This is a genomic window from Gemmata algarum (assembly GCF_034097035.1).
Lineage (GTDB): Bacteria > Planctomycetota > Planctomycetia > Gemmatales > Gemmataceae > Gemmata > Gemmata algarum.
In genome coordinates, this window is sequence record NZ_JAXBLV010000013.1 from 1 (window position 1) to 57,671 (window position 57,671).

Sequence of the window (57,671 nt, forward strand, 5' to 3'; positions counted from 1 at the left end):
AGACCAGCTCCCCGGTCAGGGCCAGGGTCCCGCTGGTCATGTCCAGCTTCGGCTTGGTGACGAAGTCCACGGCCCCCAACTCTAGAGCGCGGAACGTCGTCTCGCACCCCTTCTCGGTCAGCGACGACACCATCACCACCGGCATCGGGCGGTTGCTCATCAGCTTGTCGAGGAACGTCAGCCCGTCCATGCGGGGCATCTCGACGTCGAGGGTGAGGACGTCCGGCTCGACCTGCTTGATCCGGTCCCAGGCCGTGTACGGGTCGGGGGCCGCCCCCACCACCTCCAGCGCCGGGTCGGTCCGGAGGATGTCCGTCAGCAGCTGCCGCATGAGCGCCGAGTCGTCTACGATCATCACTTTCGTTCGTGCCACGTGTGAGCCTCGTTCGGGGGCCAGCGGGGGGGGCGCGGCGGCCGCCCCGCGGGTACAGGGACTGGGCGCGGATCAGAACAGCGTGATGTCGTCGTCCGGCGGGGTCTCGACGCGCTGCTGGATCTGGCGGCCGAAGTCCTTCTCGCGGGCGGTGACGGCGGGCAGCTCGCGGGACGCGAGCGGCTTCGCCTGGGCCTGCCCGGTGTGCGGGTAGAACCGCACCAGGCGCCCGCTGTTGCCGCCCAGCGACTGCCCCACCACCGGGATCCCCTCGGTCTCGAGGAACTTCAGTACGAACTCGGCGTTCCGCTCGCCCACGTTCATGGTCGGGGCGTCCACGTTGAGCACCTTGCCGCCGCCGAACACCTTGGCCCGCAGCCGCGCGCGGTCCCCGCCCTTCTTCATGATCGCGGTGATGAGCAGTTCCATCGCGTACGCGCCGTACCGGGCGTTGGCCCCGTCGTCGGCGCTGCCGCCGGGCAGCGAGAAGTGGTTCATCCCGCCGACCCCGGTTTCGGGGTCCCACAGGCACGCCGCCACGCACGACCCGAGCAGCGTCTTGATGACCGCCGGCCCGCGCGTCGCTTGCACCTCGCCCAGGATGATGCTGTGCTCCTCTTCGGCCCGGGCCTTCGGGGCGGGGGGCGCGGCCGGCCGCGGCTCCGGGGCCGCGGCCGCGGCCGGCCGTGGCTCGGGCGCGGGGCGCGGCTCGGTCCCCGAACTGAGCTTGCGCGCGGGCGCCGGTGCGGCCCCGCTGCGGAACTGGTACACGGTGCCGCCGAGCGGGACGAACGTGTCGCTCAGCCAGTGGATGTTCTCCGAGTGCCCCATGAACAGGTAGCCGCCCGGTTTCAGCAGCGTGGCGAACCGCTTCAGCAGCTTGTCCTGGGTGTCGCGGTCGAAGTAGATCACCACGTTGCGGCAGAAGATGGCGTCGAACGGCCCGCGCACCGGCCAGTTGCCGGCGGTCAGGTTGATCTGGCGGAACGTGAGCACCTCGCGCAGTTCGGGCCGGGCGGCGACCTTGCCCGCATTGGCCCCGGTGCCGCGGAGGAAGTGCTTGCGCAGCATGTCCGGGCTGATGCCGGCCGTGCGGTCGGAGTCGTACACGCCCCGCTCCGCGTGCGCCAGCACCTGCGTGTCGATGTCGGACGCCAGGATCTTCACGTCCCAGCCCGCCTCCCGCGGGCACGCGTCGCGCGCCGTTATGGCGAGCGTGTACGGCTCCTCGCCGGTGGAGCTGGCCGCGCACCAGATCCGCAGCCGCCGCCCCGTTAGCTCCGGGATCACGGTGTCGCGCAGGAACTCGAAGTGGTGCGGCTCGCGGAAGAAATCGGTCTTGTTCGTCGTCAGGCAGTTGATGAACTGCTGGCGCTCGTCCGGCGGGGTGCCGTCCCGGACCGCACGCAGGTACTCGCCGTAGGACCGTAACCCCAGCGCGCGGAGCCGCTTGGCGAGCCGGGACGCGACCATGTCGTGCTTCGACGGGCTGAGGCTGATCCCGGTCTCTTGGTACAGGTAGGCGCGGATCCCCTCGAATTCGTCCGCGGTGAGCGGGAAGCCGGTCGCGGTCTGCTTCGGTTCGGGATGAGACATGGGCTACTTTCGCTACTGGAGTACGGAGAAGCGTGCCGGGCGGGGTCCCGTCCCGGGGCCGGGGCGCTGCTAGAAGTCGGTGTACCCGTCGGAGGGGGCGAACGAATCGCGGCCGCCGCGGGCGTTGCTTCTGGCCCGAGCCGCAACGGGGCGCGGGCTCCGGTCGGCCGGCTGCGGGACAACGGGGCGGCCCGCGGGCGCGTGCCCGCTGCTCAACTTGAACCGTGCGACCAGGTCGCGGAGCTGACCGGCCTGGTCGGTGAGCGCCTGCGCCGTCGCCGACAGCTCCTCGGTCTGGGAGGCGTTCCGCTGGGTGACGACGTCCATCTGCGACACGGCCTTGTTGACCTGCTCGATGCCCACGAACTGCTCTTTGCCCGCGGCGGCCATCTCGGTGACGATGTCGGTCACCCGCTTGACGCTGGTGACGATCTCGGCCAGCGTGTCCCCAGATCGGTTGACCAGTTCGGTGCCCACGCCCACCTTCTTGACGGAGTCCTGGATCAGTCCCTTGATCTCCTTGGCCGCGGTGGCACTCCGCTGAGCCAGGTTGCGGACCTCGGTGGCGACCACCGCGAACCCGCGCCCCTGCTCGCCGGCGCGGGCTGCTTCGACGGCGGCGTTGAGGGCCAGCAGGTTGGTCTGGAACGCGATCTCGTCGATCGTCGTGATGATGTCCGCGATCTTCTTCGACGACCCGTTGATCTCGCCCATCGCCCCGACCGCGCTGCTCACCACGCTCCCGCCCTTCTCGGCCACTTCCTTGGAGCCGCTGGCGAGCTGGCGCGCTTGTTGGGCGCTGTCGGCGCTCTGGCGAACGTTCGAGGTGATCTGTTGCAGGGTGCTGGCGGTTTCTTCCAGGCTGGACGCCTGCTCCTGGGCGCCGATAGAGATCTCGTCGCTGGCCGCGGCCAGTTGTGCGGACGCGTCGGCCAGTTGCTCAGACACCTCTCGCACGCCCTTCAGCGCGGTTCGCACCGACACCACCGCCTGGTTCAGGGACCGGGCCATCTGCCCCACGTCGTCGGCGCCCAGGTCCGGGACCGAGCCCGTGAAATCGCCCGCTGCGAGCGCGTCCACCGTCTTAATAATCACGGCCACTTTCTCGCGCAGCTCGGCCGACGCCGCCATGTCCCGCTCGGCCCGCGCGCGCTCGGCATCGGCCCGCTCCCGCTCGGCGGCGTTCTCGCGCTCGACGCGCAGCCGCTCGGCCTCGGCCCGCTCGCGGTCGATCCGTAGCCGCTCGGCCTCCGCGTTTTTGGCGGCCACCAGGGCGCCGATGGCCGTGTTCAGTGCCACCGCCAGGCGGCCGACCTCGTCCCCGGAACGAACCGCCGCGGTCGAGCTGAGGTCGCCCCGCGCGACCGCTTCCAGCACCTGCACGGTGCCCCGCAGCGGTCGCGTGACCGACACGGACAAGAGCAGCCCGAGCCCGACGGCCGCGACCGTCGCGGTAACCATTACCGTCCACAACTCACCCCGGAGCTCGCCGGCCCGCCGCTCGGACTGGGCCTGGACCTCCCGCGCGTGCTGCTGCCGCGCCGTTATCATCTCGGTGAGCGTGCCGTTCAGCCGGGCGGCCGAGCTTGCCCACTCTTTCATCATCGCGTCCTCGGCGGCGGCGGTTTCTTTCGCCTTGGCGTGACCGACGATTTTCTCGTGGTCCCTCTGCCAAGCCGCCAGTGCGGTCTGAAACTGGTTGAACAGCTCGTCCTCCCCGGCCGAGCGGGGCAGGGCGGTGTACTCCGTGACCTCGGCCCGGATCGTGGCCCAGCCCTCGTCGAACTTCTTGTACGTGTCCAGGCACCGCTTGTGGTCGTTGCGCAGGAGCGCGAGCACCAAGATGCGCTCGGACCGCTGCACGGCGAGCACCGCCGATCGGATGTTGTCCAGGTGGATGAGCGAGGGAATGGTGCTGGTGTTCGCGAGCTTGAGCTGGGCGTTCGTGGCCTCGTTCGCCGTGAGGCCGCGGAGCCCGATCAGGAAGCAGGCGGCGGCGACGACGAGGAAGCCGGCGATCAGCCGCGGGCCGATGTTCACCCGCATGACGAGACCGAGCATGAAAGTTCTCGCTGGATGCGCCGGTGCCCGTGGGCCTGCCGCCCGCCGACGGCAATCCTTCGTGCGAGCCGTCACGGATGCCGGGTCGGACCACCGACCCAAGAGCCTCTTACACTCGTATAGCACTCGTTTCCGGGTACGAGCTACCCACAACCCGGCCGGAGCGCGAAAACGGAACGCAAGTCATTTATCGTGAACCCCGGGGAAGAGTTGTCCGCCGCAATCCCCTATCTCGCCAAATTCGCTCAGGCCGCGCCAGACGCGTTTAACCCAAAAAACCGCACAAGTTGAACCTTCCGACCTGACGATTGTACTTCCTGTAGCACGTTCTTCTGCTCGCTCCCAGACAGCGCAAAAGATTGCAGACCAAAGCTTTGCGCCCTTGCTTCGGGGCGGTGCGTGGGAAGAAACGGTCCGAACACCAGAACCTCAGTTCATCCGTCACGTCGGGAGACATGAGATGTTAAGATCGCCCCGTTCACCCGGCCGGTCACGTACGGCGTGGGCCGCGGCCCTCGCGCTCGGCGGCGCGCTTGTGCTGCTCAGCCAAGCCGGTGCCCAGCAACCCACCCGATTCGCCGAGGCGTCGACGAGCACTCCCCAGCCCGCGCGGCCCACCCGCTTTGCCGAGACATCGGCCCGCGCCCAGATGCCGCAAGACCCGCCGCCCGCCGAGGCGGGCGCCGAGACCGATACCAAAGCCGCTCTGCAACCGGACAGCACGTCGAAGAACAACCCGTCGGGCGGTGCGCCGGCCTCCGGTGCAAAAGCCGCGGACAAAAAGGCGGATGAGAAAAAGGACGACGAGAAGAAGAAGGTGAACTGGGCCAAGGTGCCGCCGGTGTCCAAACGCGCGCCAACGGGGTGGTTCTCACTGCCCTCCACGGAACCCGGCTTCTACTCGCTGCTCGATCACATCCGTGGGGAGTACCTGGAGAAGCCGCCGCGATACCCGTTCGGCTCGAGGAGCCTGAACTCGATCCCGACTTACGACTACGACTTCCGCTACCTGGAAGACCCCAAGAACACGCAGCACGACTGGTCCGACTGCTACAAGCGCATCCACTTCGGCCCCGACGGCGACTTTTTGTTCTCGACGGGCGGCGAGGTGCGTGACCGGTATATGAATGAGATCAGCAGCCGGGGCACGGGGACCAACAACTTTTACAACAACTTCCGGGTCCGGGCCTACGGCGACTTCTGGTACAAGGACCAGTTCCGGGTGTTCGCGGAGTTTATGGACGCCGACGTTTATGGGAACCGCCTGCCCCCGAACGCCAACGACGGAAGCGGGCCGGAACTGCAAAACGGGTTCGTCGATGCCAAGGTCGGTGACCCGTTCGGCGGCCCCCTCTACGTCCGGGTCGGGCGCCAGGAACTGCTCTACGGCTCGCAACGGTTGATCTCCCCGCCCGACTGGGCGAACACGCGGCGCACGTTCCAGGGGGCGAAGGCGTTCTGGTCCAACGAGCAGTGGAGCGTGGACGCGTTCTGGGTTCAGCCGGTGACGACGGACCTGAAAAAATTCGATTCGGTGAACAATAACCAGAACTTTTTTGGGATGTGGGGCACGTACCGGCCGAAGGCGGGAACCTTCTTCGACCTCTACTACCTGGGGCTGGTCCAGGCGAACACCACGACCAACAACGGCGACATTCACACCATCGGGAGCCGGTACGCCGGGGACGTGGAGAAGCACCTGCTCTTCGACTTCGAGGCCGCGGTCCAGTTCGGCGAGCGCGGCACGCGGCACGCCCTGGCCAAGATGGCGACGGCCGGGTTGGGCTGGCGGTTCGCCGAGGTGCCGTGGACCCCGCACGTGTGGATCTACTACGATTACGCGTCGGGCGACAAGGACCCGACGGGCCGCACCGGGAGCAACCGGACCTTCAACCAGTTGTTCGGCCAGCGGCACAACTACTTTGGGTACCTGGACCTGGTGGCCCGACAGAACATTCACGACCTGAACCTCCAGGTCAGCGCCACGCCGGTCGGGTGGATGGGCCTGTCGGCACAGTACCACGCGTTCTCGCTCGACTCGCGGCGCGACGCACTGTACGCCGCCAGTGGCGCGGTGCTCCGGCGGGATGCGACCGGCCGCGCCGGGAGCGACGTGGGTGACGAGATCGACCTGCTCGCCGACTTCCACCTGTCGAACCACACGGACCTGATGATCGGGTACTCGAAGTTCTTCGGCGGCACGTTCTGGCGGCGCACCGGCAACCCGAATAACGTCGAGCTGTTCTACACCCAGTACAGCTTCAAGTGGTAAGGGGACGAGTACTTTGAACGGGGCACGGTACGGGCTCGGCCGTACCGTGCTTTTTTGTTAGTGGAACGTGCGGGGCCGGTTCAACAGTCACGTCCGGTTGCAGCAACTCGAACCCGTCACACCTCGGCGGCACCCAAGACGCCAACCCCCAATCGACGGTCGCGCGGATGAGTTCGTCACCCGCGGCGGTGGCGGCCAAAGACATCGAGTTTACATGGGTCGGAGAGGGCTGTCATCCGGCACATGCAGGCACGTGCGCTCGCGAGAGATGTGGCGGGAGCGGTGTGCGCTTGGCACGACGCTTGCTAATGGTAGTACGGCAGACGGCATAGGCCGTTGCAGCCGAGCCACGTAATCCAGGCGCAGTGCCGGGGAGATGATCCGGGCCGGAACTGCCGCCGTATTCCAACATCCCGGTCCTATGGACGACTCGCCCGATTCCTCGCCCCTTTCCGCAACTGGCATCGCCGGTTTCGACGATATCCTCGGCGGTGGGCTGACCCCGAACCGCCTGTATCTGGTCGAGGGGAACCCGGGCGCCGGCAAGACCACCTTCGCCCTACAGTACCTGTTCGAGGGCGTCCGCCGGAAGGAGCCGTGTCTTTACGTAACCCTTTCCGAGACCAGGGTGGAACTCGCGGCCGTGGCTAGATCCCACGGTTGGTCGCTTGACGGCGTCGAGATCGTCGAACTCGTCGCGACTGAGGCCGAGTTGGAGCCGGACAACCAGCACACCATGTTCCAGCCGGCCGATGTCGAACTCGGACACACCACCAAAGCGATCCTCGCCGAGGTCGAGCGTGTGAAGCCGCGGCGGGTGATCATCGACTCCCTGTCGGAGCTTCGGCTGCTCGCCCAGAGCTCCCTGCGGTACCGCCGCCAGATCCTCGCCCTCAAGCAGTTCTTCACCGGCCGCTCCTGTACCGTCCTTTTGCTCGACGACAACACCGCGTCGGCCAGCGACCTCCAACTTCACAGCATCGCGCACGGCGTCGTCAGCCTCGAGCACTTGTCCCCGCGGTACGGGGCCGCGCGGCGACGGTTGCGGGTGATCAAGCTCCGCGGCCAGACGTTCCGCGGCGGGTATCACGACTTCAACATCGTCACGGGCGGGCTGGACGTTTTCCCCCGATTGGTTGCCGCCGAGCACGTCGAGTACCGCGACCAGCGGCTGCTCACCGGTGCGGTGCCCGAGTTCGATCGGCTGCTCGGCGGCGGGTTGGACTACGGCACGAGCGTTCTGCTGGTCGGGCCGGCCGGGTGCGGCAAGTCGTCGGTCGCCATCAACTACGCCCGGGCCGCTGCCGCGAAGGGGGAGCGGGCCGCTCTGTTCGCGTTCGACGAGCGGGCCGAGGTGCTGCTCCGCCGTGCGGCCGGGCTGGGCATGGACCTGGACCCTTACATCAAGGGCCGGACGCTCACGCTCCAGCAGGTGGACCCGGCTGAGCTGTCCCCGGGCGAGTTCGCCGCTACCGTGCGGCGGGCGGTGGACGGGGCGGACGGGCACGCGCCGGCCAAGGTGGTGGTGATCGACAGCCTCAACGGGTACCTCCACGCGATGCCCGAGGAGGACTTCCTCACGGCCCAGATGCACGAACTGCTCACCTACCTCGGGCACAAGGGCGTTGTCACCTTCCTGGTGCTGGCCCAGCACGGGATGATCGGCCAGATGCAAGCCCCGGTGGACACCACTTATCTGGCCGACACCGTTGTTCTGTTCCGTTACTTCGAGGCGGCCGGGGAGGTGCGGCAGGCCGTCTCGGTGGTGAAGAAGCGGAGCGGCCGGCACGAGCGGACGATTCGCGAGCTGAAGCTGGACGGCGGGATCCGGGTGGGCGAGCCCCTCAAGGCGTTCCGCGGGGTGCTGACCGGAACGCCGACCTATGACGGTGGGGCGGAAACGCTGATGGGGCCGGCGAATGTTTGAGACGGACGAACGGGTTCTGTTCCTCGGCCCGACCCGGAAGGACGCAGCGGCCGGAACGAAACTGATAGTCGGCGCCGGGCTGCGGTGCCACACGTGCCTATCACTCGACGAGTTGTGCCACGAGGCCCGCAACGGGGCCGGCGCGGTGATCCTCCCGGAGGAGGCGGCCGTCGGGGCCGGGGCCGACAAACTGCGCTCCGCGGTCCGCGACCAGCCGGCGTGGTCGAACCTGCCGGTGCTCGTCCTCACTGCCGCCGGGCCGACCCCGACGGCCCGGGTCAAAACCCTGCTCGAACTTGGCGACGTGACCCTCCTCAAGCGTCCGCTGGAGGCGGCCGAGTTCATCAACGCCGTGCGGGCGGCCCTGCGGGACCGTGGGCGGCAGTACCAGGTGCGCGACTACATCGCCGCGCAAACCCGGCTGACGGAGGAGCTGCGCGACGCGGACCGGCGGAAGGACGAGTTCCTCGCCATGCTCGCGCACGAACTGCGGAACCCGCTCGCCCCGATCCGCAACGGGTTGGCCATCCTTCAGATGGCCGACGGCGACCGAACCGCGGTCCGCCGGACGCGCGACATGATGTCCCGCCAAGTGGACCACCTCGGGCGGCTGGTGGACGACCTGCTGGACGTATCACGGATCACACGCGGGAAGGTCGAACTGAGGCTGGAGACGGTGGACCTGAACACCATCCTGGCGCGCGCCGCCGAGGCCGTCCGCCCTCTGATCGACGCCCGGCGCCACCACTTAACTCTGACCCGCCCCGGCCGTCCCGTTACGGTTTCGGCAGACCCCACGCGACTGGCGCAGGTGGTCGGGAACCTGCTCACCAACGCCGCGAAGTACAGCGACGAGGGCGGGCGCATCGACCTCATTCTGGAGGAAGATGCCGGTGCCGTCATCCGCGTGCGCGACACCGGCCTCGGAATCCCGGCGGAAATGCTTCCCCGGGTGTTCGACCTGTTCACCCAGGTCGGGCGGACGCTCGACCGCGCCGACGGCGGGCTGGGAATCGGGCTGACGCTGGTCAAGAGCTTGGTCGAGATGCACGGTGGGACGGTCGCGGCGGCCAGCGAAGGGGCGGGAAAGGGGAGCGAGTTCACCGTTCGCTTGCCGAAGCTCGAGCGGGACGATTCCGACGGCGCGGGGCCGGCGGTCGCGGCCGCTGTAACGCCCCGGCGCATACTGATTGTGGACGACAACCCGGACGCCGGGGACAGTCTTGCCACCCTGCTGGAGATGACCGGGCACCGGGTGGAGGTGGCGCGCAGCGGGTCGCAGGGGCTGGAGGTCGCCGCCCGGCTGAAGCCCGAAGTGGCGGTGCTCGACCTCGGACTGCCGGGCATGAACGGGTACGAACTGGCCGGGCGAATCCGGGCGGAGCCGTTCGGCCGTGCCACGGTCCTGGTGGCACTAACCGGGTACGGGCAGGAGGAGGACCGGCGGCGAACGAAGGAGGCGGGGTTCGACCACCACCTGACCAAACCGGCGGACTTGGCCGCGCTCGCCGCCATCCTCCGCGGCGACGACCCTTGACCGCACGCCGCAGTTTGTCCTTGTAGGAACCTGATCCCATTTGGGCGCTTGCCTCTCAACTGGTGCCGCAACGGGAAGGGGCGGTCGGCTTCGGCCTGTCGAAGCCGTAGCGACGCGCCCGTGTAGTGCCGTGGTCGCGTGCCGGCCTCCACAACCGCCGGAGCGGGTTCGATTCCCGCCGTCGGGGGTGGGTTGTAAAATGCCGACTCACGCGCCCACCGGACACCGAAGACCGATGAACTCGAAGCCGACCATTCTCGACCGCATTGTCGAAACCAAGCGCCGCGAGGTCGAGACCGCGCGAGCGGCCGTGCCGGAGAGCGAACTCGCGCGCCGCGCGGCCGATGCGGCGCCGACTCGCGACTTCAAAAGCGCGATCCGGCGCCCCGGGACGATTACACTCATCGCGGAAGTGAAGAAGGCGTCGCCCTCCGCGGGCATAATCCGGACCGACTTTGACCCGGTGCGCATCGCCACAACCTACGAAGAACACGGCGCCGCCGCGATCAGCGTTCTCACCGACGTGGAATACTTCCAGGGCCGCCTTGAGTACCTCACCGCCGTGAAGGCCGCGGTGAAGTGCCCGGTGCTGCGGAAGGACTTCATCATCGACCGCTACCAACTGCTTGAAGCCCGGTGCGCGGGCGCGGACGCGGTGCTACTGATCGCGGAGTGCCTGCCGGGGAACCAACTCGCCCAGCTCCAAAAAGAGGCCGTTGCGCTCGGGTTGCACACGCTGGTCGAACTGCACGACGCGGATCAGGTGTCGCGGGTGATCGACTCGGGCGCCGCGATCATCGGCATCAACAACCGCGACCTGCGCACGTTTGAGACTCGTCTGGAACACACGCTCGACCTGTTGCCGCAACTCCCGGCGGACCGCGTCGTGGTCAGCGAGAGCGGCATCAAGACGCACGCCGATCTGGTGCGCCTGGGCGCCGCCGGCGCGGGGGCAGTGCTGGTGGGCGAGTCGCTGATGCGCGCCGGCGACATCGGCGCGGCACTCGACGCTCTGCGGGGCGCGACGGCAGGCGGCATCTGACGTTCGAGGCCGCACAGGTGCGCCGACCTGTGCGGCCTGAAGTGAAGGGGCCGAGCGGGCGCACGAACGTGGCCCGGCCTACGGACCGTCAGAAGTCTCATCCCCCCGCGCCATTCGCCACGCACACCAGCCCCACAGCGCAAGTAGCACGTACGTGTCGAGCGGCGAGCGGATGCCCGTGTCGGCTTTCACCTGCGGGGTGCTCAGGGTCGTCGCGTCGGCTGCGGGGGATGCGAAGAAGCCCACCCCCACCGTCGCACTCAGGTCCAGTCCGCTCAACGAGTTCTCGATCAGGTACAGTAGCGCCAGCGCCGTCAGCGGGAACGAGTTCACGTACCCCAGCATTCGCGCACCGAACATCGCGGGTTCCCTACCGGCTGTGGGTAACCCGCGGCCGTCGGGAGGGAGCGGCGGCGTGCCTGGGGTCGGTGTGATCTCGAACGTGGACGTGCGGAAGTGACGCCGCGGGTCGGCGAGTAGCAGCACCAGCGGCACCGCAGACAGCAGCACGTCGTAGTACATGAAGTGGAAGCACGTCAGGTATGCGCCCAGGAACAGCATCCCGGCGCTTAGACCGGTCAGCTTCGTGCGGTCGCCACGGCGCAGATAAACGAGGACCGTGCCCCCGAACACCACGCCCCACAAGCCCCACGCCAGCCTGTTCGTCAGCGGCTTGTCGCGCTCCTTTTCGGGCAAGGTGAAGTCGTGCAGGATGCGCCGGGGGATGCCTTGTAGGTCGCGGCTCAGGTGGATCCAGTTTTCGTTCACCTTGTAGAGTTCAGTCGCCTCACCGCCCACTTTCAGCCAGTCGAACCAACTGTGCAGCCCGACGAACGGGAGCGTCAGCGCGCCGAGCGCCGCCCCGGTCAGCACCATCGCGGCGCAGAACCGCCATTGCCGCAGCAGCAGGGGGACGAGGAAGAACGCCAGCCCCCACACCGGCTTGAAGGCGAACAGCCCCCACACCATCCCGCCCGCCACCGGGCGCCCGCGGGTCGCCAGCACCCAGCCCCACAGCACAATGCAGAGCGACAGCGCCGGGTTCTGTCCCAGGTCAACGGCCCCGCGCGTGCCGGGGAACAGCAGCAGCCCCAGGGTCGCGGCCGACCACCAGATGCGGCCGCGGGTGAGCCGGCTCACCGCCAGCCCGCACGCGAACACCACCAGGACACTGAACCCCTGGAGCACCCGGTACGCGCGCTGCGGGTCATCGATCATCCCGAGCGGGGCGTAGAAGAGCGCGTGAACCGGCGGGTACAGGGGGCCGCCGATCGACGGCTTCTGGACCGTCGCTACGAGTTCGGTTGTGGCCTGCGCGTCGGCGTGCGCCGCGAGCGCGACCCCGGTGAGCGGGTCGCCGCACGGCACCGCCAGCGGCGCCACGCCGGCCCCGCCAGCGATCCGCCACTCGCGCACGGGGTCGTTGTCGGTCCCCATGAACCAACCCATCAGGTTGTCGGCGTCGTGCGCGAAGTGCTCCCCCGGGCGGGGCGCGGTGATGAGGTAGTGATCGGTCCGCGGGCCGACCCGTTGGAGCGGGGTTTCGGCCCGTTCGGGGTAGCCCTCGCGCAACACTTCCCACTGGCGCTGGCGGTGGTACAGTTCCTGACCGTGCCCGGTGACGAGCATCCGGCCCATGAGCCACTGGCCGCCGAAGTCGATCTGCGCGTGCCCGCCGTTGCCGTCGCCCCGGTGCCGCTCGGTCGGCAGCGGGGGCGGGTCGTCGAACCACGTGTACGCGCGGTACGCGATGACGCCGGCGGACACGAGCGCCGCGAGCCACAGCAGCCCGGAAACGGCCCGCGGCGTGCCGAGCCACGCCCAGAACCGCGCCGGGATCACGTAATCGGGAGCGGGCGGGGGGGGGGAGGGGTTCACGCGGTCGGCCACTCGCCGGTGAACACTTCGGTGGCCGGACCGGTCATGTAGACGCAGTTGTCGGTTTCCGACCACTCCAGTTCCAGGTCGCCGCCGGGCAGGTGCGCGAGCAGCTTGCGGCCGGTCCGGCCGGTCAGCACCCCGGCGACGCACACCGAACACGCCCCGGTGCCGCACGCGAGCGTGATGCCGCTCCCGCGCTCCCACGTGCGCATCGTGACCTCGTTGGGCGAGTGGACCTGAACGAAGTGGACGTTGATCCGGCGCGGGAACTCCGGCGCGTGCTCCAGCTTGGGGCCGATCTGCTCGAGCTCGACCTTCGCAACGTCGTCGCAGTAAATCACGGCGTGCGGGTTGCCCATCGACACGCACGTCACCTCCCACGGCGCGGGGGCGGCGCACACCAGCTTTGCGTTCACCGGCGGGTCGCCCGGGAGCGTCGTCGGGATCTTCGCGCTCTCCAGAATCGGCTCGCCCATGTTCACGCGCACGCGCTCGGCCTTGCCGCCTCGTACTTCGAGGTCGAGGGTGAGCACCCCGCGTCCGGTTTCGATCTTCAGGCGCGGCTTCGTCGCGATGCCGCGGTCGTGGACGAACTTCGCCACGCACCGGACCCCGTTGCCGCACATCTCGGACTCGGACCCGTCGGCGTTGAACATCCGCATCCGGGCGTCCGCTTTTTCGCTCGGGCAGATCAGGATGAGGCCGTCGGACCCGATACCGAAGTGCCGGTCGCTGACCGCCCGCGCGAGCGCGGCGGGGTCGGCGGGGGGCTTCTGGCGCACGCAATCGACGTACACGTAGTCGTTGCCGAGGCCGTGCATCTTCGTGAACTGCATACCGCGCGTTCTCCCGTGGATTTCAACAATTGTAACCGCCGCGGACGCGCCGAACAGGCGGCCGCGCGTTTAGAATTGCCGCATGGGGAACGTGACGCCGCCCGCCCGGACCGTGCGCCTGGTGTACCCGCCGAACGCGGACGGGATCGGCGTGTTCTGCATTGCGCTGAACGGGACCGCCCAGTTCTACACGTTTTGCGAGATCCGGTGCGACATCGGCGGGCGCGGGTTCGCGGTTCACCGGCTCGGGCAGGGGGAACTCTACCACGTTCGGGTCGGGCGGCCCGAGGACACGTCGTGCGAGTGCTTGGGCTTTCTGCGGTGGGGGTACTGCAAGCACGTGACGGGGCTGGCGGCGCTGATTCGGAACGGTCGGCTGCCCCGCCGCGGTCGCCCGCCTGCTCCACCAGTACCGCCGGTGCCGCCCGCGCGACCCGACACCATTCCGTTTTGACGCGCGGCTGCGCTCACCGCGGCATCCACACGCGGACCAACGAGAGTAACTTCTCCACATCGAGCGGCTTGGCCATGTAGTCGTTCGCCCCGGCCGCCAGGCACTGCTCCTGGTCGTCCTTCATCGCCTTCGCGGTGAGCATGATGACGGGCAGCTTCTTCCACGCGGGCTTTTTGCGCAGCTCGCGGGTCGCGGTCAGGCCGTCCATCTCGGGCATCATCACGTCCATCAGCACCAGGTCGATGGACCGGTCCGGGTGGCCGGCGGAGCCGTCGAGCGCCCGGAGCGCTTCCAGGCCGTTCCGCGCGATCTGCACGATCGCGCCCCGGGGCTCCAGGATGCTCGTGAGGGCGAACACGTTCCGCACGTCGTCTTCCACCACCAGGATGCGCCGGCCCTCCAGGGCGGCGTCACGGTTCCGGGCCTGCTCCAGCATCCGCTGCTGCTCGGAGGGCAGCTCCGACACCACCTGGTGCAGGAACAGGGTCACCTCGTCCAGCAGCCGCTCGGGTGACTTCGCCCCCTTGATGATGATCGACTTCGAGTACTTGCGGAGCTTCTGCTCCTCGTCGGCGGACAGGCTGCGGCCCGTGTACACGATGACCGGCGGGAACGAGTAGGCGTCTTCCGCGCTGAGGGTCTCCAGCAGGGCGTACCCGGACGCGTCCGGGAGCGACAGGTCCAGCACCATGCAGTCGAACGTGGCGGTCTTGAGCCGCTCCAGGCACTCGGCCGCGGTGCCGACGGCGACGGTTTCCACGTCGGCGGTGCCCAGCAGCCGGCACAGGCTGTCGCGCTGGACCGGGTCGTCCTCCACGATGAGCACGCGGCGGAGCCGGCGCTCGAGCCGCGTTTCCAGTTGCTGGAGCGCGCCCGCGAGTTGCTCCCGCTTCACCGGCTTGAGCATGTACCCGACCGCGCCCAGCGCCAGGGCGGTTTGCGCGTGGTCCCCCGCGGAGACGACGTGGACCGGCACGTGCCGGGTGCGCGCGTCGCGCTTCAGCCGGTCCAGCACCGACAGCCCGGAGTTGTCGGGCAGCCCCACGTCCAGCACCACCGCGCTGGGGCGGTACTGGACGGCGACCGCGAGTGCCTCCTCGGCGGTGGCGGCGACGAGGCACTGGAACCCGAGTTCGTGCGCGAGGTCCACCACGATCCGCGCGAACGGCGCGTCGTCTTCCACGATGAGGATCACCCGGCGGTCGCCGGACAGCTTTTCGCGGTCGTCCTCGACCCGTCGGGCGACGGGCACGCGGGCGGGCGCCGTGTGCGCCAGGGGCTGGGGCACGGCCACCGCCGGCGCATGGGGCGGGACCGCGAGCTTCGATGCGGGTGCGGGCGGTGCGGCGGGCGCCTCGGCGCGGGGCCGCACGTGGGCCGGGTCGTACGTCGTCGGGATGGTGACGGTGAACGTGCTGCCGCGGCCCGGTTCGCTCGCCAGGTGGATGTCCCCGCCCAGCAGCCGGGCCAGTTCGCGGGCGATCGAGAGCCCCAGGCCGGTCCCCCCGTGCTTGCGGTTGGTGGTTCCGTCCGCCTGACGGAACGCCTCGAAGACCATCTGCTGCTGGTGCTCCGCGATCCCGATCCCGGTGTCGCGCACCGCGAACGCGATCCGGTCCCCGGGGGCCGCGCGGACCTCCAGCGCCACCTCTCCGGACTCCGTAAACTTGAGCGCGTTCGACAGCAGGTTCTTGAGCACCTGTTCGAGCCGCTGCCGGTCCGTCTCGATCCCCTCCGGGCACCCCGGGGCGAGCCGGACGGCGAACCCGAGCTTCTTTTCGTCCGCGATCGGCTGGAACACCCGGGTGAGGTCCTCGGCGAGGCTCGCGAGCGGCACCGGGCCGGGGCGCACCTCCATGTGCCCGGCCTCGATCTTGGACAGGTCGAGGATGTCGTTGATGAGCGCCAGCAGGTCGTTGCCGGCGGCCCGGATGGTCTCCGCGTACCGCACCTGCTCGGCGGTCAGGTTGCCGTCGCGGTTGTCGGCCAGCAGCTTCGCGAGGATCAGCGACGAGTTCAGCGGGGTCCGCAGCTCGTGCGACATGTTGGCCAGGAAGTCGGACTTGTACCGGCTCGCCCGCTCCAGCTCGCGCGCCTGGACCTGGAGCTCGCCCTTGGCCCGGGTCGCCTCGTCCCGCTGCACCTCCAGCAGTTGGGCCTGCTCCTCCAGTTGCGCGTTGGTCTGCTCCAGCTCGGTCTGTTGGAGCTCGAGCCGGGACTGCGTCTCGCGCAGCGCGCGGCCCTGCTCGTCCAGCTCCTCGTTCGAGACGCGCAGCTCCTCGGTCTGGGCCTGTAGCTCCTCGCTCTGGCGCTGCGTCTCCTCCAGCAGGTCCTTCAGGTGGGCGCGGTAGTTCGCGGACCGGACCGCCAGCCCCACGTCCTCGGCGACGCGGTCGAGCAGCTCGGCGGTGTCGCCCCGCGGCGCGCGGACGAACCCCAGCTCGATCACCGCGTTGACCGCGCCGTCTTCCGTCAGCGGGACCACGGCGAGGTGCTCGGGCGTGCCGCGCCCGAGCGCCGAGCCGACCGTCAGGTAGCCCGCCGGGAGGTCGCGCAGCAGGAACGACCGGCCGGCCTTGATCGCCTGCCCGGCCAGCCCGTCGTCGGGGCCGATCCGGTCCGGCGCGCCGCCCGCCGGGACCCCGTAGGTCGCGACCCGGCGGAACGTGCCGCCGTCCTTCGCGAAGAACGCCCCGGCGTGCGCGCCCAGGTATTCCGCGAGGAACGCCAGCGCCCGCTCGCCGAGGACGCCGAGCGCCCGGTCGCCGACCAGCGCCTGCGACAGCCCGGTCTGGCCCGCGAGCAGCCACTCCTGCCGGCGCCCGGCCCGCACCGACCGGCGCACCAGGTACCCGACGACGCCGGACAGCGCCACACCGAGGGCGCCGCTCAGCACCCCGCTGACGACGGTGACGGTGTACGCGGACTCGGCCGCCGCGAGCCGCGACTTGCGCACCTCGCGCTCGGTCTGCTCCATCGCCTCGACCTGCGCCCGGACGCTGTCCATCGCGTTCTTCCCGCGGTCGGTCTCCACGACCACGCGGGCGGCCTCGAACCCTTTGGTGCGGCGCAAGACGATGGTCTCTTCGAGTTCCCGAATTTTGGTGCGCACGTGCTCCTTGATCGCGGGGACGCGGGCCGCCTGTTCCGGGCTGTCGGCGGTGAGCCGCTCGAGGTCTTGAAGCCGCGTGTAGATGTTGCCGACAGCGGCAGTGTGGGGCGCGAGGTACCGCTCGTCGCCGGTGAGAACGAACCCGCGCTGCCCGGTTTCGGCGTCCTTCAGCAGCGACATCACGTCCTCAAGGGTCGTGATCGTGTCGTGCGTCCGGGCCACCTGTTCCATGCCGCGGCTGAGCGTGCGCGTGTTGAGGTACGAGATCGCCCCGCTGATTACGAAGAAGAGCACCACGGTGCCGAGTCCGGCGGACAGCCCGATGTCGCCCCCGAACCGCTCCGGCCGACCGTTTGCGGCGCTGTTGGGCATATCTGTGTGCCTCTGTAAGAATCTTGCGCGCCGGTCGGCGCCGTGGGGCGTTGGGGGAATGTAGTGCCGCGCCGGGTTTGGGGCAACGAACGAGCCGGCGGTCGCGGGGCCGGGAATTCGTTACAACGGCAACTCGTCCCGACCCGATGGGAGCCCCACAATGCCGGTCGTCCGGAGTGGCCTCGACGTTCTCTGCGCCTCCGATTTCGCCCCGCTCCGCGACCGCCGGGTCGGGCTCGTGTGTCACCCGGCGTCGGTGGACGCCCGGCTGCGGCACGCGGCGGAACTTCTGGCGGGGGCGCCCGGCGTTGAACTCCGCGCGCTGTTCGGCCCGGAGCACGGGTTCCACGGCACCGCACAAGACCTCATCGGCGTTGGGCACGCGGACGCCGGCGCGCTCCGCGTCCACAGCCTTTACGGGAGCACCTTCGCGAGCCTCAAGCCGACCGCCGACCAGCTCCGCGGGCTCGACGTGCTGGTCATCGACCTTCAGGACATCGGAGCCCGGTACTACACGTTCCAGGCGACGATGCTCTACTGCCTGGAGGCGTGCGCGGAGAGCGGCGTGGCGGTGGTGGTGCTGGACCGGCCGAACCCGCTCGGCGGGCTCGCGGTGGAAGGGCCGGCGCTGCGCGCGGGGTTCGAGAGCTTCGTCGGGCCGCACAACATCGCCACGCGGCACGGGCTCACGATGGGCGAACTCGCACTCTTCTATCAAAAGCACCGGGCGCCGAACGTTCGGCTCGAAGTGATTCCGTGTGAGGGCTGGGCGCGCGGTTCGGAGTTTGAACGGACGGGGCTACCGTGGGTGCTGCCGTCGCCGAACATGCCCACCCCCGACACCGCGACCGTTTATCCGGGGCTGTGCCTGATCGAAGGGACCAACCTTTCCGAAGGGCGCGGGACGACGCGGCCGTTCGAGCTGGTCGGCGCGCCGTGGCTCGACGGGGCGGAACTGGCCCGGCGCCTGGAGGCCGAGCGCCTGCCCGGGGTGCGGTTCCGCCCAGCGTGGTTCCGACCCACGTTTCAGAAGTTCGCCGGGCTGGACTGCGGCGGCGTTCAGCTCCACGTCACCGACCGCGCGAACTTTTTACCGGTCCGAACAGGGCTGGCGGTTCTCGCGGAGATGCGCGCGCTGTCCGGCACGCGGTTCGCATGGCGGACCGAGGAATACGAATTCGTTTCGGACCGCCCCGCGATCGACCTGCTGTTCGGTAGCGACCGTGAGCGGCTCGCGCTCGAAGCCGGCGCCGCGTGGCGCCAAGTCGCGGGCGCGTGGGACGCCGACGAGGCCGACTTTCGCAAGGCGCGTGAGTCGTCCTTGCTCTACTGATCAGACCGCTCTACTGCTTTTCCGCCGGACCACTCCTCATGCCGCAACTCTTGCCGCTCGACCTCGCCATCGTCGGAATGTACGTCCTCGGGATGACGCTCCTCGGCGTGTGGTTCACCCGCGCGCAGAAAGACCTGCGCACCTACTTCGTCGGCGGGCGCAACATCGGCTGGTTCATGGTGCTCGTGTCCATCGTCGCCACCGAGACGAGTGCCGTCACCTTCCTGAGCGTCCCCGGGCTGTCGTTCAACCCCGCGGGCGGGAACTTCACCTTCCTGCAGTTGTCGTTCGGGTACATCATCGGGCGGTGCCTAGTCGCGTGGCTGCTGCTGCCGCAGTACATGAACGGCGAACTGTTCAGCGCGTACCAGGTGCTCAAGGAGCGGTTCGACCCGTCCGTGCAGCGGGTGGCCAGCGGGCTGTTCCTCCTCACCCGGACCGTTGCGGACGGGCTCCGCATCTTCCTCACCGCGCTGCTGCTCCAGTTCGTGCTCGGCGGGGTGACGCCGGCGATTGTTGTTGTGGGCGTGGTCACGATCGTTTACACCTACCTCGGCGGGATGAAGGCCGTCATTTGGACCGACCTGATCCAGTTCATCATCAAGATCGCCGGTGCGGTCCTCGCGGGCGTGTTCGTGCTGAAACTCCTGCCGGGCGGGTGGGACCAGTTCCTGACCGAAGGGGAGGCCGTCGGGAAGTTCCGGCTCATCGACGCGGAGTTCCGGCCTACCGTTGACCTGAACATCTGGGCCGGCGTGATTGGCGGGGCGGTGTTCTCGATGGCCAGCCACGGCGCCGACCAGCTCATGGTTCAACGCTACCTGTGCGCGAAGTCGCTCGGTCAGGCCCGGCTCGCGCTGGTGCTGAGCGGGTTCGTGGTGCTCGCCCAGTTCCTGCTGTTCCTCGCGGTCGGCGTCGGGATGTACCTGCTGTTGGAGGGCGGACAGTTTCCCGAGGCCGCCGGGAAGCGCAACGACGAGGTGTTCGGGCTGTTCATCGTGACGAAGCTCCCGACCGGCGTGGTCGGGGTACTGGTCGCCGCTGTGCTGGCCGCGGCGATGTCCACGCTCTCGTCGTCACTGAACAGCTCGGCGAACGCGGTGGTCACCGACTTCTACCGGCCGCTGCGGCCGAACCGGGAGGAATGGCACTATGTGCTGCTCTCGCGCGTGATGACCGCGGTGTGGGGGCTGGCGCAAATGGGCGTCGCTTACGGCGCGTATAAGGCGGGCGGGAACAAAAGCGTAGTTCAGCAGGTGCTCGCGGTCGCCGGGTTCACGACCGGACTCCTACTCGGGTTGTTCCTTCTGGGTAGCACAAAACGGTTTGTTCAATCCTGGGCCGCACTGACGGGTCTGGTGTGCGGTTTTGCAACGGTGTTTACGGTGTGGCTCCCATCGTCCGGAATAACGGAGAACCTGCCGGTGCCCTCCTTCTATAAGGGGACGCTGATCGCGTGGCCGTGGTTCGCCCCGATCGGCGCTGGAACGACGGTGCTGGTCGCGCTCGTGTTGCAAGTGATCGCGTACTGTGTCATGTGGCGCCGCAAACGCGGCACGTCCGTTGCATAGCCGGGGTCACTTCGACAGTTACCATCAGCCCGACGACGCGACCCGGAGGTCGGCGAATTTCTATGGACCACCTGCAAACCGAAGCGCGGAACCCGGCGTCGACCGAACTCGATGAGATTTCATCACTTCAGTTCGTGCGGTTGATGCTCGGCGAGGACGCGGCGGTCGTTCCGGCGGTGGCGTCGCAGGCCGAAGCCCTGGCGCGTGGTGTCGAAGTCATCGCCGACCGGCTCCGCGCCGGCGGGCGGCTCGTCTACATCGGGGCGGGCACCTCCGGTCGGCTCGGGGTACTCGACGCCAGCGAGTGCCCGCCGACATTTAACGTGCCCCCAGGGCTGGTGGTCGGGCTCATCGCGGGCGGCTCCGGCGCGCTGACGCGGGCCATTGAGGGGGCCGAAGACAATCCCGAGTTCGGCGTTACGGACCTCAAGGGCATCGCGCTTTCGGCGGCCGATGTGCTCGTCGGCATCGCGACGAGCGGTCGCACCCCTTACGTGCTTTCCGCGGTCGATTACGCCCGCTCGGTCGGGGCGTTCACCATCGGGTTGTCGTGCAACCCGGGCGCGGAAATCATTTCCCGCGTGGATCTTGCGATCACGCCGGTCGTCGGTCCCGAGGTGCTCAGCGGATCGACGCGGCTGAAGGCTGGGACCGCAACCAAGCTCGTACTCAACGTCCTCAGCACCGGCGCAATGGTCAAACTGGGTAAGACTTACGGCAACCTGATGGTGGACGTTCGCGCCACCAACGAGAAGCTCCGGGTGCGGACCAACCGCATCGTTCGGGAAGCGACGGGGCTGGACCACACCGCCGCCGATCGGCTGCTGGAGACGTGCGGACGCGAGCTGAAAACCGCTCTGGTTGCTCAGCTCGCGGGCGTTTCGGCCGATGACGCGCGTGACCGGCTTCAGCGCACGAACGGCCTCGTGCGGGCCGCCATCACGACCAACGGCACCAACGGCAAAAACGGGCACCACCACAAGAACGGTCATGCGAAGGTTGCTCCGGAGAACGTGGTTCTCGGGATCGACGGCGGGGGCACGGGCACGGTGGCACTCCTCGCGGTACCGGACGCCGGCTCCGAGGGCGGCTGGAAGCTGCTCGGGCGCGGCGAGGCCGGGCCGTCGAACCGGCACGCGGTGGGCACGGACGCGGCCCTGGCGGCGCTCAACGAGGCCACCACAAAGGCGTTCGCCGCGGCGCACCTGCCGCGCGCCGCGGTGCGCGCGGCGTGCCTCGGGCTGGCCGGTGCCGGACGCCCCGGTGACCAGGAAATCGTGCGGGAGTGGGCCGCCCGCGTGCGGCTTTCCGCGGCCGTCGAGGTGGTCGAAGACGCGGCCCTGCTGCTGGCCGCCGGAACCCCCGACGGGGTCGGCGTCGCGGTGGTCGCGGGGACGGGCTCGATGGCGTACGGCCGCCGCGCCGACGGCACAACGACCCGCGCCGGCGGGTGGGGGCCGCTGCTCGGCGACGAGGGGAGCGGGTACTCGCTGGCGCTCGCCGGGCTTCGCGCCGCGGTCCGCGCCGCCGACGGCCGCATCGCGCCCACGCCGCTGACGGAGCGGCTGCTTGCGGCGCTGAAATTGACGCGGCCCCAAGAACTGGTCGAGTTCGTGTACCGCGGGTGCGACCGGGCGGCGCTCGCGGCGCTCGCCCCGGTAGTGCTCGACGTTGCTGAAGATGGCGACCCGACCGCTGATCACATCGTCCGCGAGGCCGCGGGCGAACTCGCCGCCGCCGCCGCCGCCGCCGCTAAAGCGCTGGGCTTCGGCGCGTCCTTCCCGGTCGCCCTCGCCGGCGGGGTGTTCGGCGCGGGCTGCTACCGCGAGCGCTTCCGCGCCGCGCTCGCGGACCGCGGGCTCACCGCCGATCCGCTGTCATTCGTTCGCGAACCGGCCGAAGGGGCCGTCCGCCGGGCCTTCGGCCGATCGGTTCGCGTCTCCTGAAAGGGTGATTCATGCTGCGATTGCTCCTCGGGCTCACGGCCCTGGGCCTCTGCGCGCCCGCGCGCGCCGCGGACCCGCCCGCTCTGAAACGCGAGTTCCGCGCGGTGTGGGTCGCCACCGTCTCGAACATCGACTGGCCCAGCAAGCCCGGGCTGCCCGCCGACCAGCAGAAGAAAGAGCTGCTCGCGATCCTCGACAACGCGGTGGAACTGAAGCTCAACGCGGTCATCTTCCAGGTGCGGCCGATGGCCGACGCGCTGTACGCCTCGGAACTGGAGCCGTGGAGCGAGTACCTGACGGGCCAGATCGGGAAGGCGCCCGGGTACGACCCGCTCGCGTTCGCGGTGACGGAGGCGCACACGCGGGGGCTGGAACTGCACGCGTGGTTCAACCCGTACCGGGCACGGCACCCGTCGGCCAAGTCGCCGGCGCCGGCCGATCACCTGACCAAGAAGCGCCCGGACCTCGCGAAGCCCTACGGCACGCACGCCTGGATGAACCCCACGAACCCCGAGGTGCAGGAGCACTCGCTCCGCGTGTTCCTGGACGTGGTGAAGCGGTACGACATCGACGGCATCCACATCGACGATTACTTCTACCCGTACAAGGAAAAGGGCCCCGACGGGAAGGTGATCCCGTTCCCCGACGACGACACCTGGGAGGCGTACCAGAAGCAGGGCGGCAAGCTGTCCCGCGACGACTGGCGCCGCGACGCGGTGAACGTGTTCGTTCGCCGGATGTATGAGGAGACCAAGAAGGCGAAGCCCTGGGTGAAGGTGGGCATCAGCCCGTTCGGCATCTGGCGCCCGGGGCACCCCGCGGGCATCGCGGGCCTGGACCAGTACGCCGAACTCTACGCCGATGCGAAGCTATGGTTCAACGAGGGCTGGGTCGATTACTTCACGCCGCAACTCTACTGGCCGATCGCTCAGGAGAAGCAGAGCTTCCCGAAGCTGCTGGACTGGTGGGCGGGTGAGAACACGAAAAAGCGGCACCTTTGGCCCGGGCTGTACACCAGCCGCGTGACCGGCGCCGCGAAAGGGTGGAGCGCGAAGGAGATCGGCGACCAGATCGCGGTCACTCGTCAGCGCAGCGACACCGACGGCGCGGTTCACTTCAGCGCAAAAGCCCTGGTGCGCAACACGGGCGGGATCGCGGACGAGTTGAAGAAGGTCTACGCCGAACCGGCCTTGGTGCCCGCGTCCAACTGGCTCGCAAAGGGGAACACCCCTGCGAAACCGGAGGCAGTTCGGGAGATGGCTGGCGGGAAGGCCGTTCTTCGCGTGAAAACGGCCCCAGGAACGCGATTCGTGGTCGTGCGTGCCCAAACGGGCGATCGGTGGGCCGTGAACGTTTCTGACGCGTCTGGCGCGATTGCAGTGCCCGAGACGGGAAGGATCGTGGTGACGGCGCTCGACCGAGTGGGACGGGAGAGCGAGCCGGTCGAGGTGAAGTAGCCGGCACCGGAATTGGTTGTTGCAACTGCGTTCTGATTGAGGCTCACAGTCAACGAAGCGAGCCGCCGGGATGAATCCCGGCGGCTCGCTTCGTTGACGGCGTATCGTTATTTTGCTTTGGGAGCGGCTTTGAACTCCTCGGCGGTCATTTGCTTGGTTTTCAGGTTCTGAAGCAGTACCCAGCCGCCTTCAGTGGGTGATTTCTTTTCGTAGGCGATTACGTCTGCTGGTCCGGAGGCGGCTTCACCTTCACCGCCAACCTTGGCGCCCCAAACTACAACTACTTCACCTGACTGCACCGCTTGGTATCCCAGCGGATAACCATTTTCGTACTTCGCGAAGTCGGTGGGTTTCTTCGGCCCTTTTTTGTGTTCGCCACTGTACAGTTGGATCATGCCTCCCACTTCTCGTAGCGTCGCATCAGTACCAGGGCTATCCGTCACAGACCGGGAAGACTCCGAACAACCGATCAGGGCAAAAACACCGAGCAGCAGAAGTACGCCGCGGCCCATTGTATTCTCCTAGGTGTGGTGAAAATAAAGCCGCCCGCGGTGCGCCGCGGGCGGCCCCTGTAACAGATCGTTATTCCGAGATTACTTCACCACCCGCCCGTGTGCCCATCGCGCGCCAAGCGGTAACAGAAGTCGAGTCCGTGACAAAACGCACGCTTCCGTCGCCCATGCAAACATTCGCGCCCCCGGTGTGGTAGCTGCTAGCCGCGATGTGCATTGAAGTAAATGCACTGTTACCACAACTGTACCGCTGAGTGCCGCTGGGAACCCGCTTGTTCCAGTTCACTGGTAGCGTGTGTGTGAACACGAAGTTGGACGGCAAGTTGCGGTAATACTGGTGCCCGACGTACTTGATCGAACTGCTCCAGTTGCTCCCATCCTGGCACATGCTAATTGTTGTGCCGTCGGTCTCATTGTACCCGGTGTCACTGCTGCTGATGATGACAGTGATGTTGTCCCGGATTCCGCTCCCGGTACTCGAGTTGGTGTCACGGGATCGCATCACCTCGGCGAACATGACCGTGTTGCTAGTGCCGTCGGTAATCGCGGTGATCGGGAACCCTTTCATCGTCTGCCCGTTGGACGGGTAGGGGATTGAAAAGATGCCGTCGAGTTGGCTATTGCCCCCGCGGTAGTTGGCATACGCTCCAAGCGAAGCGAAGTAGCTCTGACGCCCGGCGGTGCCGTAGGTTTGAGTGGACGGGTCAGACGGGCACAAGTACACCGGCACGTCGCCGGTGCGTGCGTTTGCATTAGCGTTCGTGAGGGCCGGGATTGAGGCGTCGATCGCGGCGTCGCTGTTCACGTTGTAGTTCATGTTGAACTGATTGAACTTGTTCGCCTGCTCGAAGTAGGGCAGCAGTAACGCCTGAGTCGGCGCCCCGGACGACCGAGTGTTGCCGTTGATGACTGTCGTGTGCTGGGTCGGTGGCAGGGTCGCGTTCGTACTCTCGTAGTTGTGTGCGGCCAAGCCGAATTGCTTGAGGTTGTTCTGGCACTTCATCCGGGCGGCCGCTTCACGCACCTTCTGGACGGCGGGCAGCAGCAAGCCAATTAAGATGGCGATGATCGCGATGACAACGAGTAACTCAATGAGCGTAAAGCCCCGGCGCGGACGCGACATGACGATCCTCGGGAGTAATAACGCGAGTAACGAACGAAGAGAGTGTTGGATGTATTGCACGTCGCATACCAATGCCCGCGTGTAGCGCGCGAAGATTGACGCAACGCCGCCGACTCGTGCCGCGATGTGACTTTCGCCCACTTATTGCGGCGAGGGCGTGAAGCGAGCAGGAGAGCCGTCGGGAGTGGTGTCGAAATTTCGTCGCGTCGTCACTCGGGTGTCGAAATTTCGACATTCCCGCCGTCTCGCGTGAGTCCGAGCTTCTTCATACGCGACAGAAGCGTAGTGCGCTTCAGCCCGAGCTGCGCGGCGGCGCCGTTCGGGCCGCCGATGACCCACCCGCATCGGTCGAGCGCCCGACGGATCAGATCGCGCTCGCTTTCACGGAGCGCATTGAGTTGCGGCGGGGGCTCTGCGGGGGAGGTGGGCGGGATCGTGAGTGCGACCGCGGGCCGTGGGTGGGAGGGGGGCTCGGCTGTTGTGGGCACGAGTTCACCGAGTGGGACGCGCAGCTCTGAGCCGGTGGTGAGGATCACCGCACGTTCGATGAGGTGTTGCAGCTCGCGCACGTTCCCCGGCCACGAGTACCGCTCCAGGGCGGCCATCGCCTCCGCCGGGATCGTCTCGATCCGCTTACCGAACCGCTGAGCGAAAAGCGCCACGAAATGCCGCACCAGCGACGGGATGTCCTCGCGCCGGTCCCGCAGAGCCGGTAAGTGGACCGGGAACACGTGCAGCCGGTAGTACAGGTCCGACCGGAACTTCCCCTCCGCGACCAGCTTCGCGAGGTTCCGGTGCGTCGCCGCAACCAGCCGCACGTTCACCTTGACGGTTTTGGCACTGCCGAGCCGCTCGAACTCCTGCTCCTGGAGCACCCGCAGTAGTTTCGGTTGGAGTTCCTGCGGGATGTCGCCGACCTCGTCGAGGAACAGGGTGCCGCCGTCGGCCAGCTCGAACCGCCCGAGCCGGCGCTCCACGGCGCCGGTGAACGCGCCCTTCTCGTGGCCGAACAGCTCGCTCTCCAGCAGTCCCGTCGGGATGGCAGCGCAGTTCAGCTTCACGAACGTTCGCTCGCTCCGGGCGCTCAACCGGTGGACGGCCCGTGCGACGAGTTCCTTACCGGTGCCGGTTTCGCCAGTGACGAGGACCGCGGAGTCGGTCGGGGCGACCACCTCGACCTGCTTCAGCACCTCCTGGAGGGTCCGGCTGTCGCCGACCACCTCGTGCATCCGCCGGTCGGCGCGGATCTCCTCTTCGAGGTACAGCTTCTCCGCCGCGAGCCGGGCGTTGGCCCGCTCCAACTCATGGCGCGTGAGCGCGCCTTCGACCGCGAGCGCGACCAGCCGCCCCACCTGAAGGGCGAAGTTGATGTCATCGGGGGCGGGGCTCAACGGAAGGTAACTGGTGAACGCCATCGCCCCGAGCTTGCGCCGCGGGGTGGTGAGCGGCACGAAGCATGCGCACCGCACGCCCTGTTTGGCGAACGCGGTCCGCAGCACCGGGAACCGGCCGTCGGCCGTTACGTCGAGCCAGAGCGGCTCCTGGGTGTCCCACACATGCGCGGTAGGGGACTCGCCGGCGGGCAGCTCGGTTGGGGTGTCCGCCGGCTTCGGGGCCGGGCCGCCGCCGACGGGTTCGAGGAACTGGAGCTTCCCGGCGTGCGAGTGCGGTTCGAGCAGGGCGAAGCTGAGATATCCCCTGGGGAGGTGCGGCCCGAGCGCCTGCGACAGGTCGCGGAGCAGCGCGGCGAGGTCTGTGTGGGCCGCAACCGCCTGGGCGACGGCCAAAAGCACCGCCGGCCGCTCGGCGACCGGGGCGCGAACGAGCCGGTCGCCGGGTGTATCGGGTACCGCGCCGCTCCCGGCCGCGGGGGGCGGTGAGGGCGGTTGTGGGGTCATGTGCCGAACCGGTAGTGCGAGTGGGACGACAGAATTTTAGGGCCTCGGGTCAAAAGTCCGACCGTCGAAAGTGTTAAAGTCGCAAATTCAATGCTGGCAATTGCTTGCGGATTTGCGACTTGCTGGCCTGATAACTTGTGACTCGAAGTCCTCAACGCGGAGATGTGGGCTGTGCTGAGAAATCGGCGTTCGGTGTAACAGACCGAACCCGCACTACCGGCTTTTTCACACCTTCAACGTTGCACGCTGATCGGTGCGCAACTAATATGCCATGAGATTGCATCTCAGTAGCATGGGGCGTGGGCCGATGGAGCTGAACCAGGCCGAGGATTGCACCGGCTCGTGTCGCACGTGCCCGGCCGTGGGGAGCTGTCCGGACCGGGTGGTGTGCCGGTGCCTCCAGGTGACCGAGCAGACCATTATCAGCGCGATCGTCGAACTCGGGTTGCGCACCGTGAAAGAGGTGCGCCGGGCGACCGAGGCCGGGACCGGGTGCAACTGCTGCCACCGCGAGGTGAGCGCGTACCTCGCCGTTTACGCCTCGTCGTCGTCGCCGAACATGTGCTCGGCCAAGTAGCGCTCCAGCCCGATCTTGTCGATCAGCCCGAGTTGCGTTTCGAGCCAGTCCACGTGCTCCTCGGAGTCGTGCAGGATCTCGAGCGCGAGCTTGTGCGTCCCGTTGTCCTTCACCTTGATGCACAGGTCCACGAGTTCGTTGTAAGCGACCACGCCGCCGGTCTCGAGCTTCAGGTCGTACTCGAACTGCTCCTTAACATCGGTTCCCACGCGGATCACGTCGTACCGGGCGATCTCGGGCGTTCCGTCCAGGAACAGCACGCGCTCGATGATCTTGTCCGCGTGCTTCATCTCGCCGATGGACTCTTCGTAGTGCTTGTGGGCGAGTTTCATGAACCCCCAGTTCTTGCACATCCTGGACTGAATGAAGTACTGGTTGATCGCGGTCAGCTCGATGGTGAGCGCCCGGTTGAGTGCGTCGATGACCGTTTGGTTGCCCTTCATCACGGCTCCTTGTGGCGAGTGCGGAAAAGCTGGCGTCGGAATCGTCTTAGCGATTTCCCGCCCGCCGCGGCGCGAAACACCCGCGGGGAAACCGTATCGCTTTTCTGCACTATCGGCTTGACGAGTTCGCCGGGCGGCTTAGGCTGATAGTGGTCTTGTTGAGACTGGTTCTCATAACTAGTCCGTTCCGCTAGCTTCCGTCGGCGCGGCCTTGAGCCGTCCTCCCGTACGCGACGCGGTCGGTGAGTTCTCCGGCACCCCGGAGAGGTTTCCCCTACCCACGTCCCGCTCCCGCATTCGCGGAGCACGGGATGACGCTGACGGAGCTTCCCATGTCCCGAGTCGCAGGGCGCGCGTCCGCTCGCGCCGGTTTCACGCTGATCGAACTGTTGGTGGTGATCGCGATCATCGCGATCCTGATCGGGCTGTTGCTGCCCGCGGTGCAGAAGGTGCGCGCCGCGGCCGCGCGGATGAAGTGCCAGAACAACCTCAAGCAGATCGGGCTCGCGGCGCACAACTACCACGACTCCAACAACAAGTTCCCTTACGCGGTGAGCTATTACCAGACGGGGGAAGAGGTTGCCAGCTACGTGTCCGGGTGGATCCTGATCCTGCCGTACCTGGAGCAGGATAATGTGGCCCGGCGGTGGAACCCGAAGCTGCCGCGAAACAGCACCGACGACAGCGACGGTGACGGCTACACCAACGCGATGTTGCAGCGGATGCAAATCCCGACGTATACCTGTCCGTCGATGACCCCGCCGAGTGCCACCGAAGGCGGGGCGCTGGGGCAGGCCGGCTCGGGAGAGAACCGTGCGCCGTCGAGTTACGTGTTCTCCTCCGGTACGGCGACCTGTTACGACGCCACCTACGGCGCTTATGTGGGTAAGGCGTGCGACGGTGTGGTTCTGCCGATCCGCAACGCCAAGTATTCGGCCGACCCATCGCAGCGCGACCCGGGCGGGAACTCGCCGACCACGATCGTCGGGATCACCGACGGCGCTTCGAACACGCTGCTTGCGGGCGAGTGCGACTTCAAGCCTGCCGGTGTCCCTTCAACGAACGGGCCGGTGTGGGCCTACGGCTACTTCTACAACTGGACCGGCACGAACGGCGGTCTGAACCTGCGGGACGGGTCTTACGCCGGCGCCAGCACGGGCACGTTCCGGAGCGAGCACGGCGGCGGGGCCAACTTCGTGATGGCCGACGGGTCCGTGCAGTTCCTTCGCGACGGGATCGACGCGAACACCTTCAAAGCGCTCGGCTCCCGCAACGGCGGTGAAGTCGCGACGTTGCCTTAATATCCTCCCAAAAGACACAACCCACGCAAAGGGAATTACAAGATGGTGCGAGCTTCAATCCTGTGCCTCGCGGTACTGACCGGCGCTGCGCATGTAGCCGGAGCTGATGCGGTGAAGGCGCCGCAACTGCCGCCGCTGCCGAAGGCCGTGTCGAGCTTCGGCGCGATCGCGTGCGACGGCTATGTGTACGTGTACGGCGGGCACGCCGGTAAGACCCACAGCTACGACACCACGTCCGTGCTGGGCACGTTCTCGCGGCTCAAGCTGGACGGCGGGACGAAGTGGGAAGAGCTGCCCGGCGGCCCCATTCTCCAGGGCGTGAACTTGGCGGCCCACAAGGGGAGCGTGTACCGCGTGGGCGGGATGCAGCCGAAGAACGCGCCCGGCGAGCCGTCCGACAACACCTCCCTCGCGGAGTGCGCCAGGTTCGACCCGAAAACCGGCAAGTGGGAAGAGATCGCGGGGCTGCCGGCCGGCCGCTCGTCGCACGACGTGGTCGTTGCCGGCGACAAGCTAGTGGTGGTCGGCGGGTGGCAGATGCGGGGGAAGGGCGAGAAGCCGGTGTGGCACGACACGGCCTTGGTCCTCGACCTCACGAGCGCGAAGCCGGAATGGAAGTCGGTTCCGCAGCCGTTCAAACGCCGCGCCCTGACCGCAGCGGCGGTCGGCAACAAGGTGTACGTGCTCGCCGGGCTGGGCGCCGAAGGCACCGACCGGAAGGTGGACGTGCTCGATGTCGAAACCGGTAAATGGAGCACCGGGCCGGAGTTCCCCGGTACCGATCGAACGGCGTTCTCGCCGGCCGCCTGCACCGCCGGCGGGAAACTCGTCATGAGCACCTCCTCGGGCGCGCTGTACCGGCTCACCGACGCCGGGGACAAGTGGGAGAAGGTGGGCGCCGCCGCGAAGGGCCGCATGGTCGCGCGGCTGGTGCCGTTCGGCACGGACCGCGTGGTGCTGCTCGGGGGTGCTAGCAACAGCGGCAACGTTGACGCCCTGGAGGTTCTGACGGTTGCGGCCAAGGGCGAACCGGTCGGCGGGAACTGAAGCGCGCGAAGCGTTCCTTTGCCGGAACAGCGGTAACGGCCAACCGGCAGATTCACGGCCCGGCCGATCGCGCGATGCGGTCGGCCGGGCCGGGGCTTTTTGGTTTTGGGCTCTGCTCGTTCGTTGCGGTCCGTTGCTCCAGCAGGCGGTTGGAGAGAAGCTGCGAAGCTACCTGTTCGGTTTTCTTGTTGCGTCGGACCTTGGGTGCGAATATCTTCAAGACGATTCGTCGTTTTGGCGCCCACTATGGATTCCCTCTCCTCCCTCCGCCGATGCTGGTGGGTGGCTGCCGTTATGGTGGTCGCTTGTCAGACACCGACCCGGGCCGAAGCCGGGTGCGGCGGCCATTCCGGGAACCCATACGCGCTGGTCGAGGCGGAACCGGTCACGGCGCCGCAAGCCGAACCCGCCGTTCCGCCCGCGCCGAAGCCGTGCCAGGGGCCGAACTGCTCTGGCGCGCCCGTTGAGAAGGGCCTGCCGGTTCCGCAGACCACAACCCCGCCGGTCGAGGTGAAAGACCTGGTCAAGGGCTTCTGTGGTCCGGAGCCCGACGGCGCGCGACACGCGCGCGACCACGATTCCACATCTCCGCGGCCCGTTCGTCGGGCCGGCGCCATTTTCCACCCCCCGCGAATCGGCTGATCGGATCGCGCGGCCGTGCTGCGCGCACCCGAAGCCGAATCACCTGACGTCAAACGCGCGGATCACGCGCGACCCGTTCGCGCGCTCTCACATGGGCGGCCGACGCACTCATTTGACTCATTCGCGAGGGGATCGTTTCATGGCCCGTTCGACCGGCCGGACCTCCGGCTTTACTCTGATCGAGCTGCTTGTCGTTATCGCGATCATCGCCATTCTGATCGGTTTGTTGCTGCCCGCCGTTCAGAAGGTGCGCGAGGCGGCGGCCCGCATGAGCTGCCAGAACAACCTGAAACAGTTCGCCATCGCGCTGCACTCGTACCACGACGCCCGGGGCACGCTGCCCCCGGGGCGCGACGCCAACAGCTTTTCCGCCCACGCATACATCCTGCCGTACATGGAGCAGGACAACGTTTACAAGCTGATCGACTTCAGCGTTTCGTACAGCCCGGCGCACCCGTCCGGGACCCCTGCTGGTAACGTCACCGCGGCCGGGAGTAAGGTCAAGTCGTTCGTGTGCCCGTCGGACCCGAACGCGTCGTTCCCCGCGGCGTGGGCGCCTACCAACTACCGGGTGAACCAGGGGAGCCAGGTGCTGTGGGGGCTGCCGACGACCGCCGCTCCCAACGCCGGGATGCCGGGGCCGGACGGGCCGTTCTGCCTCAACAGCGCGACCAAGCTCACGTCCATCAGCGACGGCACGAGCAACACCGCGATGGCCAGCGAGCACCAGACCGGGAGCTTCAACGCCGGGGTGGTGTCGCCGAGCAATACGTTCCGGCTCGGGCAAACGTCCAACATCGGGGCCAAGTACCCGAACAACGCCGACGAGGCCTACGCCATGTGCGAGGCACTCACGCCCGCCGAGATGGCCCAGGTGAACGGCATGGCCGATGTGGGCGCGCCGTGGATCTACGGCTACCACTCGAACACCATCTACTTCCACGTCGGGCCGCCGAACTCGCGCTCGTGCATGTACCCGAGCGGGCGCATCGGCACGGCCGCCCGGAGCCAGCACACCGGCGGGGTGAACGTCGCGCTGTGCGACGGCAGCGTGCGGTTCGTGGCCAACTCGATCCCGCTCGCGACCTGGCGCGCGATGGGGTCCATGAGCGGCGGCGAGGTGGTGGCGCTCCCATGAACACCCGTCTTTCGCTGTTGGCCGTTGCGTTGGCCGTCACCGGGTGCGGCGACCCGAAGCCGCTCCCGATGGCCGCCACCCCGGAGTCGTCGCGTGCCGCGCTCGTGGGCGCGCTCGACGCCTGGAAGGCGGGGAAGACCCCGCAGGACCTCGCGGCCGGCTCGCCGCCGGTGCTGTTCGTCGACGACGACATCAACCGCAGCAAGCTCGCGGATTACAAGATCGAGGGCGACGGGCTGCCCAAGGGCACCGGGTACAGCTACACCGTTTCTCTCACGCTCGCGGACAAGGACGCGGCCAAGACCCGCGCCAAGAAGGTGGCCTACACGGTGGTCACCGAGCCCAGGCTCGCAATCACGAAAGAGGACCGCCAGCCATGACCTCTCTCACGCTCGCGCTACTCATCGCCGCGCCCGCGGCCGACCCCGCGGTTCAGGAGACCTCGAAGCCGGTCGGGGCGACCCGCGACGCCGAAAAGGAACTGCTCGAGGGGCACAAGAAGGCGAAGCCGCGCCTGCCGCTCCCGCCGGCCGACGCGAACAACCCGCTCGCCCGCGTGAACAACGGAGCCTTCCGCGCGTACTACCTGCCGCCGGACCTGCGCGACTCGGGCTTCAGCCGCGACCCCGACCCCGCGATGACGCTCGACAACACCTTCAAGGTCAAACTGTTCTGGATCACGTCCCGGGCGAACAACTGCTACTACTGCCTGGGGCACCAGGAGTACAAGCTGCTCGGCGCGGGCGTGTCGGACGACGACATCGCCGCCCTCGACAGCGACTGGCTCGCCGCGCCCCCCAAGGAGCGCGCGGCCTACGCGTTCACCAAGAAGCTGACCCACGCCCCGCACCTGGTCACCGCAGCGGACGTGGACGAACTCAAGAAGCACTACACCGCGGCGCAGGTGACCGAGATTCTGGTCACCGTGGCCGGGTACAATTCCACTAACCGCTGGACCGACGGCCTCAACATCCCCGGCGAGGACGACGGCGCTCGCTTCAAGAAGGAAGGCGCGAAGGCCGACTTCAGCACCTTCAAGACGCCGACCTCGGACAAGTACGCGAAGCAGGAGACCCGCGTCGCGCCGGTGAAACTGGCCGCCCGCCCGCCGCTGGAGGCGCGCGACAAGGTGGAAGCGCTGTGGAAGGAGAAGCGCGCCGCCGTTCTCCCGCTGGCCGACGCCAAAGCGGTCGCGGAGGTGTGGACCGACGGGGCCGCGCCGAACTGGGTGGCGCTGCTCGCGAACTTCCCGAAATCGACGAAGGGGCGCATCGCGGGGCTGAAGGCCGCGACCGAGAAGGGCACGCTGAGCGCGAAGCTGAAGGCGCAGGTCGCGTGGGTGGCCGCCCGTCAGGATCGCGCCTGGTACGCGCTGGCGGTCGCCCACGGCCGTCTGCTCAAGGCCGGGGTGAGTGAGGACGAGATCTGGAAGCTGGACGGCGACCGCAAGCACCTGACCGAAGCCGAACAGGCGGCGCTGGCGCTGGCGGAGACGTTGACCGCGGCCCCGTGGCAGGTGACCGACGCGATGGTGGAGCGGTGCCGCAAGTCGTTCCGGGACGCGGAGGTGGCCGAGCTGGTGTACCACACCTGCAACGCGGCCTTCTTCGACCGCGTGACCGAGACGGCTCGGCTCCCGCTGGACAAGTGAGGCGGCCCCGGGCCGGGGGCGGCTACCCGCGCTTCAGCCGCTCCTTCGCTTCGCGGGTGCGGGCGTCGTTGCCCGCGAGCGTGATCGGCCCGCCCGCGGCGGCGCCCGTCGGGTAGGCCGGCCGGAGCGCGTGGGCGTAGGCTTCTGTGCGCCGGTGGGCCAGCATGTGGTGCCCGCTGCGCCGCTCGCGCTCGGCGCGCAGGGCCGCGAGGTCGATCGGGGCGACGACGATCTTCTCGCCCGGGCCGGGATCGGCCTGAGCGAGCAGGCGGCCGTCGTAGTCAACGACCATGCTCCCGCCGGGCCACGAGAACGGCGGGTAGTGGCTCGCGCTCGCCCCCTGGTTCGCCGCCACCACGTACGCGAGGTTCTCGAGCGCGCGGCACCGGTTCACGACGGTCCACCAGTCCATCGGCGCGGTCGCCCCCCACGGGTCCATGTACGCCGAGACGCGGATCAGGACGTCGGCCCCTTGCAGCGCCAGCTCGCGAATGGCTTCCGGGAACAGCCAGTCGTAGCAGATGGCGCACCCCAGAATCCCGATCTCGGTCTCCGCGACCGGGAACACGGGCTCGGCGTAACCGGGGAGGTCGTGCGGGCTGGCGTGGACCTCCCAGGGTAGCCACACGTGGACCTTGCGGTACTTGTACAGCAGCCCCTCCGGGCCGATGAGGCAGGTGGTGTTGAACACGCAGCCGGGGTGCCGCGGGTCGGCCTCCAGAAAGCTCCCGGTCTGGACGTACACGCCCAGCTCCCGGGCCTTCCGGTGGTAGCGGTCGGTGTGCTCGTTCGGGACGGGGAGCGCGAGCCGGTCGGCGAGCTCTTCAACGGTCGCGTAGACGGGCGCGGCGTGCGCGAACTCGGGGAACACGAGTAACTTCACGTCGCCGAACGGGCGGTACCCGACTACGGCGCGGTCGATCATGCCGAGCATGTGATCGACCCGCTGTGGGATCGCGGACCGGTCGGCGGGGTTCGGGAAGTCGGTCTGGCACGCCGCCGCCCAGTATCGCGGGATGAAGTCGCGGCTCACGGTCGGCCTCCTTCGTCGGTTCGCTCTGCGGTATCGTTACCTTGGCTCGCGTAGGTCTACAAACGGGCTCGCACGATGGATACCTCTCCCGCACCCGCCGAGACGCCGGTCGTCGTTGTACGGCGGGCGGTGAAACCGTTCCGACCGTACCAGCCCGCGATCGGGCCGAAGCTCCGCGTGCTGCTGCTGGTCGTGTTCGGCACGTTCGCGTTCCTCGGCGCCACGGGCGTGTACCTCGCCGCGGTGTCAGTGTTGAACTACGTCCGGGCGCCGCAGAGCTATACTACCCCGTTCGGCTTGTGGGTGTTCCTCGCGCACATCGCCGTGGGGGTGCTGGGCACGTTCCCGTTCGTGGCGTTCGGCGCGTACCACTGGGTCACCGCCCGGAAGCGCGAGAACCGCGTGGCGGTGCGGCTCGGGGTGCTGCTCTTCGCACTCGGGCTGCTGGTGTGTGTGTCCGGGTTCGCGCTCGTGCAACTGGACGGGCTGCCCCAACTGCCGACGGGCTCGGCCTCGCGCGCGGTGGCGTACTGGCTCCACATCGCGCTGCCGGCGGGGGCGGTGTGGGCCTACGTGGCGCACCGCCGCGCCGGGCCGCCGATCAAGTGGCGGCTCGCGAAGGCGTGGGGGGGCGCCGCCGTGGCGTTCACCGGCGTGATGGTCGTGATGCACGCCCAGGACCCGCGCACGTGGTTCCGCGAGGGGCCGAAGGAGGGCGCGCAGTACTTCGAGCCGTCGATGACCCGCACCGCCGACGGGAAGTTCATCTCCGCGGACGTGCTGATGATGGACAGCTACTGCGCGAAGTGTCACCAGGACGTGGCGAACGACCACTTCCACTCCGCGCACAAGTTCAGCTCGTTCAACAACCCGGCGTACCTGTTCAGCGTCCGCGAGACGCGCAAGGTGGGGCTGGAGAAGGACGGGACGGTGAAGTCCTCGCGCTGGTGCGCCGGGTGCCACGACATCGTTCCGTTCGTGAGCGGGGCGTTCGACGACCCCAACTACGACGACGTGAACGACCGGACCGCGCACGCCGGCATCACGTGTACGGTGTGCCACGCGATCACGCACGTGAACGGCACCTTCGGCAACGGCGCGTACACCATCGAGGAGCCGCCGCACTACCCGTTCGCGCAGAGCACCAACCCGCTGTTGCAGTGGGTCAACAACCAGATGGTGAAGGCCAAGCCGGACTTCCACAAGCAGACCTTCCTCAAGCCGTTCCACAAGACGGCGGAGTTCTGCTCCACCTGCCACAAAGTGTCGTTGCCCGTGGAACTCAACCACTACAAGGAGTTCCTGCGCGGGCAGAACCACTACGACTCGTACCTCCTGAGCGGCGTCTCGGGGCGCGGGGTGCGGAGCTTCTATTACCCGCCGCAGGCGAAGGAAAATTGTGCCGCGTGCCACATGCCGGTGAAGCCCAGCGCGGACTTCGGCGCGAAGGACTTCGACAACTCGGGCACCCGGAAGGTTCACAACCACCGGTTCCCGGGCTCCAACACCGGGCTGTTCACGCTTTTGAAAGAGGAGCCGCGCTACGCGCAACACGCGGACGGCTTCCAGCAGACCATCGACATGCACGCGAAGTACCTGCGCGGCACGGCGGCGGACGGGAGCGACAAAAAGGTCCGCGTGGACATCTTCGGCGTGAAGGGCGGCAACGCGCTCGACCCGGCGGCGCTGGTCGCGCCGCTGCGCCCCCAACTGCCCGCGCTGAAGCCGGGCAAAACGTACACGGTGGAGGTGGTGGTGCGGACCCTCGGGCTCGGGCACCACTTCTCGCAGGGCACGGTGGACTCCAACGAGATCTGGGTCGACTTCCGCGCCACCGCTGGCGGCGTCGAAATCGCTCGCAACGGCGCGCTGGCGGGGCCGAACGAGACCGGCGAGGTGGACCGGTGGGCGCACTACATCAACGTCCACATGCTCGACCGCGACGGGAACCGGGTCAACCGCCGCAACCCGCAGGACATCTTCACCCCGCTGTACGACAAGCAGATCCCGCCGGGCGCCGCGGCGGTGATGCACTACCGCATCGACGTGCCCGAGAACGTCCCGGGGCCGATCGAGCTGACCGCGAGGGTGCGGTACCGCAAGTTCGACTACGAGTACATGAAGCTCGTTCACGGCGGGAAGGAGCCGCCGAAGCTCCCGATCGTTGACCTATGTGAGGACGCGGTGACGCTCCCGGTTGAGGGCCGTGGTGGCGCCCCGGAGCAGGCGTCGCCGGTCAAGCCGGCGTGGCAGCGGTGGAACGATTACGGCATCGCGTGCCTGCTCGAAGGGGGAGGGAAGCGGGGGCACTTCAAGCAGGCCGAGGCGGCGTTCAAAACGCTCACGACGCTCGGCGGCGACGCCGTGGCGCAAGGGCATCTGAACTTGGCCCGTGTTTACATCGAGGAAGGGCGGTTCGACGAGGCGGCGCGGGCACTGGACGCGGCCGGAAAATGCGACCCGCCGGCGGCGCCGTGGTCGCGGGCGTGGTTCACCGCGCTGGTGAACAACCAGAACGCGAGCCGCAAGGAGCACTTCGACGCCGTCATCGCGGACGTGGAGAAGCTCCTCGACCCGGCCGCCCAGCCGCGCGACCGGGGGTTCGACTTCACGAAAGACTACGTCGTCTGGAACACGCTCGCCAACTGGCTGTTCAAGCGGCGCACGTCCGAGGAGCCGGGGTCGGAGGCGCGCCGCGCGTACCTCGTCCGCGCGATCAAGGCGGCGGAACGGGTGCTGGCGCTCGAAGCCGAGGACGTGGCCGCGCACGACCTGCTCGCGCTCGCTTACGGCGAACTCGGCGGCGAACTGACGGCGCAACCGGCGGTAACCGTTACACCGGGGTGGGCGCTGGGCGAGGTCGCGGCCTCGACCGACCCGAAGCAGCCGGCGCCCCGGCGCGTCGCCGCGGGCGCGAATGTAGCGGCGGCGGTGCCGCAACTGCCGGCCCCGAAGCTCGCCACGGTGCGCGAAGCGCTCGAAAAACTGCGGGCCGCCTTCCACGCCGAGGCCGACGCCGAGGTGCGGGCCGCGCTCGCCGCTGCGCTGGCGAAGCTGCACCGCGAGTCCCACGCGATCTACAAGCCCGACGAGATCGCCCGCTCGACGGCGACGCGCATCTACCGGGCGAAGAACCCCGCGGCGAACTACGCCGCCGGCGATCGCGTCATCTACCCGACCACGCCGGCCCACCGTGACGCAATCGTGAAGTCCGGCGAACTGCCGCCGGCGAAATGAGCGAACCCGCGGAACGTCTCCCCGCTCCTCACGTCCGAGTGAGGAGCGGGGAGACGTTCTTTCAGAAAATTCTCCACATGAAGCGACCCTATCTCCTTTTAGTTCTGATTGCTGTTGCCGTGACCGGCACCGGCGGGTTCTTTGTCGTCCGCTGGCTAAACGCGCCAAAGGCCGAGCGGACGCAGATCACCCCCGACGCGCCGCGGGCACGCACGGCGACCGTGAACGTGCCCGCGATTACCTTCACGGACGTAACGGACGCGAGCGGCGTGCGGTTCCGCCACCACGCCGGGTACTCGGGGCACAAGCTGCTGCCCGAAACGATGGGCGGCGGGGTGGCGTGTTTCGACTACGACAACGACGGCAAACCCGACATTCTCTTCGTGAACGGCCGCACCTGGCCCGGGTTCGATGCGCCCGCCGCGGCCCCCACGCTGAGGCTCTTTCGTAACACGGGCGGGTTCGCGTTCGAAGACGTGACCGCGCGGGTCGGGTTGGACAAAGTGATGTACGGGATGGGCGTAGCGGTCGGCGATTTCGACAACGACGGGTTCGCGGACGTGTTCGTGTCGTGCGTGGGCAAGCACCACCTGTTCCGCAACGTGGGCGGGAAGACGTTTGCCGATGTGACCGACGCGGCGGGCGTCGGCGGGGCGGGCGAGCTGCCGAACGTGAGCCGGGACGAGTTCCTGGCGTGGAAGCCGCCGATCCCGTTCGGCTCGTCGGCCACCTTCGTCGATTACGACGGCGACGGCAAGCTCGACCTGTTCGTGTGCCACTACGTGACGTGGTCGCCCGCCATCGACCGCAGCATCAACTCGACCCTGGAGGGCGGCCGGCGCACCTTCGTGCAACCCCGCGACTTCGACGGCTCCTTGTGCGCGCTGTACCGCAACGTGGACGGCAAGCGGTTCGAGGACGTGTCCGCGAAGGTCGGTGTGCAGGTCACCGAGAAGGAAGGGACCGACGCGAGCGCGCGCGTGCGCCCCGTCGGGAAGGCGCTCGGCGTGGTGCTGTGCGACCCCGACGGCGACGGCTGGCCCGATCTGCTCGTCGCGAACGATTCGGTGCGCAACTTCTTCTTCCACAACGTGCCGAACCCGGACGGCACGCGGAAATTTGAGGAGCAGGGCTACCCGCTCGGTGCGGCCTACGCCGATAACGGTGTCGCGCGAGCCGGGATGGGTATCGATTGGGCCGAGTTCGCCCCGGGGCGCGTGGCGGCCGTCGTGGCCAACTTCACGGACGAACCGCTCACCTTCCTGGAGAAGGACCGCAATCGGCTCGCGTTCTCGGACGTGGCGCAAGGCGTCGGGCTCATCGGCCCGAGCCGCACCGCGCTGAAGTTCGGCACCCTGTTCTTCGACTACGACAACGACGGCCGCCAGGACCTGTTGGTGTGCAACGGGCACATCGAGCCCGAAATCGGCGTGATCAAAGCGACCCAGACCCACGCGCAGCCCGTCCAGCTCTACTGGAACACGGGGGACGCGCACTGCTATTTTGAGCCGGTCGGGGCGGACCGGGCCGGGGCGGCGCTGTTCAAACCCCAGGTCGGGCGCGGGTGCGCGGTCGCGGACCTCGACGGCGACGGCGACCTGGATCTGGTGCTGGCCGCCAACGGCGGTGAGGCCCGCGTGCTCCGCAACGACGCGCCGAAGGCGAACCACTTCGTCCGGCTGGACCTGCGCGGCGACGGGGCAAAATCGAACCGGTCGGCGATCGGCGCGCAGGTAACCGTTGAAGCCGGCGGGCAGAAGCTTCAGCGCCAGATCTCCGGCGGGCGCGGGTATCTGAGCCAGTCGGAACTCGTGCTGACGGTCGGGCTCGGTTCGCTCACAACGGCCGATCGGGTAACGGTGCGCTGGCCCGGAAAAGCGGCGGGCGCCGAGACGTGGACGAACCTGGAAGCCGATCGGACCCACGTGCTCAAACAAGGCGAGGGTAAGTAACCGGTCGGACGCATCTGTCGGGAGCGTGGCCCGCTTGACGACGTGCTTCGCTCACGGCCCGGCGGTACACTCGGGCCGCGACGCGCCGACGGGAGGGGCTGATGACCGATTCGGTGGCGCCGATACCCCTTCGCGCCCGGCCCGAGCTCGGTTACCCTCGAGCCGCGGGCGCCGCGCGGGTCGGGGGCGCCGGTGCAAGCACTCGCGCCTCCGGTCCGCTATTGCACCACCAGCCCGACCGCGTGGAGGACAGCCGCCTTGTCAGTGATCAGACCGATCACCGCTCGGCCGTCGCCGCCGAGCTTGGTTTCCTTTTTGCCGCTCCCATGTGGGCCGCACCAGGGGCTCTCGTACTTGTCCGCCGGGTCGAGCCGGCCGTCCGGCTTGACTCTCATGAACGTCACGCGAATGCCGTCCACGAACTTGTTCGACTTCACGGTCAGCCCGCCGACCGCGTACCCCGGCCGGGCCATCACCCGCTGCTGGCCGTGATCCGGCCAGTCCCGGTCGAACAGCGGCCACAGGCCGCCCAGGCAGCTCTCGCCGTCCCACCCGCCGACCGAGTAGTCGAACCCGACGATTGGCTTGCCGCCGTCCACGGTCCACCGCTTGAACTTGTGCGGCTCCGGGATGCCGGCCAACTCCGTCTCCTCGCCGGTGCCGGGGCTGGCCCACAGCTCCTTTGGGGGCGCGGGCGGCGGGGTCCTGAGCTTGGCCGTCTCCTCGGCCGTCCACGCCCGGGCGGCCGTGATCGGGAACCTGGTCGTCCCGAGGATCACCGAGTTGGACACCTTGAACGTCTTGCGGAACGCGACCCCGTACCCGTGCTCCTCCCGAATGACGTACAACTCGGCGTCCTTCGGCAACTCCCCGGTCCACGGCCCGCGGTAGGCGACTTCCATCTCGATCGTCCCGGCCCGATCCCCGCCGGGTGACTGGATCGGAACGCGCATGTCCTTGCCGGTGGCCAAGCGGATGACGACCGTCATGCCGCCGTTGGGACCGTCGGCCACCTTTTCCCAGTCCAGCATGAGGGCCTGCCCGCTGCCGGGCCGCGGGCCGAACCGGGTCGGCTTCGGGGTGCCGATGCGGGGGTTGGACAGCTTGTAGACGGTGTCGGTTTTCCGCGGCCGCAACGGGGCGGTCGAGGCGTCGGCCGGCAGAAACGCCTCGCCGAGCTCGGGGCCGTACAGGGCCGCGTTCGGCTCTGCGGGTGCCGGCGTCACGCCGGCCGCCGGCGTGACGGGTGGCGCCGGCGTGACGCCGGCGCCACCCGCGTTCTCGGTCCGGGACGGGGCCGGGGCTTTTTTGCCGCAGCCGGCCGTGAGAGCGACGGCCGCCACGGTGGCGACGAGGAAGCTGTTCCGGGAAGGGAGGCGCACGGCTTTTCCTCTCGTGCAGGGTGAGGGAATCCGCCACCTATCGTACTCGCCTTCACGCAAACGGCATCGAGCGAAGGTTATCGGCTCGATCACGTCGGCGCCCGTTGACTCGCGACCGCCCCGCGCCCGGGTGCCCTCGTTGGGCAAGACCGTGCGGGCTGGTCTCGCGAAACCGACTCGCCCGCACCGAGCGAAAACGATGCGCGAGACGTATTTGGTAGCGACTTTACTCGGCATTTCCGTGGTGGCTTGGTGCGCGCGTGCGCTCGGGCAGCCGGGCGGTGGCAGACTGAATCGACGCCATTTTGAACAAAACGTGATTGCCGCACGACGGTGAATCCGTGATGATGCCGCGGTCAAGTGCGTCACGGGTTCGACGAAGGAGGCATCCGGATGGATAGTATCCTCGGCCTGATCCGCCTGATCCGCCTCTTGTACCAGTTCGGTCAAGGCTCCCAGAAATTCGTGGCGGCGGCGAGCGGCGCGATCAACCAAGCCGACCCGAGTCACGCGGCGGCGCTCCGCCGGAGCTACCGGCAGATACTGAGGGTGACCCTCGGCACGTTTCTGTTCGGGTGCCTTGGGGTTCCAATTCTGGCCGGGTGTGTGGCCGCTTGGGCGCACGGCACGACAGTCACGGACGCCGCTCTCAGGGCCTTGTTCGGGACGATGCTGTCGCTGCTGCCAGCACTCCTCTACTTATTCACCGGCCTCGCGCTGGGCTGCTTGCTCGCCCCTCGCTCCTTTCTGACAAGCCCGGCCGGCGCGAAGTGGATGGAATTGATTGGTACGAGGAACATCAGCGGAGCCCGGGTCATCTGCGGCGCGGTCGTTGGATGCGGTGCGGCTGCGATGGGTGTGATTGGGACCATTATTATCGTTTTCATGGCCCGAATGGACACGTAAGACAGGAGCCGAATCGTCCTCTCCACCAACCATATTCTGGGGGCGGGCTATTTAGCCGGCCGCACGGCTGTCGCAAGGGCGATCCGGCTTGTGGGCATGGCCCGACGCGGAAGGCTTGGTCTTGTGGTCTGCCGCGCGGGATGCGATAAGATATCAACCATACGCCCGTCTCAGGCGCGGCGCGCTCCTCACAGCGACCACGGCTGGTCTCATGCGTCCTCATGGCTCGTCCGGTCTCGGACTCTTTCCCTCGCACCTGACGGCGGACGTGGCGGTCGTTGGCGGCGGCCCGGTCGGGTGTGTCACGGCCCTCGCGTTCGCCCGGGCCGGTGCCCGTGTGTGCCTGATCGATGCGAACGCGCAGTCCCACCGGCTCGGCGGCGAGTGGCTGCACCCCACCGGGGCCGGGATACTCTCCGACCTCGGTGTGGATTTCGAGCGAGACCGCATCCCGCACGCCGCCGGACACGGGTTCGCCATCTTCCCCAAAGGCTCCGATCCGATCGTACTCCCCTACGTGGGCGGCGAGCGCGGGATCGGGTGCCAGCACCACCTCATCATCGAGGCGGTTCAGAAAGTCGTCGAACGCACACCCGGCATAACCGCGCTTTCCGGCTACCGGGCCACGGCCGTGAGCCGCGGCACCCTCACCACGACGAGCGCGGACCGCAAGCGAACCGTTGAAGTCGCGGCGGGGCTGGTCGTTGGGGCCGACGGGCGGCAATCGGTGGTGCGGCAATCACTTGGGTACGAAGGCGGCTCGCGCCCGGTGTCGTACATGCTCGGCGTACTCATCGACGCCCGCTCGCTGCCATTTGATGGGTACGGGAACGTGTTCCTGGGCGGGCCGGGGCCGGTGCTGGCGTTCCGCGTGAACGAGCGGCAGGCCCGCATGTGTTTCGACGTGCCGGCGGATCGGGTGGCGTTGGTGCGGAACCCGACCGAACTGCTCGCGGCGTACCAAAACAGCATCCCGGTTCCGCTCCGCGAGGCCTGCGCGCGGGCGCTGGGCGAGGCCGCCCCCTCGGTTGCGGCGAACCAGTGGATGCGGCGCCGGCAGTACGGCCGAAAGGGCGTCGCGCTCGTCGGGGACGCCGTGGGCCACTGCCACCCCCTCTGCGCCGTTGGAATGTCGGTGGGGTTCCTCGACGCGGTGGCGCTGTCGGGGGCCGGCTCTGTGGAAGAATACGCGAGCGTACGGCGTGCCGGCGGGCGCGTGCCAGAACTGCTCTCGATGGGGCTTTACGACCTGTTCGTTGGTGCCGACGCGGGGAGTACCGAGTTACGCGAGGCGGTGTACCACACCTGGCGCACGTCGGCCGCCGCGCGGCACGACACGATGCGACTGCTGGCGGTTCGCGAGACCCGGCGCGCGGCGCTGGGGGTGACGTTCGCACGCCTGCTAGTTGCGGCGTCGCGCCAAGTGGTGTCCGGCGCCGCACGCCGACCGGTGGCGTACACGGCGGGGGCCGTTGCCGGATTTGCGAGCTGGGCCGGATGGTTCGCCCGCGAGGCTCTTACAAACTGATGCCGTCTGATGCCGCACGATCCCACTGCCCGCGCGGCCGCGCGCCTGACCGAGACCCAGCAGCCCGCCGGGTGTTGGGAAGGCGAGATGATCTGGTGCCCGGTCGTCACGGCACAAGTCGCGATCACGCGGCACGTTGTCGGGATGCCCTTCTCGGACGCCGACGCGGCCAAGATCATCCGCCACTTCGAGTTCTCCCAACTGCCGAACGGCGCATTCGGCTTGCACCCCGAACACCCCGGTTCGGTTTTCGTCACCACGCTCGTGTACGTCGCGGCGCGGTGCCTCGGTGTGAGTGCGGAGCACGCCGTCACCGCGAAGGCGCGGGAATGGCTTCACGCGCAGCCGGGCGGGGTGTTGTCCGCGCCGACGTGGGGGAAGTTTTGGCTCACGTTGCTCGGACTGTACGGCCGCGACGGGCTGCGCCCGCTGCTCCCCGAACTCGCGCTGCTGCCCAAAGCGTTCCCCGTCCATCCGGTCCGCTTTTACTGCCACACGCGGTACGTGTACCTGGCGATGTCGCTGCTCCAGGGCGCGCACGCGACGTTCGACCTCGGCCCGCTTCGCGCGGATCTGGAACGCGAGTTGTACGGTCCGCTGGTGGTGCCCGAGTCGTTCCGCCAGTACCGCTACCGCCTCGCCGAAACCGACGCCTTCGAGCCGCCGAACCTGCTCATTCGGGCCGCCGAGCGTGTGATGGGCTGGTACGATCGCGTTGCGCTGCCCGGGCTGCGCCGCGCCGCACTCAAGCGGTGCGCGGACCTGATCGACCTGGACCTCGACGCGACCGGTCACCTCACCCTGTCGCCGGTGAACGGCACGCTCAACGTGCTCGCGCTGTTCGCACGCGGCGCGGACCGCGAGGTGATCGCCAAGTGCGTCAGCGGGTTCGAGTTCTATCGTTTCGACGACCCCGAGCGCGGGCTGCGGTACTCCGGGGGCCGCACACGCACCTGGGACACGGGGTTCGCGCTTGAGGCGCTACTGGCGAACCCGGCGGTGGCCTCCGCGAACCGGGACGCGGTCCATCGAGGCTACCGGTTCCTGGCCGCGCACCAGATGTCGAAGTCGGTCGCGGGGCGCGATCCGTCGTTTCCGGACACCGCCCGCGGCGGCTGGTGCCTTGGCGACGGGGGGCACGCGTGGCCGGTGAGCGACTGCACCGCGGAAGCGCTCGCGGCCGTTCTGAGTGCGCCCGCGCAAGGCACGGCGCCCGAGGAACGCATCCCGGACGCCCGGCTGATCCAGGCCGCCGAGTTCATACTGACGCGCCAGAACCGGGACGGCGGGTTCGGCTCCTACGAACGCGCTCGCAGCCCGCGCTGGCTCGAACGGATGAACCCGTCGGAGATGTTCACCCGCTGCATGACGGACCAGTCATACATCGAATGCACGGGGTCGTGCTTGGTGGCGCTCGGACGGTTCCGGAAAGCGATCCCGCACCACGCGGCCGGGCGGATCAGCCGGGCGATGAACCGCGGCGCCCGCTTCCTCTTGAGCCGGCAGCGCCCGGACGGCGCGTTCCCCGGGGCGTGGGGGGTGTACCTCACCTACGGAACGTTCCACGCGGTGCGCGGGCTGCGGGCCGCTGGGTACGCGCCCTCCCACCGGGCACTTCAGCGGACCGCGGGCTGGCTCCTCGCTACCCAAAAGCGAGACGGCGGCTGGGGGGAGGACTACCACGGTTGTCTTCGGCAGGAGTACGTCGAGCACCCCGAGTCGCAGGCCACGATGACGAGTTGGGCGATTGTAGCGTTGTGCGAGACCGTCGGGGCCGGGCACCCGGCCGTGCAAAAGGGGGCCGCGTGGCTCGTGTCACGCCAGCGGGCCGACGGCTCGTACCCGCGCGAGGCCGTCAACGGGGTGTTCTTCGGAACGGCGATGCTCGATTACGATCTGTATCGCGCGTACTTTCCGACATGGGCGCTCGCACTGGCTTCGGGTACAACTGTGAAAAGTTGATGGCGTTTAGCTCGTCGCTCTGCGACAGGCTGATGTTGCGTCAGCCGAGCTTCTGCCTTCACACCCCGCGCGGGGAGCGCTGTTCCAGCACCGCTTCCGACCGGTCCGCCCCCCGGACGGTCCAGGTCTGGAACAACCCCGCCGATCGTGGTTCCTGGACCGTCCGGGGGGCGGACCGGTCGGCGGTGCCGTGAGCGCTCCGCGCCACAGGAAGAGAAGTTAACGCCGTCAACTCCGAACCCCGTGGCTCGTGCCGCGGGGTTCGTGCATTTGCCGATTGTAAAATGTTCCACGTGGAACGTGGGTAAACGTGCGAACGTAGCGAAGGAAGTTGAACCCTTCGTGGTGCCAGAGTGTCTCCTGGGCACCATGTTGCACTACCCGAAAATTCCCGGCAGCGCAGCGGCCCCGAATGATCGGTGTGTCGCGTTCGAGAAACTCGACGGCACCAACCTGCATTGGTGCTGGGAACGCGACTTCGGCTGGCACGCCTTCGGCACACGTCGCGACGAGTTCAACCTGACACCCGACGGCATCGCCGCATTCAACCTCGCGCACCCGGGACTGGAAGAGGCCGCGCCGGCGTTCATCAACACACTCGCCGAACCGCTCGACACACTTTTGCGGGAGCACCCGAACTACGCCTCCTTTATCACAGTGAAGGTGTTCACCGAGTTTCTGGGGCCGAACTCGTTTGCAGGCGCACACAAGCCCGACGATCCGAAACGGCTCGTCCTGTTCGACGTTTGGGCGGAGGGATACGGGTTTGCTGTACCGAAGACATTCGTGACCGACTTCGGTCACCTGCCGACGCCTCGCGTCGTTTATGAGGGGAAGTTGACCGGCACGTTCCTCGAAGCGGTTCGTGAAGGGAAGTACGGTTTGGCGGAGGGCGTTGTGTGTAAGGGAGGGCCGGGCGGTGAGGACGTGTGGATGGTGAAGGTGAAGACCTATGAGTACCTTGAGCGCCTGAAGAAGGCATTCGGAACGAGATGGAACGAATTCTGGGAATGAAAAACGCGAAGCGACCGATGGCGGTCGCTTCGCGTGTGTTACTGCTGCGGCAGTATCAGGCGGATGTGGTCTTGCCTGCCACTTTCTTGAGTCCGGCGGCGCGGTCGAGGGCTTTTGCCTTGTTTGCCCGTTCGATCGCGGTGGAACTCGGCAGAGCGGCGGCCTCGTTCGCGGCGGCCGTTACCATTTCGGCGGTGATCGCCGCTGCGGCCTTCGCACTGGCGGTCAGCACGGTGACCACGTTCAGCCGGACCTGGACGAAGCCGGCTTCAACGAAGAAACGCTTCGTTGTGGAGCCAGTGACGAGACGCAGCTCGCCCGCTCCGAGCCGCCCGATGAGCGGCGAGCGGCTCGGCTGTACACCCAGCTCTCCGTCGATCATCGGCAGGATGACCATGTCTGCGGTGTCGTCGAGTACGGCCTTCTCGGGCGTAACGACAACCACCTTGAGGTTGCGCGAAGTCGGTTCGGCCATGAGAGCACAGTGGGGGAGTGAGGGGTGAGGGGTGCGGAACTCACAAGCGGCGGGAGCGAACGAACCGCTCCTCGCCCTGTGACTCCGACCCACTTACTTCGCGGCGCCTACTTCGTCGATCTTGCCCACGTAGAGGAACGCGCTCTCGGGGATGTGGTCCCACTTGCCGTCGCACAGTTCCTCGAAGCTGCGGATCGTGTCTTCGAGGGTGGTGAAGTTGCCGGACTTCCCGGTGAACGGCTCCGCCACATAGAACGGCTGGCTCAGGAACCGCTCGATGCGGCGCGCCCGCTCCACAACCTTCTTGTCCTCTTCGCTCAGTTCTTCGACGCCGAGGATGGCGATGATGTCTTGCAGTTCGCGGTACCGCTGCAAGATCCGCTTCACGCGGTCCGCCACCGCGAAGTGACGCTCGCCGACGAACTGCGGGTCGAGCAGACGGCTGTTCGACGCCAGCGGGTCGATGGCGGGGTAGATGCCCTTTTCGGAGATCGACCGCTCGAGGTAGATGAACGCGTCCAGGTGCTGGAACGTGTTCGCGGGGGCCGGGTCGGTGGGGTCGTCGGCCGGCACGTACACGGCTTGAACCGACGTGATGGCCCCGTTTTTGGTCGTGGTGATGCGCTCCTGGAGTTCACCCATTTCGGTGGCGAGCGTCGGCTGGTAACCCACGGCGCTCGGCATACGGCCGAGGAGCGCGGACACTTCGGAACCCGCCTGCGAGAAGCGGAAGATGTTGTCCACGAAGAGCAGCGTTTCGGTCCCGGTCACGTCGCGGAACCACTCGGCCATCGTCAGGGCCGACAGCGCGACCCGCAGGCGGGCGCCCGGCGGCTCGTTCATCTGGCCGAACACCATCGCACAGCTCTCGAGAACGCTCTTGGCGTCCGCGCTGGCGTCGGTCTTCGTTTCCTGCATTTCGAGCCAGAGGTCGTTCCCTTCGCGGGTCCGCTCGCCCACCCCGGCGAACACCGAGTAGCCCTTATAGACCTTCGCGATGCGGTTGATCAGCTCGGTAAGAATAACCGTCTTGCCCAGACCGGCACCGCCGAACAGGCCGGCCTTACCGCCACGCGCCAGCGGGGTGAGGAGGTCGATAACCTTGATGCCCGTGACGAGCACCTCGGCCTTCGGGGACAGCTCGTCGAACTTCGGCGGCTCGCGGTGGATGGCCCGCTTTTCGGTGGTTTGAACTGCGCCGCCGCCGTCGATCGGTTGGCCGAGCAGGTTGAACACGCGGCCCAGCGTGCCCAGACCCACCGGCACCGACACCGGCGCCCCGGTGTCGGTGCAGTCCATGCCGCGGACGAGGCCGTCGGTGCTGCCCAGCGCGACACAGCGGACGCGGCTGCCGCCGAGGTGCTGCTGGACCTCGCCGGTCAGGCTGATCTCGGTGCCGCTGGCGGACTTCGTGGTGATCGTCAGCGCGTTGTAGATGGCGGGCAGGTGGCCTTCCTCGAACTCCACGTCGAACGTGGAGCCGATGATTTGCACGATCTTGCCGAGCTTGTTATTCGTCGCGGTGGTGACCATGTTCTCTCTCTTCGGGAGGGCGAGTGAGCCCGCGCTACGCTTGTGGAATCAAGAAACTTAGGTGGTGCGCGCAGTGAAGGCGTTGCACCTTGTGTCCGGTCTCGTGGTCGAGCACGCCCAACAGCGGCGACGGGCGGTACGGACCCGGAAACGCCTTGAACCGTTCGACCGCCTCTTTCAATTTCGCGACCGCTTCGCTCGGGTCACCGCCCGGCGCGGTGACCGATTGGGTGAGCGTCGGCTGGCCGGCGGGCATCTCGCCCTTTTCCAGCGCCGCCCGCAGTGCGGGGCCTGCGACCGTGTTGCGCATCAGCCACAGTACCGGGCGGAGCAGCGGCGGCGTTCGCGGGAACCCCTCGACCGGGTAGCGGAGCCACTCGGCGAGGTGGAAGCACACCTGCGCCAGATCCCAGTTGCCGACTTTGTCGTATCCCTTTGCGAGCAGGTTTTCGGCGTCCGCGATGGCTTCGTCAAGCGTGGCAAACGTCAACTTCCGTCGCTCGGGCTTGTTCGCGGCGCTCATAGGGTTTGCTGCCGTGTGTGAACCGGAGCCTTGATCACTTCAACGCTTCCGAACCCGCGATCAGCTCCGAGATCTCTTTCGTGATGTTCGCCTGGCGGGTGCGGTTGTAGAGCCGGGTGATGTCCTTGATGAGGTCGCCGGCGTTCTCGGTCGCGGCCTTCATCGCGATCCGGCGGGCGATCTGCTCGCTCACCGCGGCGTCGAGGAACATCTTGAACAGCCGCACTTTCAGGGCGGCCGGAACCAGTTCTTCGAGGATCTCGGCGGCGTTCGGGATGAACTCGTATTCGACCTTCGCGTCCGCCCCGCCGGCCGCTCCCTCGGTTACCGCCGGGGCGCTCTTTCGTGTCTCAACGCCGACCGACGACAGCGGCAGCAGCGTTTCGACAACGGCTTGCTGCTTCGCTGCGCTGATGAACCGGGTGTAAACGACCTTCACCTCGTCGATCTGGCCCGAGATGAAGAGGTCAACGTACCGGCTGGCGACCGTGTCCACCTCGGCGAAGCTCGGCTTGTCTTCGAAGTTGGTGTACTCGCGGGTCCGCGGCACGCCCTGGAACTTGAAGAACGCGATGCCCCGCTTGCCCGACACTTCAAGGTCGAACGGGGCGTTGTTGGCGGTCAGTTGGCGGGTGAGTGGGAGCGCCTCGCGGAGCACGCTGCCGTTGTACCCGCCGCACAGCCCGCGGTTGGCGGTGATGACCAGCACCACCGTCTTCTTGACCGGTCGAGTTGCTAGCAGCGGGTGCGTCACGTCGCCCGCGTTCTTGCTGAGGTCGGCGGCCAGCTCCGCGATCTTGCGGGTGTACGCTTCCGCTTCGGTGGCGCGGTCGAGCGCCTTCTTGAACCGGGCGGTCGCGATCAGTTCCATCGTCTTCGTGATCTTGCGGATGTTCCGCACGGCCTTGCGGCGCTTCACGAGTACACGAAGGTTTGCCATCGGCGTTGGTGTTTCGTGTTTGGTGTTTAGTGTTTGATCCGCCCCGGCGGACCCGGCACGTGATACGCGGTGATCACGAAGACCAGGTCCTCATCGCCGAGGCCGTTGCGGCGCCAGATGATCTTCACCCACCGCCCGTTCGGCACCCGCCCGTAACTCTCGGCGCCCGGCTTGGGCGCGTCCCACTCGGCAACGTCTCGCCGGTGTTCCCACGCGAACTCCACCTCGTCGGTCGACAGGTGGTGCATGGCCAGTTTCGCTTCGTTCCAATCGATCCAGAGAAACTGAGCCATGCCTCCTTTTCGCTGTGGTGAACCGGCGGGACAATAACCCCTGCCACTCAGGGGACGGGCCACTAAGCCTTGAACTGCGGCTGGAAGGCCGCGATCGCCTCGTTGAGCGCCTTCACCACGTCGTCGCTCATCTTCTTCTCTTTGGCGAGCAGCGCCCGGCTCTCCGGCTTCTGTTCCTTCATGAACTTCAGGAACTGGTCTTCCCAGTCCTTGACCTTGCGGCGGTCCACCTTGTCCAGCGCGCCGGTGTTCGCGGCGTAGATGATCATGATCTGGTCGATCACGTTCATCGGCTTGTACTGCCCCTGCTTCAGGATCTCGACCATGCGGTAGCCGCGGTCGAGCCGGCTTTGCGTGTCCTTGTCGAGGTCCGTACCGAGCTGGGCGAACGCTTCCAGTTCGCGGAACTGGGCCAGCGCCAGCTTCAGGCCGCCCGCCACCGTCTTGTGCTTCATCGCACCGATCTGGGCGTTGCCGCCGACGCGCGACACCGAGATGCCGACGTCCACGGCCGGGAGCACGCCGGCGTTCTTGAGGTCCGGTTGGAGGTAGATCTGACCGTCGGTGATCGAGATCACGTTGGTCGGGATGTACGCGGACACCTCGCCTTCGAGGGTCTCGATGATCGGGAGCGCGGTGAGCGACCCGCCGCTGCCGGCGACCTTGGCGATCTTCGCACCCGGGAAGCTCTTGAGGTCGTGCTTCGCCTGCTCCAGCCCGCCGCGGTCGCCCGGGCCGACGTACACCATGCCGGTGTCGCCGGGGCCGCGGCGCTCGGTCGGTTTGCCCGCCTTGTTGATGCCCCAGTGGGCCGCGGTCTCTTTGTCTTCGGTCGCGGCGTCGAGGATGACGTACTTCTCGGCCAGCTTGGCGGACCGCTCGAGCAGACGGGAGTGGCAGTAGAACACGTCACCGGGGTACGCCTCGCGGCCCGGGGGGCGACGCACCAGCAGCGAGAGCTGGCGGTACGCCGCCGCCTGCTTCGAGAGGTCGTCGTACACGCACAGCGTGTCTTTGCCCTGTTCGTACATGAAGTACTCGGCCATCGCGGTGCCCGCGTACGGCGCGAGGTACTGGAGCGGTGCGGCGTCGGCGGCGCTGGCGACCACAACGATGGTGTAGTCCATCGCCCCGGTCTTGCGCAGCGATTCCACCACGCCCGCGACCTTCGCTTCCATCTGCCCGCACGCGACGTACACGCAGATGACGCTCTCTTCCTTCTGGTTGATGATCGTGTCGAGCGCGATCGCGGTCTTGCCGGTCTTGCGGTCGCCGATGATCAACTCGCGCTGCCCGCGGCCCACCGGCGTCATCGCGTCGATGGCCTTGATCCCGGTCTGAAGCGGCTGCTTCACCGGCTGGCGGTCGACGATGCCGGGGGCGGGCGACTCGACGAGCCGGCGCTTCGTGGTCTGGATCGGGCCTTTGCCGTCGAGCGGGTTGCCGAGCGGGTCCACGACGCGGCCGATGAGGCCCTCGCCGACCGGAACCGACAGCAGCTCGCCGGTGGTGCGGACCTCCATCCCCTCGGTGACCTTCAGGTAGTCGCCGAGGATGATGACCGCGACCGAGCTCTCTTCGAGGTTGAACGCGAGCCCCTTCACCCCGGCCTGCGGGAAGTCGACCAGCTCGCCGGCCATCACCTCGGACAGGCCGTAGCAGCGCGCGATGCCGTCACCGACTTCAAGCACCTGCCCGACGGCCCGGGTCTCCACTTTCCGGTCGAAGGTGGAGATCGAGTTCTTCAGGACGCTGATGATTTCGCTGGCGTTGATTTTAGTTGCCATGGCTACCGCCCTTGTCGAGCAAGAGTGTCCGGAGGGTCTGGAGTCGCGTGCGAACCGAGGTGTCGACGACCGAGTCGCCGACCTGCACCACCAGCCCGCCGAGCAGGTCGGGGTCCACCCGCACGTTCAACACGGGGTCTTGTTTCAGAAGCTTCTTGAGGTTCTCGGTCAGCTTCGCCGTCTGATCGTCGGTGAGCGGGGCCGCGGCGGTGATTTTCACCGGCACCTGCCCCGCCTGCTCCGCGATGAGCCGCCGGTACGCGGCGGCGACGGGGCGCAGGAGGGCGAGGCGGTTGTTCTGTTGCAGCGTCGCGATCAGCCCCCGCAGCGGGCGGGACACGCGGTCGCCCAGTGCCGCCTCGAGGGCGGCGGCCCGCACCTTCTTCCCGACGACGGGGCTGACCAGCATGTTCGCGACGGTCGGGTCCGCTCCCACGGCATCGACGAACGCGGTCAGTTCGGCGGCCAGTTCGGTGGGCGCCGCGGGGGACACCTGCTGGGCCGACGCGAGCAGCGCCTCGGCGTACACCCGCGCCAGCCGCGACTTCGTCGTGCCGGCGTCGAGAACGGTTTCGTGTTTGACTTCGACGTTTGCCATGATCGCGGTTCCGGTTCGCTTCGTTCCAGATACTCACGCCGCTGGTGCTACAAGACGGTTGCCGCCCTGAACTCGGAAAACGCTTTCGGAGTTCGAGACGGGCCGGCGTCTTGTAGCCAGGGGCGTGGGCCCCTGGCTTTTCGCCCGGTCATGCCTTGGTCGCGTTGAGTTCCGCGATGGAGGCGTTCACCAGTTCGCTCTGCGCGTCAACGGTTACCTGCTGGCGAACCGCCTTGGTCGCCATGAGGGTCGCCAACTCGACCGCCTTGGTGTAGACATCCTTGAGGGCCGCATCGCGCTCGATTGCGACATCCCGCCGGGCCCGCTCTCGCTCGGCGTCAGCTTCTTTGCGCCCCTCTTCGGCGAGCGTCTTCTTCAGGGCCTCGGCGTCGCGCCGGGCTTCGTCCACAATGGCCTTGGCCTGCTGAGCCGCAGCCGCCAACTCGGCGTCCAGCTTGGACCGCAGGGCCGCGGCGTCGTCCTTGGCCTTCTTCGCGTCCTCGATGGCCTGGAACTGGGCCGCCTCGCGGGCTTGCAGGCCTTTGAGGATCGGCCCCCAGGCGAACGCGTACAGGATCGCCAGCAGCGCCACGAACACGATCACGGTGACGATCGAGTTCACGGCGTCCGGCTTCAGCACGTTCGTCGAACCGCCGCCCTCGGACGCCGCCAGCGCGAGAGTCGGCAACAAGAGGACGGCCGCGGTCGCGCAAGCCGCCCGGATGAATGTGGTCGTCATGTGTTGCCACCTCTCGTCGGACAGTTTCGGGGCCGGTCGCTTAGGAGATCTTGTTGACGAGACCGAAGCAGATCACGAGCAGCGCGATGATGGCGGCACCTTCGACGAGGGCGGCCAGCACGATCATGTTGACCTGGATCGCGCCCTTCTGCTCCGGCTGGCGGGCGATGGCGGACAGGGCCGACCACCCGATAAGGCCGATGCCCAGGCCGGCGCCCAGGATGGCGAGGCCGGCACCGATACCCGCACCGATCCCAGCGCCGAGGCTGTTGTTGGAAGCGGCCGCGGTGGTGGTCGCGGGGGCGACCTGATCAGCCGCGAGGGCCGGAACGGCGGCGAAGGCGGCCAGAGCGATCAGGGCGAGCGCGAACCGGTAAGCGAATTTCATCTGACGGTCCCTTTCAAACGGGGTGGAAAGCGTGTCCCGACTCGCGGCCGGGCGGCTACGGGTTAGTGTTCCGGGTTCAGTTGCATTCCGAGGAAGATCGACGACAGCAGCACGAACACGAACGCCTGGAGGAACGCGACGAACAGTTCCAGCACGCTCAGCGCGGTCGCCATCACGACCGCCGCAACGGTGCCGCCCGGCGACAGTCCGCCTTGGATCGGGTCGGCCACGGCGAACAGGAGGATCGCACCGAGGGCGACGTGGCCGGCGAAAATGTTGGCGAACAAACGGATCGCGAGCACCGCGGCCCGGATGAACGCCCCCATCACCTCGATCGCGGCGATCAGCGGGACGATGGCGACCGTCAGGAAGATCGTCATCGGCAGGTTGTCGGCCTTCAGCCGCGGGATGTACGACATCACGTACTTCCCGACGCCGAGCTTGCGGATGGCGGACAGGTGCGTCACGAGGAACACGCTCAGGGCCAGCACCAGCGTGACGCTGAGTTCGGCCGTGGGCGAGCCGAGGAACGGCACCATCCCGAGCAGGTTGCACGCGAGGATGAACAGGAACAGCGTCCAAAGGAACGGCACGTAGCGGTCCGCGTAGTGAACGTGCGGCTGAGCGACCGGCGGGTGCGGGTGCGTCTGGTCCGCGATGGCCGCCGAGATCCCGTGGGGTTCGTCGTGCTCGTCGTGGTGGTGCTCGTGTCCCGAGTGGATGTTCGGCCGGGCGACTTCGTCCCGGATGAACAGCAGGAGCATTTCGAGGAAGTTCCAGAACGGACCGCGCGGCGGCGTTCCGTCCTGAGTGCGGCGGGCCAGCAAAATGTACGGGATCGCAACGCAGGCGGCCGCAACCACCAGCAGGATCTGGTGTTTAGTGATCGGCCCGACCCAGGCGTGGTCGAGTACGTGTTCGAGCGGATTTGCAGCCATGTTTCCGCGATCCTCTGGTCCGCTCGGGCCGAAAGCCCGGGTGCCCGGCCTCCGGGCACTCACGTTTCAAGTAAGATCCGCCCCGCCGGACCGAATTACCCGTTGTCAGAGCCTCTGGGCTTCTGTCGGTCGGCCTGTTTCATCATGAACAGCAGATGCGCGATGCCACCGACGAACCCGACAACTCCGCCAACGGCCAGTCCCCACGGAGACCAACCGAACCGCTGATCGAGCCAGACCCCGATGACGATCGGGGCCACCAATTCCATAACCGCGGTGCCGGCGATCGCGAGCCCGCGATAGTCGCTGCTGTCGCGCCCGCCCGGAGATCGGCTCACCGCGTCGCTCCCGGTTGTCGCCCGGTCATCAATAACCCGCATTCGAGTGCGAGAGTGACGATGTACAAGTAGGCGACCCATCTGGCGAACTCGTCCGGCGGGATGCCGTGAGACTTAAGTGCCTCACCCAGCATCACGACCCCGACGACCGCCACGGTCATCCGCATCCCCGTTCCGAGCAGCACTGCCACGGGACCGAGCAGCGGTGCCCGGTCGAACACCGTTTCCGCGAACACGAGTGTGGCGGCGGCAGTCGTCACGCACAGCCCGGTTGCAATCGCGGCGGCCAAGGCGGTTTTAGTTCCCGACGCCCATTCGAGCTGCTCGGCTAACGCCAGACCAATAACCGCGCCAAGTGCGCTGCCAGCTATCAAGGCGGCAACCTTTCGGGCTGGTCGCACGTCGCGCGTCCTGGTCGGAATTCGTTCAACTACGGGCGTATTGTGAGCAGGTAGAAGGCAAAGTCAATCCGCTTCTCGTGAAAAATTTCACAAGCACGCGAGCTGTCGCCTGGAAATTATCAAGGATAAGGGCTTATGCCGGGTGAAATAGCCTTTTACAGGATGGGGTACTGGTGCTTGCGTCAGAGGGTTCACTTTCACGGATGTGGCTTTGGGGCGATTGGGCGTTCTCGGATTCCGATTATTTGCGGCAAATTCTGTCGCCCGAACTGGTTCCGGCGACAGAATCACGTTGACAGCGCAGTCGGTGTTTTTCTAAGATGAGCAACGAGTTAGGGATGCTCAGTACCCGGACATTCCGCCTGCTTTCCTCATTTGGAGGTAGGTGGAAATAGGCCCACCACACTACCATTGTTCCGGTCTTACCCTGCTGGGTTGTAGACGGAACACCTCTGTTTAGTCGTTCGGTCGATGGCCGGCCATTTACGGCGATTAGAATGCTCGGCCGGGCTGCTCGAACCCATTATGGGCCCGAGGTTCGCGGTTGCGTCGGCAGGGATGCTCCCGAAGAACAACGTTCCACAACCGCTCACGCGATGCGGGGGAGTGGCTCGCCGATGAAGACTGCTGGCACGTTGAACGACCGGTCCAAGAAGGAACTGGCCGATTTGGCCAAGCGCAACGGCGTTCGCGGGTGGGAGGCGATGGACAAACCCGCTCTCATCAAGGCGCTCGCCAAGAAGCCGGCGCCTAAAAACTCTGTGACGGAAAAGTCAGCTCCGAAGCCAGCAAAACCCCTGGTCAAGGTGGCGAAAGTGGCCGCGAAGGTGACGAAAGCGAAGAAGGTCAAAGCCGCTCCCAAGCCGATCAGCAAGGCTAAAGTCGTTGCCAAGTCCGCCCCGACTCCGAAACCCGCTCCTGTTAAAACCAAGCCGACCCCGGCGGTCGCTTCGCCCGCTGTGAAGGCGGTCGTAAGTGATTCGCACAAGCCCGTCCCGCCGGCCGTCACAAAGCCGCTGATTCAGAAAACTACCACGCCCACTAAAGGCGCGACGAAGTCCCTGATACCGACGCGGGACACCTCGAAGGAGGCGGCCCGCCCGCTCAACACGGCCAGCAAGGATCGTATCTTCCTGACCGTCCCGAACCCCTACTGGCTTAACGCGTACTGGGAGCTGACGACGCACTCAATGCAGCGTGCCGAAGCCGCGCTGCGTCAGGACTGGCACGGGGCGAAGCTCATTATCCGGCTGTTCGACGTGACGAGTGGCGACACAACGAGCACGAGCGAGACTCCGGTCAAGGACGTGACGATTCAGGGGACCGGGCAGACTTGGTACATCGACGTTCCGGGTGGCGGTCGCGCTTACCGTGCCGACATCGGTTACGTGTCCCGCCGCGGTGACTTCTACGTGCTGGCACGCTCGAACGTCGTTACGCCCCCGAAGGCCGGCTCCGGCGAGGCCGGCGACGGCTTCGACCTCGGCGGTTGGGACGACGACGACGCGAAGCGCAAGGCCGAGCGCATCTTGGCGATGTCCACCGGGTTCGAGTCGTCGGGAAGCTCCGAGCTGCGGGAGCTGTACGAGGAGCGGCTCGGTC

The 57,671-nt window shown here is 67.5% G+C and carries 46 protein-coding genes and 2 pseudogenes (1 of these 48 running past the window's edge); 24 read left to right on the plus strand and 24 right to left on the minus strand.

Annotation, left to right across the window (positions count from 1 at the left end; all coding sequences use genetic code 11):
• From R5W23_RS02665 to R5W23_RS02675, 3 genes are all read right to left on the minus strand, one after another.
• The coding region (locus R5W23_RS02665) for a response regulator (protein ID WP_407936100.1) at positions 1–355 on the minus strand (355 nt) is incomplete at its 3' end.
• A 90-nt stretch (positions 356–445) separates the two neighbouring features.
• Complete coding sequence (locus tag R5W23_RS02670) at positions 446–1,969, minus strand: CheR family methyltransferase (protein ID WP_261189846.1); 1,524 nt, start codon at positions 1,967–1,969, stop codon at positions 446–448.
• A gap of 69 nt (positions 1,970–2,038) precedes the next feature.
• Positions 2,039–4,030: a methyl-accepting chemotaxis protein gene (locus R5W23_RS02675; RefSeq protein WP_320684984.1), complete on the minus strand. Its 1,992-nt coding sequence runs from the start codon at positions 4,028–4,030 to the stop codon at positions 2,039–2,041.
• A gap of 460 nt (positions 4,031–4,490) precedes the next feature.
• Between R5W23_RS02675 and R5W23_RS02680 the strand changes: the two genes are divergently transcribed.
• The 4 genes from R5W23_RS02680 to trpC all read left to right on the plus strand — a co-directional run bounded on the left by R5W23_RS02680 (position 4,491) and on the right by trpC (position 10,808).
• Complete coding sequence (locus R5W23_RS02680) at positions 4,491–6,302, plus strand: alginate export family protein (RefSeq protein WP_320684985.1); 1,812 nt, start codon at positions 4,491–4,493, stop codon at positions 6,300–6,302.
• A 421-nt stretch (positions 6,303–6,723) separates the two neighbouring features.
• Positions 6,724–8,229, plus strand: a complete 1,506-nt coding sequence (locus R5W23_RS02685) for an ATPase domain-containing protein (protein WP_320684986.1) — start codon at positions 6,724–6,726, stop codon at positions 8,227–8,229.
• Positions 8,222–9,766 (plus strand): ATP-binding response regulator, encoded by a 1,545-nt coding sequence (locus tag R5W23_RS02690; RefSeq protein WP_320684987.1) that lies wholly within the window; start codon positions 8,222–8,224, stop codon positions 9,764–9,766. Before R5W23_RS02685 ends, R5W23_RS02690 begins: the two co-directional genes overlap by 8 nt.
• A gap of 235 nt (positions 9,767–10,001) precedes the next feature.
• Positions 10,002–10,808, plus strand: coding sequence for an indole-3-glycerol phosphate synthase TrpC (trpC, locus tag R5W23_RS02695; RefSeq protein ID WP_261189851.1), 807 nt, complete (start codon positions 10,002–10,004; stop codon positions 10,806–10,808).
• Between the two features lie 78 nt (positions 10,809–10,886).
• Here the strand turns inward: trpC and R5W23_RS02700 are convergent, their stop codons facing one another.
• Together R5W23_RS02700 and dapF are read right to left on the minus strand one after the other, a co-directional pair.
• Positions 10,887–12,686: a glycosyltransferase family 87 protein gene (locus tag R5W23_RS02700; protein ID WP_320684988.1), complete on the minus strand. Its 1,800-nt coding sequence runs from the start codon at positions 12,684–12,686 to the stop codon at positions 10,887–10,889.
• Positions 12,683–13,525: a diaminopimelate epimerase gene (gene dapF, locus R5W23_RS02705; RefSeq protein ID WP_320684989.1), complete on the minus strand. Its 843-nt coding sequence runs from the start codon at positions 13,523–13,525 to the stop codon at positions 12,683–12,685. The genes R5W23_RS02700 and dapF overlap by 4 nt, the downstream gene beginning before the upstream one ends.
• Before the next feature lie 82 nt (positions 13,526–13,607).
• Between dapF and R5W23_RS02710 the strand changes: the two genes are divergently transcribed.
• On the plus strand, positions 13,608–13,979 hold the full coding sequence (locus tag R5W23_RS02710; RefSeq protein WP_320684990.1) for a hypothetical protein: 372 nt from the start codon (positions 13,608–13,610) through the stop codon (positions 13,977–13,979).
• 13 nt (positions 13,980–13,992) lie between these two features.
• Here R5W23_RS02710 and R5W23_RS02715 read toward each other — a convergent pair whose 3' ends face one another.
• Positions 13,993–17,463, minus strand: coding sequence for a response regulator (locus tag R5W23_RS02715; RefSeq protein ID WP_320684991.1), 3,471 nt, complete (start codon positions 17,461–17,463; stop codon positions 13,993–13,995).
• A 160-nt stretch (positions 17,464–17,623) separates the two neighbouring features.
• Here R5W23_RS02715 and R5W23_RS02720 point away from each other — a divergent pair, with 160 nt between their 5' ends.
• The 5 genes and pseudogenes from R5W23_RS02720 to R5W23_RS02735 all read left to right on the plus strand — a co-directional run bounded on the left by R5W23_RS02720 (position 17,624) and on the right by R5W23_RS02735 (position 23,770).
• Positions 17,624–18,796, plus strand: coding sequence for an exo-beta-N-acetylmuramidase NamZ family protein (locus R5W23_RS02720; protein ID WP_320684992.1), 1,173 nt, complete (start codon positions 17,624–17,626; stop codon positions 18,794–18,796).
• Positions 18,797–18,834: 38 nt separating this feature from the next.
• Complete coding sequence (locus tag R5W23_RS02725) at positions 18,835–20,367, plus strand: sodium:solute symporter family transporter (RefSeq protein WP_261189857.1); 1,533 nt, start codon at positions 18,835–18,837, stop codon at positions 20,365–20,367.
• A 62-nt stretch (positions 20,368–20,429) separates the two neighbouring features.
• Positions 20,430–21,308 (plus strand): annotated as a pseudogene (murQ, locus tag R5W23_RS32560) (N-acetylmuramic acid 6-phosphate etherase); the annotation flags it as partial.
• A 90-nt stretch (positions 21,309–21,398) separates the two neighbouring features.
• A pseudogene (locus R5W23_RS32565) lies at positions 21,399–22,313 on the plus strand (N-acetylglucosamine kinase); the annotation flags it as partial.
• Positions 22,314–22,324: 11 nt separating this feature from the next.
• Positions 22,325–23,770: a glycoside hydrolase family 10 protein gene (locus tag R5W23_RS02735; protein ID WP_320684994.1), complete on the plus strand. Its 1,446-nt coding sequence runs from the start codon at positions 22,325–22,327 to the stop codon at positions 23,768–23,770.
• A 107-nt stretch (positions 23,771–23,877) separates the two neighbouring features.
• On the opposite strand, the gene R5W23_RS02740 is transcribed toward R5W23_RS02735, so the two are convergent.
• The 3 genes from R5W23_RS02740 to R5W23_RS02750 all read right to left on the minus strand — a co-directional run bounded on the left by R5W23_RS02740 (position 23,878) and on the right by R5W23_RS02750 (position 27,303).
• Positions 23,878–24,282, minus strand: a complete 405-nt coding sequence (locus R5W23_RS02740; RefSeq protein WP_320684995.1) for a hypothetical protein — start codon at positions 24,280–24,282, stop codon at positions 23,878–23,880.
• Between the two features lie 70 nt (positions 24,283–24,352).
• Positions 24,353–25,405: a DUF1559 domain-containing protein gene (locus R5W23_RS02745; RefSeq protein WP_261190129.1), complete on the minus strand. Its 1,053-nt coding sequence runs from the start codon at positions 25,403–25,405 to the stop codon at positions 24,353–24,355.
• Between the two features lie 209 nt (positions 25,406–25,614).
• Positions 25,615–27,303, minus strand: coding sequence for a sigma-54-dependent Fis family transcriptional regulator (locus R5W23_RS02750; RefSeq protein ID WP_320684996.1), 1,689 nt, complete (start codon positions 27,301–27,303; stop codon positions 25,615–25,617).
• A gap of 271 nt (positions 27,304–27,574) precedes the next feature.
• On the opposite strand from R5W23_RS02750, the gene R5W23_RS02755 reads away from it, so the two are divergent.
• A complete protein-coding gene (locus R5W23_RS02755; protein ID WP_320684997.1) occupies positions 27,575–27,880 on the plus strand; it encodes a (2Fe-2S)-binding protein in 306 nt (101 codons plus the stop codon).
• Here the strand turns inward: R5W23_RS02755 and bfr are convergent.
• Positions 27,838–28,323, minus strand: coding sequence for a bacterioferritin (bfr, locus tag R5W23_RS02760; RefSeq protein ID WP_261190126.1), 486 nt, complete (start codon positions 28,321–28,323; stop codon positions 27,838–27,840). The genes R5W23_RS02755 and bfr overlap by 43 nt on opposite strands.
• Before the next feature lie 332 nt (positions 28,324–28,655).
• Between bfr and R5W23_RS02765 the strand changes: the two genes are divergently transcribed.
• From R5W23_RS02765 to R5W23_RS02790, 6 genes are all read left to right on the plus strand, one after another.
• Positions 28,656–29,624, plus strand: coding sequence for a DUF1559 domain-containing protein (locus R5W23_RS02765; RefSeq protein ID WP_320684998.1), 969 nt, complete (start codon positions 28,656–28,658; stop codon positions 29,622–29,624).
• A 42-nt stretch (positions 29,625–29,666) separates the two neighbouring features.
• Positions 29,667–30,671 (plus strand): Kelch repeat-containing protein, encoded by a 1,005-nt coding sequence (locus R5W23_RS02770; RefSeq protein WP_320684999.1) that lies wholly within the window; start codon positions 29,667–29,669, stop codon positions 30,669–30,671.
• A gap of 294 nt (positions 30,672–30,965) precedes the next feature.
• Positions 30,966–31,313: a hypothetical protein gene (locus R5W23_RS02775; protein ID WP_320685000.1), complete on the plus strand. Its 348-nt coding sequence runs from the start codon at positions 30,966–30,968 to the stop codon at positions 31,311–31,313.
• A 139-nt stretch (positions 31,314–31,452) separates the two neighbouring features.
• Positions 31,453–32,451 (plus strand): DUF1559 domain-containing protein, encoded by a 999-nt coding sequence (locus R5W23_RS02780; RefSeq protein ID WP_320685001.1) that lies wholly within the window; start codon positions 31,453–31,455, stop codon positions 32,449–32,451.
• The gene (locus R5W23_RS02785; RefSeq protein ID WP_320685002.1) at positions 32,448–32,831 is read left to right on the plus strand and encodes a hypothetical protein; all 384 of its coding nucleotides are present in this window, start codon (positions 32,448–32,450) and stop codon (positions 32,829–32,831) included. The genes R5W23_RS02780 and R5W23_RS02785 overlap by 4 nt, the downstream gene beginning before the upstream one ends.
• The gene (locus R5W23_RS02790; RefSeq protein ID WP_320685003.1) at positions 32,828–34,102 is read left to right on the plus strand and encodes a carboxymuconolactone decarboxylase family protein; all 1,275 of its coding nucleotides are present in this window, start codon (positions 32,828–32,830) and stop codon (positions 34,100–34,102) included. Before R5W23_RS02785 ends, R5W23_RS02790 begins: the two co-directional genes overlap by 4 nt.
• A gap of 22 nt (positions 34,103–34,124) precedes the next feature.
• Here R5W23_RS02790 and R5W23_RS02795 read toward each other — a convergent pair whose 3' ends face one another.
• Entirely contained in the window at positions 34,125–35,135 is a 1,011-nt protein-coding gene (locus R5W23_RS02795; RefSeq protein ID WP_320685004.1) for a nitrilase-related carbon-nitrogen hydrolase, read from the minus strand.
• Positions 35,136–35,210: 75 nt separating this feature from the next.
• Here R5W23_RS02795 and R5W23_RS02800 point away from each other — a divergent pair, with 75 nt between their 5' ends.
• Both R5W23_RS02800 and R5W23_RS02805 read left to right on the plus strand, forming a co-directional pair.
• Positions 35,211–38,372 (plus strand): multiheme c-type cytochrome, encoded by a 3,162-nt coding sequence (locus R5W23_RS02800; protein ID WP_320685005.1) that lies wholly within the window; start codon positions 35,211–35,213, stop codon positions 38,370–38,372.
• Positions 38,373–38,449: 77 nt separating this feature from the next.
• Complete coding sequence (locus R5W23_RS02805) at positions 38,450–40,324, plus strand: CRTAC1 family protein (RefSeq protein ID WP_320685006.1); 1,875 nt, start codon at positions 38,450–38,452, stop codon at positions 40,322–40,324.
• Between the two features lie 218 nt (positions 40,325–40,542).
• Here R5W23_RS02805 and R5W23_RS02810 read toward each other — a convergent pair whose 3' ends face one another.
• Positions 40,543–41,706, minus strand: a complete 1,164-nt coding sequence (locus tag R5W23_RS02810; RefSeq protein ID WP_261190117.1) for a hypothetical protein — start codon at positions 41,704–41,706, stop codon at positions 40,543–40,545.
• Positions 41,707–42,099: 393 nt separating this feature from the next.
• Here R5W23_RS02810 and R5W23_RS02815 point away from each other — a divergent pair, with 393 nt between their 5' ends.
• From R5W23_RS02815 to R5W23_RS02830, 4 genes are all read left to right on the plus strand, one after another.
• On the plus strand, positions 42,100–42,612 hold the full coding sequence (locus R5W23_RS02815) for a hypothetical protein (protein WP_320685007.1): 513 nt from the start codon (positions 42,100–42,102) through the stop codon (positions 42,610–42,612).
• A 211-nt stretch (positions 42,613–42,823) separates the two neighbouring features.
• A complete protein-coding gene (locus tag R5W23_RS02820; protein ID WP_320685008.1) occupies positions 42,824–44,140 on the plus strand; it encodes an FAD-dependent oxidoreductase in 1,317 nt (438 codons plus the stop codon).
• A 9-nt stretch (positions 44,141–44,149) separates the two neighbouring features.
• Positions 44,150–46,102, plus strand: coding sequence for a 2,3-oxidosqualene cyclase (locus tag R5W23_RS02825; RefSeq protein ID WP_320685009.1), 1,953 nt, complete (start codon positions 44,150–44,152; stop codon positions 46,100–46,102).
• 342 nt (positions 46,103–46,444) lie between these two features.
• Positions 46,445–47,116 carry an RNA ligase family protein gene (locus tag R5W23_RS02830; protein WP_010036459.1) on the plus strand — a complete coding sequence of 224 codons (672 nt, stop codon included), beginning with the start codon at positions 46,445–46,447 and terminating at the stop codon, positions 47,114–47,116.
• A gap of 55 nt (positions 47,117–47,171) precedes the next feature.
• On the opposite strand, the gene R5W23_RS02835 is transcribed toward R5W23_RS02830, so the two are convergent.
• The 12 genes from R5W23_RS02835 to R5W23_RS02890 all read right to left on the minus strand — a co-directional run bounded on the left by R5W23_RS02835 (position 47,172) and on the right by R5W23_RS02890 (position 56,069).
• Positions 47,172–47,591, minus strand: a complete 420-nt coding sequence (locus R5W23_RS02835; RefSeq protein ID WP_261189839.1) for a FoF1 ATP synthase subunit delta/epsilon — start codon at positions 47,589–47,591, stop codon at positions 47,172–47,174.
• 93 nt (positions 47,592–47,684) lie between these two features.
• The gene (gene atpD / locus R5W23_RS02840; RefSeq protein WP_261189838.1) at positions 47,685–49,124 is read right to left on the minus strand and encodes a F0F1 ATP synthase subunit beta; all 1,440 of its coding nucleotides are present in this window, start codon (positions 49,122–49,124) and stop codon (positions 47,685–47,687) included.
• A gap of 34 nt (positions 49,125–49,158) precedes the next feature.
• A complete protein-coding gene (locus tag R5W23_RS02845) occupies positions 49,159–49,647 on the minus strand; it encodes a DUF1569 domain-containing protein (protein WP_320685010.1) in 489 nt (162 codons plus the stop codon).
• 34 nt (positions 49,648–49,681) lie between these two features.
• Positions 49,682–50,587, minus strand: a complete 906-nt coding sequence (atpG, locus tag R5W23_RS02850) for an ATP synthase F1 subunit gamma (RefSeq protein ID WP_320685011.1) — start codon at positions 50,585–50,587, stop codon at positions 49,682–49,684.
• Positions 50,588–50,613: 26 nt separating this feature from the next.
• Positions 50,614–50,880 (minus strand): hypothetical protein, encoded by a 267-nt coding sequence (locus R5W23_RS02855; RefSeq protein WP_320685012.1) that lies wholly within the window; start codon positions 50,878–50,880, stop codon positions 50,614–50,616.
• A 62-nt stretch (positions 50,881–50,942) separates the two neighbouring features.
• Positions 50,943–52,667 carry a F0F1 ATP synthase subunit alpha gene (gene atpA / locus R5W23_RS02860; protein WP_320685013.1) on the minus strand — a complete coding sequence of 575 codons (1,725 nt, stop codon included), beginning with the start codon at positions 52,665–52,667 and terminating at the stop codon, positions 50,943–50,945.
• Positions 52,657–53,265: a F0F1 ATP synthase subunit delta gene (locus tag R5W23_RS02865; protein ID WP_320685014.1), complete on the minus strand. Its 609-nt coding sequence runs from the start codon at positions 53,263–53,265 to the stop codon at positions 52,657–52,659. Before R5W23_RS02865 ends, atpA begins: the two co-directional genes overlap by 11 nt.
• A 148-nt stretch (positions 53,266–53,413) precedes the next feature.
• Complete coding sequence (locus R5W23_RS02870) at positions 53,414–54,004, minus strand: ATP synthase F0 subunit B (RefSeq protein WP_320685015.1); 591 nt, start codon at positions 54,002–54,004, stop codon at positions 53,414–53,416.
• A 40-nt stretch (positions 54,005–54,044) separates the two neighbouring features.
• Positions 54,045–54,257: an ATP synthase F0 subunit C gene (locus tag R5W23_RS32570; protein WP_050790231.1), complete on the minus strand. Its 213-nt coding sequence runs from the start codon at positions 54,255–54,257 to the stop codon at positions 54,045–54,047.
• Between the two features lie 197 nt (positions 54,258–54,454).
• The gene (locus tag R5W23_RS02880; RefSeq protein ID WP_320685017.1) at positions 54,455–55,330 is read right to left on the minus strand and encodes a F0F1 ATP synthase subunit A; all 876 of its coding nucleotides are present in this window, start codon (positions 55,328–55,330) and stop codon (positions 54,455–54,457) included.
• Between the two features lie 95 nt (positions 55,331–55,425).
• Positions 55,426–55,668 (minus strand): AtpZ/AtpI family protein, encoded by a 243-nt coding sequence (locus R5W23_RS02885; RefSeq protein WP_320685018.1) that lies wholly within the window; start codon positions 55,666–55,668, stop codon positions 55,426–55,428.
• A complete protein-coding gene (locus tag R5W23_RS02890) occupies positions 55,665–56,069 on the minus strand; it encodes a hypothetical protein (protein WP_261189829.1) in 405 nt (134 codons plus the stop codon). The genes R5W23_RS02885 and R5W23_RS02890 overlap by 4 nt, the downstream gene beginning before the upstream one ends.
• A gap of 617 nt (positions 56,070–56,686) precedes the next feature.
• Between R5W23_RS02890 and R5W23_RS02895 the strand changes: the two genes are divergently transcribed.
• Positions 56,687–57,671, plus strand: the 5' portion of a protein-coding gene (locus tag R5W23_RS02895; protein WP_320685019.1) for a DUF4912 domain-containing protein. The gene runs 329 nt beyond the window's last position; 985 of the gene's 1,314 nt are visible here — the first part of the coding sequence; it begins with the start codon at positions 56,687–56,689; the stop codon falls past the right edge of the window.

What these genes read in the sequence shown, in the direction of transcription:
- R5W23_RS02670 (WP_261189846.1), bottom strand. Translation starts at nt 1,969, where the DNA reads ATGTCTCATCCCGAACCGAAGCAGACCGCGACCGGCTTCCCGCTCACC.
- R5W23_RS02675 (WP_320684984.1), bottom strand. Translation starts at nt 4,030, where the DNA reads ATGCTCGGTCTCGTCATGCGGGTGAACATCGGCCCGCGGCTGATCGCC.
- R5W23_RS02680 (WP_320684985.1), top strand. Translation starts at nt 4,491, where the DNA reads ATGTTAAGATCGCCCCGTTCACCCGGCCGGTCACGTACGGCGTGGGCC.
- R5W23_RS02685 (WP_320684986.1), top strand. Translation starts at nt 6,724, where the DNA reads ATGGACGACTCGCCCGATTCCTCGCCCCTTTCCGCAACTGGCATCGCC.
- R5W23_RS02690 (WP_320684987.1), top strand. Translation starts at nt 8,222, where the DNA reads ATGTTTGAGACGGACGAACGGGTTCTGTTCCTCGGCCCGACCCGGAAG.
- trpC (WP_261189851.1), top strand. Translation starts at nt 10,002, where the DNA reads ATGAACTCGAAGCCGACCATTCTCGACCGCATTGTCGAAACCAAGCGC.
- dapF (WP_320684989.1), bottom strand. Translation starts at nt 13,525, where the DNA reads ATGCAGTTCACGAAGATGCACGGCCTCGGCAACGACTACGTGTACGTC.
- R5W23_RS02710 (WP_320684990.1), top strand. Translation starts at nt 13,608, where the DNA reads ATGGGGAACGTGACGCCGCCCGCCCGGACCGTGCGCCTGGTGTACCCG.
- R5W23_RS02715 (WP_320684991.1), bottom strand. Translation starts at nt 17,463, where the DNA reads ATGCCCAACAGCGCCGCAAACGGTCGGCCGGAGCGGTTCGGGGGCGAC.
- R5W23_RS02720 (WP_320684992.1), top strand. Translation starts at nt 17,624, where the DNA reads ATGCCGGTCGTCCGGAGTGGCCTCGACGTTCTCTGCGCCTCCGATTTC.
- R5W23_RS02725 (WP_261189857.1), top strand. Translation starts at nt 18,835, where the DNA reads ATGCCGCAACTCTTGCCGCTCGACCTCGCCATCGTCGGAATGTACGTC.
- R5W23_RS02735 (WP_320684994.1), top strand. Translation starts at nt 22,325, where the DNA reads ATGCTGCGATTGCTCCTCGGGCTCACGGCCCTGGGCCTCTGCGCGCCC.
- R5W23_RS02740 (WP_320684995.1), bottom strand. Translation starts at nt 24,282, where the DNA reads ATGGGCCGCGGCGTACTTCTGCTGCTCGGTGTTTTTGCCCTGATCGGT.
- R5W23_RS02745 (WP_261190129.1), bottom strand. Translation starts at nt 25,405, where the DNA reads ATGTCGCGTCCGCGCCGGGGCTTTACGCTCATTGAGTTACTCGTTGTC.
- R5W23_RS02750 (WP_320684996.1), bottom strand. Translation starts at nt 27,303, where the DNA reads ATGACCCCACAACCGCCCTCACCGCCCCCCGCGGCCGGGAGCGGCGCG.
- R5W23_RS02755 (WP_320684997.1), top strand. Translation starts at nt 27,575, where the DNA reads ATGAGATTGCATCTCAGTAGCATGGGGCGTGGGCCGATGGAGCTGAAC.
- bfr (WP_261190126.1), bottom strand. Translation starts at nt 28,323, where the DNA reads ATGAAGGGCAACCAAACGGTCATCGACGCACTCAACCGGGCGCTCACC.
- R5W23_RS02765 (WP_320684998.1), top strand. Translation starts at nt 28,656, where the DNA reads ATGTCCCGAGTCGCAGGGCGCGCGTCCGCTCGCGCCGGTTTCACGCTG.
- R5W23_RS02770 (WP_320684999.1), top strand. Translation starts at nt 29,667, where the DNA reads ATGGTGCGAGCTTCAATCCTGTGCCTCGCGGTACTGACCGGCGCTGCG.
- R5W23_RS02775 (WP_320685000.1), top strand. Translation starts at nt 30,966, where the DNA reads ATGGTGGTCGCTTGTCAGACACCGACCCGGGCCGAAGCCGGGTGCGGC.
- R5W23_RS02780 (WP_320685001.1), top strand. Translation starts at nt 31,453, where the DNA reads ATGGCCCGTTCGACCGGCCGGACCTCCGGCTTTACTCTGATCGAGCTG.
- R5W23_RS02785 (WP_320685002.1), top strand. Translation starts at nt 32,448, where the DNA reads ATGAACACCCGTCTTTCGCTGTTGGCCGTTGCGTTGGCCGTCACCGGG.
- R5W23_RS02790 (WP_320685003.1), top strand. Translation starts at nt 32,828, where the DNA reads ATGACCTCTCTCACGCTCGCGCTACTCATCGCCGCGCCCGCGGCCGAC.
- R5W23_RS02800 (WP_320685005.1), top strand. Translation starts at nt 35,211, where the DNA reads ATGGATACCTCTCCCGCACCCGCCGAGACGCCGGTCGTCGTTGTACGG.
- R5W23_RS02805 (WP_320685006.1), top strand. Translation starts at nt 38,450, where the DNA reads ATGAAGCGACCCTATCTCCTTTTAGTTCTGATTGCTGTTGCCGTGACC.
- R5W23_RS02815 (WP_320685007.1), top strand. Translation starts at nt 42,100, where the DNA reads ATGGATAGTATCCTCGGCCTGATCCGCCTGATCCGCCTCTTGTACCAG.
- R5W23_RS02820 (WP_320685008.1), top strand. Translation starts at nt 42,824, where the DNA reads ATGCGTCCTCATGGCTCGTCCGGTCTCGGACTCTTTCCCTCGCACCTG.
- R5W23_RS02825 (WP_320685009.1), top strand. Translation starts at nt 44,150, where the DNA reads ATGCCGCACGATCCCACTGCCCGCGCGGCCGCGCGCCTGACCGAGACC.
- R5W23_RS02835 (WP_261189839.1), bottom strand. Translation starts at nt 47,591, where the DNA reads ATGGCCGAACCGACTTCGCGCAACCTCAAGGTGGTTGTCGTTACGCCC.
- atpD (WP_261189838.1), bottom strand. Translation starts at nt 49,124, where the DNA reads ATGGTCACCACCGCGACGAATAACAAGCTCGGCAAGATCGTGCAAATC.
- R5W23_RS02845 (WP_320685010.1), bottom strand. Translation starts at nt 49,647, where the DNA reads ATGAGCGCCGCGAACAAGCCCGAGCGACGGAAGTTGACGTTTGCCACG.
- atpG (WP_320685011.1), bottom strand. Translation starts at nt 50,587, where the DNA reads ATGGCAAACCTTCGTGTACTCGTGAAGCGCCGCAAGGCCGTGCGGAAC.
- R5W23_RS02855 (WP_320685012.1), bottom strand. Translation starts at nt 50,880, where the DNA reads ATGGCTCAGTTTCTCTGGATCGATTGGAACGAAGCGAAACTGGCCATG.
- atpA (WP_320685013.1), bottom strand. Translation starts at nt 52,667, where the DNA reads ATGGCAACTAAAATCAACGCCAGCGAAATCATCAGCGTCCTGAAGAAC.
- R5W23_RS02865 (WP_320685014.1), bottom strand. Translation starts at nt 53,265, where the DNA reads ATGGCAAACGTCGAAGTCAAACACGAAACCGTTCTCGACGCCGGCACG.
- R5W23_RS02870 (WP_320685015.1), bottom strand. Translation starts at nt 54,004, where the DNA reads ATGACGACCACATTCATCCGGGCGGCTTGCGCGACCGCGGCCGTCCTC.
- R5W23_RS02880 (WP_320685017.1), bottom strand. Translation starts at nt 55,330, where the DNA reads ATGGCTGCAAATCCGCTCGAACACGTACTCGACCACGCCTGGGTCGGG.